The organism is Pseudomonas sp. TNT3 (assembly GCF_010095445.2).
In the GTDB taxonomy this organism is placed as follows: domain Bacteria; phylum Pseudomonadota; class Gammaproteobacteria; order Pseudomonadales; family Pseudomonadaceae; genus Aquipseudomonas.
The window spans coordinates 113,643-166,786 of the sequence record NZ_WFGV02000007.1 but is presented as its reverse complement, the minus strand read 5'-3'; the positions used below and the strand labels follow the sequence as shown (position 1 = coordinate 166,786).

Here is a 53,144-nt window from a genome sequence, read left to right as displayed (position 1 = left end):
CGAGGAGGATATCGACGCCGTTGCCGAATTCGCCTTGCGCCATCGCCGTCGTGAGCACACCCCACCGGCCCCGCAACACAGCCAGCCACCCTCCGGCGAGAACACGCAGCCGAGCGAAGGCCAGGGTCAATGGGGTGAAATGCCTGCTCAGGCGCTGCCGGTCGGCGCCCGACGTGAAGTGCCGAGCTGGCCAAAAAAGCCTTAGGCATTCGCCCTCGATCGGACGTGGGGGCGAATGCCAGACCCCGTGCCGGACGGCTCGATAACGGCAAGCAGGGCAAACGTCATGCGGCACGCAGTGGTTCGATCAATTGGCCCGGCACGTTACTCAATGGCCGTCCGCGTCATCGTGAGGACGTCCTGTTCCACCTGCGCACCCGGTCGCCCCATGAGCTGTGGCTGGTGATCGTCGATGCCTCGGCTTCGACGCGTCGCCATCAGGCCTTAAGCGATGCCAAAGGTCTGCTGGCCCAGCTGTTTGATGACGCCTATCGCCAGCGTGCGCGGTTGGCGTTGCTGACCGCCAGTGGTGCGGTGCCGAATTGGCAGGTGCAAGGGTTGAAAGCGTCGAGCGGTCTGCGTACCTGGCTGGATGGGTTAGGTGCCGGAGGAGGAACGCCATTGCTGGCGGCACTGGGTGAAGCGGGGCGTTGGCTGATCGCTCGGCAAAAGCGTTTTCCGGCTGAGCAACAACGGGTATTGGTGCTGACCGATGGACGCTTGAAGGCGTGGTCGATGTTGCCGACGCTGGCATGCCCGGGGGTGCTGATCGATATCGAGCGAGGGCCGATTCGGTTGGGACGGGCGAAGTTGCTGGCGGCGGAGCTGCAAGCGCAATACCGGCATATCGATGAACTGATTTCGGGTTGAGTTAGCTCTTTTTTTCGCGAGCAATCTATCGTAGGAACTGCCGAAGGCTGCGATTTTTTGATCTTGATCTTCTTCTGTGTGAAAAAAGATGAAGGTCAAAAGATCGCAGCCTTCGGCAGCTCCTACAGGATGTGTGTTTTCAAAGGACCGATGTAACAACAAGCCTTGCCCGCGACATGGCGAGGCTTGGTTATCAGCGAAACAGGTTGGTCCGCGCCAACTCGATCACCTCATCCCCACGCCCGCTCATCACCGCTTTGAGCATGTACAAACTGAACCCCTTGGCCTGTTCCAGCTTGATGGTGGGGGGCATCGCCAATTCCTGGGTGGCGGTCACCACATCCACCAATACCGGCCCGTCATGCGCCAGCGCCCGGCGCAACGCCTGTTCCAGATCCTCTGACTCCTCGACACGAATCCCCAGAATGCCCATCGCATTGGCCATCGCCGCAAAGTCCGGGTTGTGCAGATCAGTGCCGGTATCCAATAGCCCGCTGGACTTCATTTCCATGGCGACGAAGCCCAGTGACGCGTTGTCGTAGACGATGATTTTCACCGGCAGCTTCAACTGCGCCAGGGAAATGAAATCCCCCATCAACATGCTGAAACCACCGTCGCCCGACAGGGAAATCACCTGGCGATCAGGGAACGCTGCCTGCGCGCCGATGGCTTGAGGCATGGCGTTGGCCATCGATCCGTGATTGAACGAACCGAGCAGGCGCCGCTTGCCGTTCATTTTCAGATAACGGGCGGCCCACACCGTCGGGGTGCCGACGTCGGCCGTGAAGATCGCATCGTCTTCGGCCAGCTCGCTGAGCAGGCGCGTGAGGTATTGCGGATGAATCGGGCGACCTGGTGCTGAAGGTTGCGCCAGGTCATCAAGGCCCTGGCGCGCTTTTTCGTAATGCTTGAGCGAGGACTCCAGAAAGCTCCGGTCCGCTCGATACGGCAAGCGCGGAAGCAGCGCCGCCAGGGTTTCGCCAACGTCTGCGGCGATTCCGAGATCCAGCGCGGTGCGGCGACCAAGGGCTTGCGGGTCATGATCGATCTGAATGATGGTGGCGTCGGTCGGGTAAAACTGGCGATAGGGGAAGTCGGTACCGAGCATCACCAGCGTGTCGCAGTTGAGCATCGCGTGATATCCGGAGCTGAAGCCGATCAAACCGGTCATGCCGACATCGAACGGGTTGTCCCACTCGACATGTTCCTTGCCGCGCAATGCGTGAACCACCGGCGCGCCAAGGGCGTCGGCCAGTGCCACCACCTGATCATGTGCGCCTGCGCAACCGGCACCGCACATCAGTGTCACGGCTTTGCCCTGGCTCAACAACTCGACCAGTCGATCGAGGTCGTGAGGCGCTGGCAAGGTGCGCGGTTTGGCGAGGGCTGGCCAGGGCTTGAGGTTGTCTTCGACTTCCTGCAGGGCGACGTCACCGGGAATCACCACTACCGCCACACCACGATTGAGAATTGCACTGCGCATGGCCCGGTGCAGCACATGCGGCATCTGGGCCGGGCTGCTCACCAACTCGACGAAATGGCTGCATTCCTTGAACAATTCCTGAGGATGGGTTTCCTGAAAGTAATTCAGGCCGACTTCCGAAGACGGAATCTGCGCAGCAATCGCCAGCACCGGCACATGGTTCCTGTGGCAATCGAACAGCCCGTTGATCAAATGCAAATTGCCCGGTCCGCAACTGCCCGCGCACACCGCCAGTTCCCCGGTCACCGCTGCTTCCGCGCCGGCAGCAAACGCGGCGACTTCTTCATGGCGCACATGCATCCACTCGATGCTGTCCATGGTGCGCAGGGCGTCGGTCAGGCCGTTGAGGCTGTCGCCCGTCAGGCCCCAGATGCGTTTGACGCCGGCCTGTTCAAGGGTGGTGGCCAGTTGCTGGGCAATGGTGATTTTCGCCATGGGAAGGGCTCCAGTGATCAATGAGTTGTCTTCAGGGTTTAGAGAGGACAACTCAACGCAGGCCATGACTCCCTTGTTTATTCCAGGCTCATGGACACGCGAGTCGGCACCGGAATTGGATTGCGCATCAACGTGCCCACCACCAGGGCTCCCAGCAGTGCCAGCAAACCGGCGACCAGCAGCAACAAACTGAAGCCACCGACGAACGCCTGCCGCGCCATAGGCTCGACTGCCGCGCGGGCAACATCAGGCAACAAGCTCATGGCCGCCGTCATGTCACCGGCCACCACGCGAGATGCAATGCCCTGCGTCTGATCGAGCCATTGCCCACCCTGTGTCGCCAGTTGGCCGCGCAGCAAGGCTTCGGTATGGCTCGACAGCAAGGCGCCGTACACACCGATGGCCAGCACGATGGCGCTGAAACGCATGGTGGTGCTCATGCCCGACGCCATGCCGGTGCGTTCCCGAGGCACGCAGGCCATGATGTTTTTCTGCGTGTCGCCATTGAGCAAACCCGCGCCGGCCCCCGTGACGGCGATCGCCAGGGCAAAGGGCAGGTAGCCCCCGCTGGAGACGGCCCAGGCACTGAGCAGGTTGCCGCTGCCGACCAGTGCCAGTCCTGTCGCCATCAAGGTTGCCGGCGCAAACCGCGTCGCCAGTCGGGCGCCAATCTTCGGGCAGATCAGCATGGTCACGGCAAACGGCAACATCCCCAATCCCGAGGCAATCGCGGAAAAGCCGAGGCCGTTTTGCAGGTAGAACGGCAGCAAGGTCATCATCACCTGGGCACATCCGGCGTAGGCAAACATGCCCAGCAACGCGCCGATGAAGCGTGGATGCCTGAACAATTGCAGGTCGACCATGGGGCGCTGCTGCATCCGTTCGATCACGATGAACGCACCTAACAGTAGCGCGCCCCCGACGAGTCTTGCGTAAGTCAGCGGGTTGCTCCAGCCGATCCGGTTGGCCTCGATCAGGCCCCAGATCAGGCACGCCAGACTGGCACTGAACGCCAGGCTGCCCCAAGGATCGAGGCGCGCCGACTGGGTGTCCCGAGACTCGGGAATCGCGCGCCAGACCATCACCATCAGTAACAGACCCACGGGCAGGTTCAGGTAGAAAATCCACCGCCAGCCGATGTATTCGGTGATCACGCCACCCAGGGTGGGGGCGGCCGTCATCGCCACGCCCATGCACGCACCCCAGAACGCCCACGCCTTGGCTCGCTCCACCTCATCGTGGAAAGCGTGGCCGATGGAGGCCAGGGCCGAGGTCAACAGCAGCGCCGCGCCGACACCTTTGATGGCCCGTGCGATGTCCAGGAATAACGCGTTCGGCGCCGCCCCGCAGCCGATCGACGCCAGGATGAAAATGCTCAGGCCCCAGAGCAGGGTTTTCTTGCGCCCGAAGCGGTCGGCAATACTGCCCGCCGGCAATAACAGCGCGGCAAAGGCCAACATGTAGGCGCTGACGACCCATTCGATGTCCGCGAAATTCGCGCCCAGGTCTCTGGCGATAGTGGGCAGCGTCACGGCGACAATGTTGGTGTCGAGGACAATCAGCGAACAAACGCCTGAGGCCGTCAATAACGTCAGGCGCGGACTCACGCGGCTCATGACGGGATTGCCTTTTGGGCAAGGTCGCAGGTTTCGGAATAATTACGAAGCTTAGTGGGCATGATTCGGGCTCTTTACTGTGATTGCCCGATGAGCTTATCGTGACCCACCAAGGACTTTGTTAGCCAGGCCCCTGGACTTCATTACCTTTGAGCTAATGCATTCATGGACATACGGCACTTCCGCTATTTTCTGGCCGTTGCCCGGCAAGGCAACTTCACTCGCGCCGCCGAGCAACTGGGTATCGCGCCGCCGACCCTGACGCGACAGATCCAGGACATGGAGAACGAACTCGGTACACGTTTGTTCGTGCGGCAAACCCGTGAAATCAGCCTGACCGAGGCTGGCGCGGCTCTGGTGATCGAAGCCGAAGCGACGGTGCGGCAGTTTGAATTCGCCCAGCAAAATGCCCAGCGCGCGGGACGAGGGGAAATTGGTCATATCGAACTCGCCTACGTGGCTTCGGCGGTGTACTCGGGCCTGCTGCAGAAACAAGTGCAGGCCTTCAGCCGTGCATGCCCCGACGTCAGCGTGAACGTGCGTGAACACGCGATGGCATCATTGCCGGCGATGGTGGACGAGGGTCGATTCGATATCGGTTACGTGCGTTCACCCATGACATTGCCTGAAGGCCTGGAAGCGATCCGTCTTGACGCTGAGGGATTCGTATTGGCACTGCCGAGCGAATCATGGCTATCGCGACTGACGGAGATCGGCCCGGAACACCTGCAGGGCGAGACGTTCATTCTTCCGGAACAGATCAGCGGCACCTTGCAAGTTGCCGCCGCTGGCGGGTTTGCGCCCAGATTGGGGGCTCAACCGGGCGGGCTGGTGGCGGTGCTGGCCCTGGTGTCCTTGGGACAGGGCGTGGCAGTGGTGCCGGAGTCGGTGGTCGGGCATGTCGGGTTGCCGGGTGTGGTGTATCGGTCGATCAAGGGCTGTGAGGCGAGTTCGTGGTTGTCGCTGGTGTATCGGCGGTTCGAGAAGTCGGCGGCGGTGGTCAGGTATATCGAACTGGTTAAACAACGCTAAAAGCTTCGGGAGCAGGCTCTCTCCAACAGGCGGATTGCGAAACGGCACACATCCAGTGTGGGAGCGGGCTTGCCCGCGATGGCGGCCACCCGAACAGCAACTATCCCGAGGTTCTACAGATTTTGTAATAATTCCAGGCTGTAGGAAAAGAGACTTTCGCCTGTACGCTTCAAGACCTTTTTCCTTTCAGGATTTGCATGAACACCGTTTCGGAGCCTCCCAGTTACCCTTTCCCCACGCGCAACCGCGCGGTCCTGATGCACGCGAAACATCCGGTCTTCCGACTTCAGAACGCCTTTTTCATTGCCACTCCACGGCCCCTGCGCCGTGCCTTGCCGTGTCCGGCATTCTGAATTCACTGAAGAGATCGAGACGTTTTTATGGAATGGATTGCTGACCCTACCGCGTGGCTGGGCTTATTGACGTTGATCGTGCTGGAGCTGGTGCTCGGCATCGACAACCTGGTGTTTATCGCCATTCTGGCGGACAAACTGCCGCCGGAGCAGCGGGATCGGGCACGTCTCATTGGCTTGTCGCTGGCGTTGTTGATGCGCCTGGGCCTGCTGGCGAGTATTTCCTGGCTCGTCACCCTCACGCAGCCGTTGTTCGAAGTGTTCGATAAGAGCTTCTCCGGACGTGACCTGATCATGCTGTTCGGTGGTGTGTTCCTGCTGTTCAAGGCCACCATGGAATTGCACGAGCGACTCGAAGGCCATGTCGGCGAACGCTCGACCAACGCAGCTTATGCGCTGTTCTGGCCGATCGTGGCGCAGATTGTGGTGCTCGATGCGGTGTTTTCCCTGGACGCAGTGATCACCGCCGTGGGCATGGTCGATGAGCTGGCAGTGATGATGATCGCCGTGATCATTTCCATCGGCCTGATGATTGTCGCCAGTAAACCGCTGACCCGTTTCGTCAACGCGCACCCGACAGTGATCATGCTGTGCCTGGGCTTCTTGATGATGATCGGCTTCGCGCTGACCGCTGAAGGCCTGGGTTTCCACATACCCAAGGGTTACCTGTATGCGGCAATCGGTTTCTCGATCCTGATCGAGGTGTTCAACCAGATCGCCCGGGCGCGTCGTAAACGCTCGATGCAGGGCGTACGTCCAATGCGCGAACGCACGGCACATGCGGTGATGCGTTTGCTCGGTGGCCGCAGGCTGGCGGCTGAAGAGGTCGATGACGAGATTGCCGACCTCCTGGACAACGGCGAGGCGCCGAGTGAAGTGCTGTTCGACCGACGTGAGCGGGTGATGATCAGTGGCGTATTGCAACTGGCCGAACGCCCGATTCGCAGCCTGATGACCGTGCGCGCCGACGTTGATCATATCGACTTGTCTGAAGACGCCAGCGCAATTCGCACGCGGCTGATGCATTCGTCCTACTCGCGTTTGCCGCTGATCCGCGATGGTGCGGTCGATGAGCCGCTGGGCTTCGTGCACAAGAAGGAGCTGTTGAAAGAGTACCTGGCCGGCAACGAGCCCGACCTTGAGCATCTGGCGCGCAAGGCCATCAACTTGCTGGAAAGTTATTCGATCCTCAATGCCCTGGAACAGATGCGCAAAGCCTCGACGCACATCGCGTTTGTGGTCAATGAATTCGGCGACTTCGTGGGTGTGCTGACCATGACCGACATTCTTGAGTCCATTGCCGGCGAGTTGCCCGATGCCAGCGAAATCGAAGGCCCGGATGTGGTTGAGGAACAGGGCGGGTTCATGGTCAGCGGCGCGCTGAACCTGATGCGCGTACGGCAACGAACCGGTTTCGCCGCGGAACCGACCGAGGATTATCAGACCCTGGCCGGTTTGGTGGTGAGCGTGCTCGACCGGCTGCCGATGATCGGGGACAGCCATGAGTGGGAAGGCTGGCGGATGACCGTCATGGCGGTCGAAGAGCGACGGGTGACGCGAGTGTTGCTGGTGCCTGTCGGCTCGTAGTCATTCGCCGATTCTCAGGGCCTCATCGCGAGCAGGCTCACTCCCACCCTGGACTGCGCTCGCCAATGCGGCTCGGTCTCTTGTAGGAGTGAGCCTGCTCGCGATGGCAATCTCCCCGAGAGCTGAAAACTCAGCCCATGTCGCACACATGGGCATCGGCGCACCGATTGTGAACCTCATACCCGCCTGCCGTAGCTAACGGTAGCGCTTGTGCCCTGTGCCTTTCGTAACACCGGTTTTCGCGTTTTCTTGCATCCCTCTGATTCAAAACACTTTCGATTCTCCTCAACATTCCCGTCACAACCTGTGGCACACTTTCTGCTGTCTATTCCGCTGTTACAAACCACTATCCGCTATAGCGGAATAAACAACACCCTGGAGTGCTTGCCATGCATCGCCGACCTTCCTTGTTTAAAGCGTGTGTTTTTCTGTTTGTAGCTTCGGCTGCTGCCGTGGGTGTGGCCCAGGCGGCGGACGGTAAGCTCGATAGCGTGCTGGCCCGCGGAAAGCTCATTGTGGGTACGGGCAGTACCAATGCGCCGTGGCACTTCCAGGGAGCGGATGGCAAATTGCAGGGTTTCGATATCGACATCGGGCACATGATCGCCAAGGGTCTGTTTAACGACCCGAGCAAGGTTGAGTACGTAGTGCAATCGTCCGATGCGCGGATTCCCAATCTGCTGACCGACAAGGTCGACATCAGTTGCCAGTTCATTACCGTCACCGCCAGCCGTGCCCAGCAGGTGGCGTTCACCCTGCCGTACTACCGCGAAGGTGTGGGGCTGCTGCTGCCGGCCAACAGCAAGTACAAGGAAATCGAAGACCTGAACGCCGCGGGCGACAGTGTGACTGTGGCGGTGCTGCAGAACGTGTACGCCGAAGAGTTGGTGCATCAGGCGTTACCCAAGGCCAAGGTCGACCAGTACGACAGCGTGGACCTGATGTACCAGGCGGTGAACTCCGGCCGTGCCGACGCGGCGGCGACCGATCAATCGTCGGTTAAATACCTGATGGTGCAAAACCAGGGTCGCTATCGCAGCCCGGCCTACGCCTGGAGCCCGCAAACCTACGCCTGTGCGGTCAAACGCGGCGATCAGGACTGGCTGAACTTCGTTAACACCACCTTGCATGAAGCCATGACTGGCGTTGAGTTCCCGGCTTACGCGGCGTCGTTCAAGCAGTGGTTCGGTGTGGATCTGCCTACCCCAGCCATCGGTTTCCCCGTCGAATTCAAATGACCTCGTGAGAGTGGGGCGCCCAACAGCGCCCCGCTCAAGGTACTGCCGACCATGAACTATCAGTTGAACTTTGCCGCCGTGTGGCGCGATTTCGACACCTTGCTGGCAGGGCTCGGTCTGGGGCTTGAGCTGGCGCTGGTGTCGATCGCCATCGGTTGTGTGATCGGTCTGATGATGGCGTTTGCCTTGCTGTCCAGGCACCGGGCGCTGCGGGTGATGGCGTCGGTGTATGTGACGGTGATCCGCAATACGCCGATTCTGGTGTTGATTCTGTTGATCTATTTCGCGTTGCCAAGCCTGGGCATTCGTCTGGACAAGATTCCGTCGTTCATCATCACCCTGTCGTTGTATGCCGGGGCCTACCTGACCGAAGTGTTCCGTGGCGGACTGTTGAGCATTCCCAAGGGCCAGCGCGAAGCGGGGTTGGCGATCGGTTTGGGCGAGTGGCAGGTCAAGGCCTACGTCACCGTGCCGGTGATGCTGCGCAATGTGCTGCCAGCCCTGTCGAACAACTTCATTTCGCTGTTCAAGGACACCTCGCTGGCGGCCGCGATTGCGGTGCCGGAGCTGACCTATTACGCGCGCAAGATCAATGTCGAGAGCTACCGGGTGATTGAAACCTGGATGGTCACCACTGCGCTCTATGTAGCGGCCTGTTATCTCATTGCCATGATGCTGCGTTACCTCGAGCAGCGTCTGGCGATTCGCCGATAGGAGGCCTCATGTACGAATCTCCCAGTTGGTTGCATGAGTTATGGGTGGCGCGGGAAGCCCTGTGGCAGGGCTTTCTGACCAGTGTGCAGGTTTCGGCGCTGGCCATTTTGTTGGGCACGCTGGTCGGCATCGTCACCGGGTTGGTGCTGACCTACGGCAAGTTCTGGATGCGTGCACCGTTCCGTTTTTACGTCGACATCATTCGCGGTACACCGGTGTTTGTGCTGGTCCTGGCCTGCTTCTACATGGCGCCGGTGCTGGGCTGGCAAATCAGTGCGTTTCAGGCCGGAGCCCTGGGGCTGACGCTGTTTTGTGGCTCCCATGTCGCCGAGATCGTGCGCGGTGCGCTGCAAGCATTGCCGAGCGGGCAGATGGAAGCGAGCAAGGCCATTGGCCTGACGTTTTACCAATCCCTCGGCTATGTGCTGCTGCCCCAGGCGTTGCGGCAGATCCTGCCGACCTGGGTCAATTCGTCCACCGAAATCGTCAAGGCCTCGACCCTGTTATCGGTGATCGGCGTGGCGGAATTGCTGCTCAGTACGCAGCAGATCATCGCCCGCACGTTCATGACCCTGGAGTTTTATCTGTTCGCCGGATTTCTGTTTTTCGTCATCAACTACGGCATCGAGTTACTCGGCCGGCACATTGAAAAGCGGGTGGCCTTGCCATGACTCAGATCTCAAACGCAAACAACGTCAATCCTCAGAGCGGTCAGCCACTGCTGGATATTCGTGGGCTGCATAAGCAATACGGCAAGCTCGAAGTGCTCAAGGGCGTCGACCTTAGCATGCAGCGTGGCAACGTCGTGACGCTGATCGGCTCCAGTGGCTCGGGCAAGACCACACTGCTGCGCTGCGTGAACATGCTCGAAGAATTCCAGGGTGGGCAGATCGTGCTCGACGGTGAGTCCATCGGTTATGACGAGGTCAACGGCAAGCGCGTGCGGCACCCGGAAAAAACCATCGCGCGGCATCGGGCGATGACCGGGATGGCATTCCAGCAGTTCAACCTTTTTCCGCACCTCACCGCGCTGCAGAACGTCACCCTCGGTTTGCTCAAGGTCAAGAAGCTGCACAAGGATGAAGCGGTGGCCCTGGCGGAGAAATGGCTGGAGCGGGTCGGCCTGCTGGAGCGTCGCGACCACTTTCCCGGTCAACTGTCCGGCGGCCAGCAGCAGCGCGTCGCGATTGCCCGGGCGATTGCGATGAACCCGAGCCTGATGCTGTTCGACGAAGTCACCTCGGCCCTCGACCCGGAGCTGGTGGGCGAAGTGTTGAACGTGATCAAGGGGCTGGCCGATGAAGGCATGACCATGCTGCTGGTGACCCACGAAATGCGCTTTGCGTTCGAGGTGTCGGACAAGATCGTTTTCATGAATCAGGGGCGAATCGAAGAGCAGGGGCCGCCCAAGGAATTGTTCGAACGCCCGCAATCGCCGCGACTGGCGGAATTTCTCAAGAACACGCGTTTTTGATGTTTACCCAAACATCTTCACTTTCAAATCAGGAGAAACACTCATGAGCATTACTCGTTACGGCACCGGTAGCACCGCCGCTGGCGGTCAGCCTCGCCCTTTCGCCCGCGCCGTTGAAGCCGATGGCTGGCTGCACGTTTCGGGGCAGGTGCCGGCGGTGGACGGTGAGATCATGTCGGGCGGCATTGTCGAGCAGACCCACCAGACGATGAAGAACCTGATCGCAATTCTCGAAGAGGCCGGTTATGGCCTGGAGGACGTGGTGCGTGCCGGCGTATGGCTGGAGGACCCTCGGGATTTCACGAGTTTCAACAAGGTCTTCTCCGAGTACTTCAAGCCCGAGCATGCCCCGGCCCGGGCCTGCGTGCAGGCGAACATGATGGTCGATTGCAAGGTCGAGATCGACTGCATCGCGTACAAGAAAAAGGCCTGAGATTGTTGGTGGTCCTGAAGTCCCCATCGCTGGCAAGCCAGCTCCCCCAGGGTTTAGGTCGGACGTACACTCTGTGTTCGACACATACCTGTGGGAGCTGGCTTGCCAGCGATGGCGGCCTGACAGTCACCACAACAGTTTGGTTAAACTCCCGGCACTTTTATGGGAATCACTGACATGACCGAAGACACCATCAAACGCCGGGCTCGCGGTCTGGATCGGGCGTTCGATATCCTCGATTTCCTCAAGGAAGTCGGCAAACCCCTGCGTCCGAACGAGATCGCCAGCGGTATCGGCAGCCCTAAATCCACGGTCTACGAACTGGTCGCATCCTTGCTCGAACGGCGGATTCTCGAGCTCGTTGGCAAGGACGGTCACGTGTACCTGGGCCGACAGCTGTACTTCCTCGGGCAGGCGCACCTGCGCCATTTCGACCTGACCCGCGAAGCCGATCACGCCTTGCAGGAAATCGTCACCCAGACCCGTGAAACTGCGCAGATGTGCCTGCTTAACGGGCGTAAGTACACGGTTGCCTTGATGAAGGAGGGCGAGCGGCATTTCCGTATTTCCTCCGATATCGGAGAAAACGCGCCGATCCCGTGGACCGCCTCCGGGCGCCTGTTGTTGGCGCACCTGAGCGATCAGGAAATCGTCGACCTGATCGACCATGACGACTTCATTCTGCCCGACGGCGAACGCCTGCCACTGGAGCAGTTTCTCAAGGAAATTCGTCAGGCCGACATCGACGGTTTCTTCTCTTTCGACAGCGTTGCCGACACCTTTACCCATTGCTTCGCCGCCCCGGTCAAAGACCCCAGTGGCGTGGCAATTGCGACCCTGTGCATCGTCGCTCCCCGAGCCGATGCCAAAAACAATTACAACGACTATCGTCAGGTGCTGATCGACAGCGCCAACAGCCTGGCCCGTCGCATCAACGAATAACAGCGGCTGCCTGCAGCCGCGAAAAGTAAGGAGTTCGACCATGTCTATTGCCCAACGTACTGCCGCCGTGGAAAAGGGCTTCGCCCATACGGGCGCCAACCTGGTGCGCGACGTCAGCCTGCCGGCCCTGGTACTGCACCGTGAAGCGCTGGAGCACAACATCCGCTGGATGCAGGCCTTCGTCAGCGACAGCGGCGCCGAGCTCGCGCCTCATGGGAAAACCAGCATGACGCCGGCACTGTTTCGTCGCCAACTGGACGCCGGCGCCTGGGGCATCACCCTGGCCAGCGCCACGCAAACCCGTGCGGCGTATGCCCATGGCGTGCGTCGGGTGTTGATGGCGAACCAACTGGTCGGAACGCCGAACATGGCGCTGATTGCCGACCTGCTGGCGGACTCCGGTTTTGAATTCCATTGCATGGTCGATCACCCGGATAACGTCGCCGACCTGGGGGCGTACTTCGCTTCGCGCGGAGTGCGGTTGAACGTGATGATCGAGTACGGCGTGGTCGGCGGGCGGTGCGGTTGCCGTACGGAAGAGGAAGTGGTCTCACTGGCCAAAGCCATCGCGGCGCAACCGTCCCTGGCGCTGACCGGCATCGAGGGTTACGAAGGTGTGATTCATGGCGATCACGCGGTGACGGGTATCCGCGAGTTTGCCGCTTCACTCGTGCGGCTGGCGGTGCAGTTGCAGAACAGCGGGGCCTTCGCCATTGCCAAACCGATCATTACCGCATCAGGTTCGGCCTGGTATGACCTGATCGCCGAATCCTTCGAAGCACAGAATGCCGGCGGACGCTTCCTCAGCGTTCTGCGCCCCGGAAGCTACGTGGCGCATGACCATGGCATCTACAAAGAAGCGCAATGCTGCGTGCTCGACCGGCGCAGTGATCTGCATGAAGGATTGCGTCCGGCGCTGGAAATCTGGGCGCATGTTCAATCGTTGCCTGAGCCAGGGTTTGCGGTAATTGCCCTGGGCAAACGCGACGTGGCTTATGACGCCGGTTTGCCGGTGCCATTGCTGCGTTACAAGGCCGGTGTCGTGCCAGCAGTAGGCGACGATGTGGGTGCCTGCAAGGTGACGGCCGTGATGGACCAGCATGCGTTCATGACCGTGGCGCCGGGGGTCGATTTGCGGGTGGGTGACATCATTTCCTTCGGTACTTCGCATCCTTGCCTGACGTTCGACAAGTGGCGTGTGGGGTGTCTGGTGGATGAGCAGTTGAATGTCATCGAGACCATGGAAACCTGTTTTTAAGGTTTGAAACCGAGGTGCGGCCATCGCGAGCAGGCTCACTCCCACAGTGATCTTCAGTGACCACAACATTTGTGTACGACACGAATCCCTGTGGGAGGGAGCCTGCTCGCGATGGCGTCCAGCCGGACACCCTCGAATCATCAGAGAACAACAATGACCACCCCCAACACCCCACGCATCGCCCTGATCGGCGAATGCATGATCGAACTGCAACAACGCGCCGACGGCAGCCTGCAACAAAGCTTCGGCGGCGACACCTTGAACACGGCGGTTTACCTGTCCCGGGCACTTGGTGCAGGCGGTTCGGTGGATTACGTCACCGCACTGGGCGATGACAGTTTCAGCGACGCCATGTGCCGCACCTGGGCCGACGAAAACATCGGGCTGGGCATGGTCCAGCGCTTGCCCGGCCGCTTGCCCGGCCTTTACTGCATCCAGACGGATGCCGCAGGCGAGCGGCGCTTTCTCTACTGGCGCAACGAAGCCGCCGTCCGCGATTGCTTCACCACCCCGGCAGCCGCACCGATCCTCGCGGCGTTGCCGGGTTATGACGTGCTGTATTTCAGCGGTATCACCTTGGCGGTGCTTGGCGCGCATGGCCGGGAAAAGTTGCTGGAAACGCTGATCGAAGCCCGACAGCGGGGCGCTCGGATTGTCTTCGACAACAACTATCGACCGCGATTGTGGGCCTCGGTGGAGGAGGCGCGGGCGGCCTATCGCAGCGTGTTGCCGCACGTGGACATGGCGCTGCTGACCGTCGATGACGAGCAGGCGCTGTTTCATTTTTCTGATTGCGAGGCGGTGTTTGCTGCCTATGAGCAGATCGGAACACCAGAGATCGTGCTCAAGCGTGGCGCCGAGGCGTGTTTGATTCGCTGTGGTGGGGAGTCGTTTGAAGTGCCGGCGCAGAGGGTCGAACGGGTGGTGGACACCACGGCAGCGGGGGATTCATTCAGTGCTGCGTATCTGGCGAGCCGGCTCAAGGGCGGCAGCCCGGAGGAAGCCGCCGAGGCCGGGCATCATTTGGCGAGTCGGGTGATTCAGGTGCCGGGGGCGTTGATTCCCAGGTAAGTGGAGGATGGCCGCTGGCTGCGCCAACGGATCGCCAGCAGGCTGGCTCCCACAAGGGTTTGTGGGTACTGAAGATGCATTGTAGGAGCTGGCTCCCACAAGGGGGTGTGGGCACTGAAGATGCATTGTAGGAGCTGACTCCCACATTGGTGTGCGGGCACTGAAGATCCATTGTGAGCTGGCTTCCCCAGGGTTTGTGGGCGCTGAAAATCCATTGTGGGAGCCAGCCTGCTGGCGATGGGGCCCTTAAGCCAACCCGTCAATCCCGGTAAAACACCTGCACCAGGTGATACCCGAATTTGCTCTTGATCGGCCCATGCACCACCCGCAGCGGCTTTTTGAAGATCACCGCATCGATCACCCCGACCATCTGCCCGGGCCGCACTTCACCCAGGTCGCCGCCGCGCTTGCCAGACGGGCAGGTGGAGTACTTCTTGGCCAGCACATCAAACGCTTCACCCTTGGCGATGCGTTGTTTGAGCTGCTCGGCTTCCTCCGAGGTTTTCACCAGAATATGGCGGGCTTGAGCTTTCATGGGGCAGGTACCTTGCAACGGTGCTGACAGCGGGGCGGCGATTATGCCTTAACTCACTCGTGTTGGCCGATCATCGTGCGAATCTTGCTGGCCAGCAGGTCAATGGAAAAAGGCTTGGCCACCATGTCCATCCCTTGCTCAAGGAAGCCTTGGCGCTCGGCGGCTTTCTCCGCATAACCGGTCATGAACAGCACTTTAAGATCGGGCCGGTGCTGGCGCGCGATTTCCGCCAGTTGCCGACCATTCATGCCCGGCAACCCCACGTCGGTCACCAGCAGATCCACGCGTAGATCGGACTCCAGCAGCGGCAGGGCAGCTTGCGCATTTTCCGCTTCATGGATGTGATAACCCAGCTCCCGGAGCAGGTCGAGCACCAGCATGCGCACCGCCGGGTCGTCTTCGACCAGCACCACGGTTTCGCCAGCAATGGCCGCCGGGGCCTCGCCTGTGAAGGGTAGCAACGTGTTTTCCGGCGCGGTGACTCGCAAACGCGGCAAGTACAGGCGTACACAGGTGCCCTGATCGGGCACGCTGTTGAGGTGGACATGGCCGCCGGACTGCTGGGCAAAACCATAAATCATCGACAACCCGAGTCCCGTGCCCTGACCGATGGGTTTGGTGGTGAAGAACGGATCGAACGCTTTCGCCAGAATGGACGGCGTCATGCCAGTGCCGTTATCACTGACGGCAATCATCAAGTAGTCACCGGCCTTGACCGGTTCCAGGGTGATGATGTCGCTGTCGTCGAGGTAAACGTTAGCGGTTTCAATCAGCAGCTCACCGCCGTCGGGCATCGCGTCCCGTGCGTTGATCACCAGGTTGAGCAGGGCATTTTCCAGCTGGCTGACGTCGGTGCTGACGGGCCACACGTTGTCGACCAGTCGCAGTCTGAGCTCGATATGGTCGCCCTTGGTACGGCTGAGCAGGTCTTCCAGGGAGTGGATCAGGTCGTTGGCGTTCAACGGCTTGCGGTCCAGCGACTGCCGTCGGGAAAACGCCAGCAGACGATGGGTCAGGGCGGCGGCGCGGTTGGCGGAGGACACGGCAGCTTCGGTAAAACGGCCGATCTCGGCGGCGCGTCCATCTGCGATGTAGCGCTGCATCAGGTCGAGGCTGCCGATGATGCCGGTGAGCATGTTGTTGAAGTCATGGGCAATGCCACCGGTGAGCTGGCCAACCGCTTCCATCTTCTGCGCATGGCGTAAGGCGTCCTCGGCGCGTTCACGCTCGATCATCTCGTTTTGCAGCCGCTCGTTGGCTTCCGCAAGCTGCTGGGTTCGCGCGGCGACACGTTCTTCCAGGGTTTCGTTGAGGTTGAGCAGCGCGTCTTCGGTCTTTTTACGCTCGGTTTCATCGATCACGAAAATATAGAAGCCATTCACGGCGCCGTCCGGCCCGTGACGCGGCAGGTAGTTCATCAACGCGTGGCGGCTGCTGCCGTCGCGGTGTCGGGTCTTGATGCTGAAGCGACAGGTCTTGCCGTTCAATGCCTTGGCGATGTGCTTGGCGCGCAGGGCGTAGGCTTCGTCCCCTATCACTTCGCGGATGGTGCGGCCGTACAGTTCCTGAGGCGTGCGACCGTACCAGTCGAGGTAGGCGGCGTTATTGAGGCGGAAGCGCTCTTCGCTGTCAACGTAACTGATCAGGATCGGCATCGCGTTGATGATCAGCTGCAGTTCGGTCTGGCTCTGGCGCAGCGCCTGTTCGGTGTGTTTGCGTTCGGTCAGGTCGAGTGCGGCACCCAGGAAGCGGATCGGTCGGCCATGATGGTCCTTGTAGCAACGCCCGCGGGCGAACACCCAGCGCACCTGGCCGTCAGGCTGCAGCAGGCGATATTCCTCGGCGTATTCAGTGCCGTGGGTGATGGCGTGCTTGATGCTGCGAGTGACCATGGCGCGGTCTTCGGGATGCACGCCCTGAAGGTACGCGCTGATCGGCAACTGGCTGGCGAGTAGCGGGTCGACCCCGTGCAGTTGGGCAAAGTGGGTGTCGGCGATGAATTGGTCGTCATTGATGTTCCAGTCCCAGGTACCTACCGCATCGGTCGCCGCGAGGGCAAGCTGCAGGCGTTCCTCGGTTTCGCGCTGGGCTTTGAGGCTGGCGGCGGAACGTTGTTCGAGTTCCAGGGCGATGCGCCGGCGTTCGTTGGTTTCAATGGCGGTGATCAGAATGCCTGCGACCTGGGCGTTTTCATCGCGAATGGGGCTGTAGGTCAGATCCAGCCAGAATTCGGATTCACCGTCGCCACGCTGCAACGTGAAGCGCTGCTCGCTGTAGGTGCGCACTTGTCCTTGTAGGACGGCGCTGTAAATCGGGTCGGTAAAATCTCTAAGTTCTGGCCATATCTGGTGGGTAGGCTGTCCGAAACCCTGCGGGTGTTTGCTACCGGCCAACAGGGCAAAGCCGTCATTGTAGATCTGCGTCAACTGCGATCCCCACAGCAGCAGCATGGGCATCGGCGAGTGAATCACGATGTCCACGGCGGTTCTCAGGCTCTGCGGCCAGGTGCTGGCGGGGCCCAGCGGGCTGCGGGTCCAGTCCAATCGGGCAATCAAAGCCTGGGCATCGCTGCCGATGGGTGATGCGTTCATCAAAAAATCCTGCACTAAAATCGCTGAGGCGGCGTCTACTATCCTAGGCGGTAGACGCTGGATGACCCGATTGAGGTCATTTTTTTTACTCGATTGCTTCGCGGGTGCAATGTGCCATGGAAATCGATGCACTGTTAACGCTATTGGCTCAACAGAATGGTTCCGACCTTTATCTGTCTACTGGCGCGCCACCGAGCGCCCGGTTTGATGGGACGCTCAAAGTCCTGACCGACCAGCCATTCAAACCGGGGGAAGTCGCGGCCATTGCCGCCTCCATCATGGACGCCGAGCAGCGCCTGGAGTTCGATCGGGAATTGGAGATGAACCTGGCGATTTCCTTGCCGGGTATCGGGCGCTTTCGGGTCAACATTTTCAAGCAGCGCAACGATGTGTCCATTGTGGCGCGCAACATCAAGCTCGACATTCCACGTTTCGAAGACCTTAAGCTGCCGCCGGTGCTGCTCGAAACGGTGATGCTGAAACAAGGCCTGATGCTGTTCGTCGGTGCGACCGACTGTGGCAAGTCGACCTCGCTCGCGGCGTTGATCGACTACCGCAACCGCCACAGCAGTGGCCATATCATCACCATTGAAGACCCGGTCGAATACATCCATCGGCACAAGCGGTCGATCATCAATCAGCGTGAGGTGGGCGTCGATACGCGCAGTTTTCATGCCGCGTTGAAAAACACTCTGCGCCAGGCACCTGATGTGGTGTTGATCGGCGAAATTCGCGACCGCGAGACCATGGAGCATGCGCTGGCGTTTGCTGATACCGGCCATCTGGTGATTTCCACGTTGCACGCGCACAACGCCAATCAGGCGCTGGATCGCATCATCAACTTCTTCCCCGACGAACGCCGAACCCAACTGCTGCACGACCTGGGCAATAACCTCAAGGCGTTCGTTTCGCAGCGTCTGGTACGCACCCGCGATGGTCAGCGCCGGGCGGCGGTGGAGGTGATGCTGGGCACGCCGACGATTGCGGATTTGATACGGCGCCATGAGTTTGATGAGCTCAAGGGGATCATGGAGAAGTCAGCGAATGTGGGCATGCAGACCTTTGATGGCGCGCTGTTCAAGTTGGTCGCCGAGGGAGCGATTGATGAAGCGCAAGCGTTGAAACATGCGGATTCGGTGAATAATTTGCGCTTACGCTTGAAGTTGCACAGTGAGGCGTCGCCCGGCTCACCGCCAGTCACAGGCGAATGGGGACTGATGGACTGATACATATCCCCCTGTAGGAGCTGCCGCAGGCTCGGGCCGCGTTCGGACGATCTTTTGATCTTGTTCTTTAAAAACAGATCAGAAGATCGTCCGAACGCGGCCCGAGCCTGCGGAAGCTCCTACAGGGGCCAATGTGTTTCAGTTCAGGAGTTCAGGAGTTCAGCGCGGTTGCGAAATTGTTCCAGTGCCTCGGGATTGGCCAGTGCGTCGGTGTTTTTCACCTTCTGCCCATGCACCACATTCCTCACGGCCAGCTCGACCACTTTGCCGCTGATGGTTCGGGGGATGTCCGTAACCGCGAGAATCTTTGCCGGCACATGCCGGGGTGTGGTGTTGGCGCGAATGACCTGGCGAATCTGCTGCTCAAGCCCTTCGTCCAGTTCGACGCCGTCACACAGTTTCACGAACAGCACCACACGCACATCGTCCTGCCATTGCTGACCAATGGCCACGCTGTCGATGACCTGCGTGACTTTCTCCACCTGACGATAGATCTCCGCCGTACCGATGCGCACGCCGCCGGGGTTGAGCACGGCGTCCGAGCGTCCGTGAATCATCATCCCGCCGTGGTGCAGTTCTTCGGCGTAATCACCCTGGGCCCAGACGCCGGGGAACTGGGTGAAGTACGACGCCCGGAGTTTTTCGCCGTCATGATCATTCCACAACCCGATGGGCATCGCCGGGAAGTGTCGCGTGCAGACCAGTTCGCCTTTTTCGCCAATGACCGGTTGGCCGTCGTCGTTCCAGACTTCGATGGCCATGCCCAAGCTCTTGCCCTGCATTTCGCCACGGCGAACCGGCAGCAGCGGATTGCCGATGACGAAGCACGAAACGATGTCGGTGCCGCCTGACATCGAGGCCAGGCACAGGTCTGGCTTGATGTCGCGGTAGACGAAGTCGTAGCTCTGGGGCGACAGCGCGGAGCCCGTGCAGAGCAGGGTTTTCAGGCTGTTCAGGTCATGGGTTTGCCGGGGTTTGATGCCACTGTTTTCCAGGGTCGCGAGAAACTTCGGGCTGGTGCCGAACACGCTGATGCGCTCGTCATCGATCATGTCGATCAAACGCTCGGGCTCCGGGTGAAACGGCGAGCCGTCATACAGCACCACTGCGCTGCCGACCGCCAGGGCCGAGACCAGCCAGTTCCACATCATCCAGCCGCAGGTGGTGTAGTAGAACAGTCGGTCACCGGCGCCGAGATCGGCGTGCAACCCGTGTTCCTTGACGTGTTGCAGCAGCACGCCACCGGTGCTGTGGATGATGCATTTGGGCACGCCGGTGGTGCCACTGGAGTAGAGGATGTACAGCGGGTGCGCGAAGGGCACTGGGACGAAATCCGGCTCGCCGCCGGCTTCATAAAAATCGTCCCACAGGGTGACATTGGCGGGGGTGTGGAAATCCCTGGCATGGGCCTGTGATCGCGCATAAGGCACAACGATCAATTCCTGCAGGGACGGCAGTCGTTCGATGACTTCGTTGATCTTGGCGGTCTGGTCGATTTCTTTGCCGGCATAGCGGTAACCGGCGCAGGTCACCAGGACTTTCGGTTCGATCTGACCAAAACGGTCGATCACCCCTTGGGTGCCGAAATCCGGCGATGAGCAGGACCAGATGGCGCCCAGGCTGGTCGTACCGAGCATCGCCACCAGGGTTTGCCAGGTATTCGGCATGCACGCGGCTACCCGGTCACCGACGCCGACACCGGCAGCCTTCAGGCTGTTCTGAAAACCTGCGACGTGTTCGGCCAGTTCGGCCCAGGTCAGCTGTTCGCGCTGGCCGTTTTCAGCAATGGCGATCACCGCCACCGCATCGTCGCGGCGGCGCAGCAGGTGATCTGCAAAATTCAAGGTGGCGCCCGGAAACCACTGAGCGCTGGGCATCTGTGGGCCTTCCTGCAGTACCGCGTCGGGCTGGTCGTGAAAGCGGATGTCGAAAAAGTCGACGATGGCTTGCCAGAAGTCTTCGCGCTGATCGATGGACCATTGATGCAGGGCGGGGTAGTCGTCGATGTGCAGGTGGTGTCGTTGCGCGATGAAGCGCCGAAAGGCCTCCATGCGAGTCTTGGCGATGCGCTTGGCGTCGGGTTGCCAGAGGATGTCGGACATGGCTGGGCCTCTTGTTCTTATGTCTGTTCAGGCAGTGGATGACGTTACTGCGCAACTAAAGACGCTTCGTGTGGCGAGGACGCTTTTGTGGCGAGGGAGTTTACTCCCGCTCGGCTGCGCAGCAGTCGTAAAAACAGGTGTCGCGACCATTTTTTTGGGCGGCTGCGCCACCCAGCGGGAGTAAACTCCCTCGCCACAAAAGCGCCTTTGCCACTGAACTGGGCGGGGTTACTGCGCCAACCAGCCGCCATCAATGTTCCAGGCCGCGCCACGCACCTGGCTGCCCGCTTCGCTGCACAGGAACAGCACCAGTTCACCCAGTTGCGAAGGCGTAACGAACTCCAGCGAAGGCTGCTTTTCGGCCAGCAAATCATGCTGCGCCTGCTGCGGGTCGATCCCTTTGGCCGCGCGATCATCGATCTGCTTCTGTACCAGCGGCGTCAGGACCCAGCCCGGGCAGATGGCGTTACAGGTAACGTGGGTCGTGGCGGTTTCCAGGCCGACGACTTTGGTCAGGCCGATCACCCCATGCTTGGCGGCAACGTACGCGGCCTTGCCGGTTGAACCGACCTGGCCGTGCACCGAGGCGATGTTGATGATTCGGCCCCAGTTCTGCGCGCGCATGTGCGGCAGGCCCAGGCGGGTGCTGTGGAATACCGATGACAGGTTGATCGCGATGATCGCGTCCCAGCGTTCCACCGGGAAATCTTCCACCGCCGCCACGTGCTGAATGCCGGCGTTATTCACCAGAATGTCGACGCCGCCGAATTCACGCTCGGCGTAGGCGAACATCTCGGCAATCTGTGCCGGGTCGCTGACGTCGGCAGGGTGATGACCGACTTTGCTGCCGAACTGCTGTACCTCTGCGATGACCTTGGACGCATCACCAAACCCGTTGAGAACCACGTTGGCACCCGCCTTGGCCAGGCTCAGGGCGATGCCCAGGCCAATGCCGCTGGTGGAACCGGTGACCAGTGCGGTCTTGCCCGAAAGAGTCGTCATGAATACCTCACACAATGCCAGTGGCGTAGAAAGTACCGATCACCACAAAAACCGCCAGGGTCTTGATCAGCGTAATACAGAAAATGTCTTTGTAAGCTTCACGGTGCGTCAGGCCGGTGACGGCCAGCAGGGTGATCACCGCGCCGTTGTGCGGCAGGGTGTCCATGCCGCCACTGGCCATGGCGGCCACCCGGTGCAGCACTTCCAGAGGGATGTTGGCGGCGTGGGCGGCACTGATGAACTGCTCGGACATCGCCGCCAGGGCGATGCTCATGCCACCGGACGCGGAGCCGGTGATGCCGGCCAGCAACGTAACGGTAATCGCTTCGTTGACCAATGGATTGGGGATGTTCTTGAGCCAGTCGGCCAACACCAGAAAGCCCGGCAGGGACGCGATCACCGCGCCGAAACCGTATTCCGATGCGGTGTTCATGGCCGCCAGCAATGCACCACTGACCGCGCTCTTGCTGCCTTCGGCCAGTTTGCTGCGAATGGCCGTAAAGCCGAACGCCAACACCATCAGGATGCCGATCAGCAGCGCGGCCTGAACCGCCCAGATCGCGGTGAGCTTGGCAATTTCGGTCGTCACCGGCGTGGTCATTCCCGGCAGCGCGAGGCTGTGGGTCTTGCCGTACCACTGCGGAATCCACTGGGTGAATAGCAGGTTCATGATGCCCACGGCCAGCAGCGGCGACAGGGCGATCCAGGGATTGGGCAGCTTGATGTCTTCAGCGGTTTCCGGTTCGTTGCGCAGTTCCGTGCCATAGCCTTCGCCCGCACGCTGGGCCTTGTTGCGCTGGCGCTGCAGAAACAGCATGCCGGTGCAGAACACGAAGATCGTGCCGATCACACCCAGCCACGGGGCCGCCCACGCAGTGGTGTTGAAGAAGGTGCTGGGGATGATGTTCTGGATTTGCGGTGTGCCGGGCAGGGCGTCCATGGTGAACGAGAAGGCGCCGAGGGCAATGGTGGCCGGGATCAGGCGTTTGGGAATATTGCTCTGGCGGAACATCTCCGCCGCGAACGGGTAGACGGCAAACACCACCACAAACAATGACACGCCGCCGTAGGTCAGCAACGCGCAGACCAGCACGATCACCAGCATCGCCTGGCGCGTCCCCAGCAGGCTGATCGCCGCTGCAACAATGGAGCGCGAGAAGCCTGACAACTCGATCAGCTTGCCGAAGACGGCGCCGAGCAGGAACACCGGGAAATAGAGTTTGATGAATCCGACCATTTTCTCCATGAACACGCCGGTAAAGGCAGGCGCGACGGCGGACGGGTCGGTGAGCAGCACGGCGCCGAGGGCGGCAATGGGGGCAAAGAGGATAACGCTGTAGCCACGGTAAGCAGCCAGCATCAGCAGCGCCAGGGCTGCCAAGGCGATGATCACACTCATGGTGTGTCTCCTGGATTGTTATTTTTTTGGGTGAGGCTTGGTCGGAGAGTGTTAGCGAGTTTCGTGCCATCGTTGTAACGTGTTGATAAATAATGATATTTCTTTTTTATTGTGGGGTTTTTTGTTTATTTGTCTCTTTCTTGAGATATGCGTTGCCATCATGGGCCTCATCGCGGGCAAGCCCGCTCCCACAGTGGTCCAGTTGTCTGGGCTAACGCCGTTCCCTGTGGGAGCGGGCTCGCCCGCGATGAGGCCTGATCTACCAATGGAGATTGGTGTCTCGTTATAGAGATTATGCAATCCCCAGCGCCACCATCTTTTTGTACAGCGTCGACCGCCCCAGCCCCAATTGCGCGGCTGCTTCAACAACTTTTCCGCCACATTGCGCGAGGGCGGCTTCAATCACTTGCCGATCAGATCGCTCCCGAGCTTCGCTGAACGTCTCCCGGGGAGTCAGTTCCCGGTTAAGCGCCGCCGCGCGCTCCACCGGCGTAAACGTGCCAATCGCCGCCCGTATTTCTGTCGCGTCGAGGATCAGGTCATCGCTGAGCAACGCCGCGCGCTCCAACACGTTGCGCAGTTCACGAATGTTCCCCGGCCAGGCGTGTTGCCCCAACAGCTCCAGCGCTTCGCCATTAAGTTCGTGCTGGCTGCGCAGTTCTTCGAGGATCGCTTCGCTGAGCGCCGGCAGGTCGTCGAGGCGATTACGCAGCGGTGGGACCTGAATGGGCAGTACGTTGAGGCGGTAATACAAGTCCGCGCGAAATTCACCGCGTTTGATCGCCGCTTCCAGGTCCGTGGACGTGGCAGCGATCACGCGTACATCGCTCTGGATCATCTCGTTTGAGCCCACCGGCTCGAATTCCTTTTCCTGCAGTACGCGCAGGAGTTTGCTTTGCAGGGGCAGCGGCATGTCGCCGATTTCATCGAGAAACAACGTACCGCCCTGGGCGAGCTGCAACTTGCCGACACGGCCTTTGCGGTCGGCGCCGGTAAATGCGCCGGGCGCTGTGCCGAAAAACTCGGCCTCCAGCAATGCCTCGGGGATCGCCGCGCTGTTGATGCTGACGAACGCTCTGTGCGCCCGTGGGGAGGCGCCGTGGATGGCCTGCGCGAGCAACTCTTTGCCGGTGCCGGTTTCACCGAGCAGCAACACCGGCGACTCTGCGCTGGCACTGCGTCGGGCGCGGCGTTTGACTTCCAGACTGGCGGCGCTGGTGCCGATGAAATGGGCAAAGTTGTACTTGCTTTGCCGGGCCCGCAATAGCGAACGCGTGGACGCGAGTTCTTCCTGCATGCTCATGTAGCGCTTGAGCATCGGCGACAGACTGCGCAATTCGTCGAACAGCGCAAAACCGATGGCGCCGATCACCTCGCCGGTGTCGTCATGAATCGGTAGGCGCATGACCACCAGCGGTTCTTTCGGGGTGTCCTGCATGTCGAGCAGTATTGGCCGGCCGGTGCGCACCACCTCGCGCAACAGGCTGCCGGGGATCACGCTTTCGCACGGTTTGCCGATTGCCACCTGCGCCGATTCCAGGCCAAACCGCCGGGCATAACGTTCGTTCATCCAGACGATGTTGGCGTCGCGATCGACAATGACCGTGCCTTCGCTGGATTGCTCGATGATCTCGAACAACGAACGGATCGCCAGCAGGCGCACGCGTTGGTAGTCCTTGAGGCTTTCGGTGGGGGTCATGGGGTATTGATCCTGAATATTTTCGCCAGTTAGGGCCTCATCGCGAGCAGGCTCATTCCTACAGGGGATTTGAGTTGCCAGCAAAATCCCTGTGGGAGACAGCTTGCCCGCGATGGGCGCGACGCGGTTTCAAGCCTGCATCGAATCATGTCGCCCCGACATGCGCCGCCGCCAGCAGCTCCTTGGTATAGGGATGTTGCGGCGATTCAAACACCTCATGACTCGCTCCACGCTCAACGACCTTGCCATCCTTGATCACGATCATGTCATGGGCCAGCGCTCGCACCACCGCCAGGTCATGGCTGATGAACAGGTACGTCAGCCCGTGTTTTTCCTGGAGCTGGCGGAGCAGGGCGACCACTTGTTTTTGCACCGTGCGGTCCAGTGCCGAGGTTGGCTCATCGAGCAGGATCAGCGCCGGTTTCAGCACCAGTGCGCGGGCGATGGCGATGCGTTGGCGTTGACCGCCCGAGAACTCGTGGGGATAGCGATCGCGACTTTGCGGATCGAGACCGACTTCCTCAAGGGCCCGTATCACCTCGGCCTTGCACTCCTCAGCCGTCAATTGGCTATGCACTTCGAGGCCTTCGCTGATGATCTGCGCCACCGACATGCGCGGGCTCAGGCTGCCATAGGGGTCCTGGAACACCACCTGCATTTTCTTGCGCCATGGCCGCAGCTGCTTTTGCGTCAGGCCATCCAGCGCTTCGCCCTGAAAGCGAATGCTGCCTTCGGAATCGAGCAGGCGCAGGATCGCCTGGCCCAATGTCGACTTGCCGGAACCGGACTCGCCGACAATACCCAGGGTCTTGCCGCGCTGAATATTCAGGCTGATGCCATCCACCGCGTGCAGCCAGGTCTTTCGCTGGAACAGCCCGCCAGCGAGAGCAAACTTCACGCTGAGGTTGTCCACTTCCAGCACATTCTCGCGCTCGTCCCGAGTTAGTGCTTCGCCCTCCGGCTCGGCGTTCAGCAGCACGCAGCTGTAAGGATGCTTCGGCTCGGTAAACAGTGTTTCGCAGGGCGCTTGCTCGACGATTTCGCCGGCCTTCATCACACACACGCGCTGGGCGATGCTGCGCACCAGATTAAGGTCATGGCTGATCAGCAACAGCGACATGCCGAGGCGTTGCTGTAGCGATTTGAGCAGCAACAGGATCTTGCGCTGCACGGTGACGTCCAGCGCCGTGGTCGGCTCATCGGCGATCAACAGCTCCGGTTCACAGGCAAGGGCCATGGCGATCATCACCCGCTGGCGTTGGCCGCCGGACAATTGATGCGGGTAGGCTTTGAGGCGCTCCTTGGGTTTTTGAATACCCACCAGGTGCAGCAATTCAAGGGTTCGCGCCTGTGCCGGTTTACCGGTGAGGCCTTTGTGCAGCAGCAAGGTTTCGCCGATCTGTTTTTCGATGGTGTGCAGCGGGTTCAGCGAGGTCATCGGCTCTTGGAAAATCATCGCGATCCGGTTTCCGCGCAGCTCACGCAGCACTTTAGACGAGGCACCGAGCAGTTCCTTGCCGCGATAACGGATGCTGCCGGTGGACTGAGTGCCGGTTTCGGGCAGCAGCTGCAGGATCGAATGCGCGGTCACCGATTTGCCGGAGCCCGACTCACCCACCAACGCCAGGCATTCGCCGGGGAGGATGTCCAGGCTCAGATTGCGCACCACGGTCTGCCCGCTGAAGGCCACGCTGAGGTCACGGATTTCGATCAGGTTACTCATATCAACAGTTCGTCTCTAAAGATCGCAGCTCAAGATCGCGGATCAAGATCGCGGATCAAAGGCATCACGCAGCGCCTCGCCGATAAACACCAGCAAGGACAAAATCAGTGCGAGGGTAAAGAACGCGGTCAATCCCAGCCACGGCGCTTGCAGGTTTTGCTTGCCCTGACCAATCAGTTCGCCCAGGGACGCGCTCCCCGCCGGCATGCCGAAACCGAGGAAATCCAGCGCCGTAAGCGTCGAAATCGCTCCGGTCAGGATGAAGGGCAGATAGCTCAGGGTCGCGTTCATCGCGTTGGGCAGAATGTGCCGCACGATGACTTTACGATCAGTCAGGCCCAGTGCCCGAGCGGCCTTGACGTATTCCAGGTTGCGTCCGCGCAAGAACTCGGCGCGCACCACATCGACCAGGGCCAGCCAGGAAAACAGCGCCATGATCCCCAGTAGCCACCAGAAATTCGGCTCGACAAATCCAGAGAGAATAATCAGCAAATAAAGCACGGGCAGACCGGACCAGACTTCCAGCAAGCGCTGGCCAAGAAGGTCCACCCATCCGCCGTAATACCCTTGCAGTGCACCGGCGGCGATGCCGATGAGGGCGCTGACAACGGTCAGCATCAGCGCAAACAGAATCGACACCCGAGCGCCGAAAATCACACGGGCCAAGACGTCGCGCGCCTGGTCGTCAGTGCCCAGCCAGTTGACGCTGGAAGGTGGGCTGGGCGCCGGTTTGCTCAGGTCGTAGTTGGGCGTGTCATCGCTGAACGGAATCGGCGGGAACAGCATCCAGCCGCCGTCCTTCTCGATCAGTTTTTTCACGTAATCGCTACGGTAATCGGCCTGGAACGGAAGTTGCCCGCCGAACTCCTGTTCGGTGTGTCGTTTGAATGCCGGGAAGTACAGCTCGCCCTGATAGCTCACGACCAGCGGTTTGTCGTTGGCGATCAGTTCACCGCCGAGGGTGAGCAGGAACAGGCCGATGAACAGCCACAGCGACCACCACCCACGACGGTTTTTCTTGAAGCGTTCGAAGCGCCGGCGACCCAGCGGCGAGAGCTTGAGCATCAGGCGTTCCTCGCGGCGAAATCGATACGCGGGTCGACCAGGGTGTAGCAGAGGTCGCCGACCAGTTTTATCAGCAGGCCAAACAGCGTGAAGATGAACAGCGAGCCGAACACCACCGGGTAATCCCGTGAGACGGCTGCTTCGTAACTCATGCGGCCCAGGCCATCGAGGGAGAAAATGACCTCGATCAGCAGCGAGCCGGCGAAGAACACACTGATGAACGCCTGGGGAATGCCCGAAACGACCAGCAGCATGGCATTGCGAAATACATGACCGTAGAGAACGCGACGTTCGCTCATGCCCTTGGCGCGGGCAGTGACCACGTATTGGCGGGTGATTTCATTGAGGAAAGAGTTCTTGGTCAGGATGGTCAGGGTGGCGAAGCCGCCGATGACCAGCGCCGTGACGGGCAGCACCAGGTGCCAGAAGTAGTCGGCGATCTTGCCCACGGTGGACAGTGACTCGAAGTTGTCCGAGACCAGCCCGCGCACCGGAAACCAGTTCAGCGAAGTGCCGCCGGCGAACACCACGATCAGGAACATCGCGAACAGGAACGCCGGCATGGCATAGCCGATGATGATCGCGGTGCTGCTCCAGATGTCGAAGTGGCTGCCGTGGCGCACGGCCTTGCGGATGCCTAGCGGGATCGACACCAGGTAGGTGATCAGCGTTGCCCAGAGACCGAGGGAAATCGTCACCGGCATTTTTTCCAGGATCAGGTCGGTGACGGTGGCGCCGCGGAAGAAGCTTTTGCCGAAGTCCAGGCGGGCGTAGCTGGTGAGCATCAGCCACAGGCGTTCGTGGGCGGGCTTGTCGAAGCCGTACTGCTTTTCAATCTCCTTGATCAATTGAGGGTCGAGCCCACGACTGGCCCGTGAGGTGCCGGACAGTGTTTCGCCGGAGCCACCGCTGACACTTGCGCCGCCGATGCCCTGCAGGTGCGCGATGGCTTGTTCCACCGGGCCGCCCGGCGCCGCCTGGACGATGACGAAGTTGACCAGAAGAATGATCACCAGCGTCGGGATGATCAATAGCAGGCGACGCGCTATATAAGCCCACATCAATGCGGCCCTCCGGGTTTGCCACGGGTAATGCGTTCGGCGGTCATTTGCTGATTGGTCAGCGGCGTGGTGCTCACTTCCCACCAGCTTTCGATGGCCTCGTCATTGCTCGCCTGTTCGTTGGGCATGCCGAAACGGTTCCACCACACGGTGGAAGATCCGGGCGGGTAATAGTTGGGGATCCAGTAGTAATTCCACTGCAACACCCGGTCCAGTGCGTGGGCGTAGCGCAGCATGTCGACCTGGGTGGTAGCGCGGATCAGGCCGTTGATCAGGGTGTCGACCGCAGGGTTTTTCAGCACCATGTAGTTATTGGCGCCGGGGTCGTTGGCCGAGACCGAGCCGAAATAATTGAGCAGTTCGCCACCGGGCGACGTGGTCACCGGGTAGCCCGTGACGATCATGTCGTAGTCGCGGCTCATCAGGCGATTCACGTACTGGGATGCGTCGATACGGCGGATGTTCATGTCGATGCCGATCTGCTTGAGCGTGCGCTTGTAGGGCAAGAGCAGACGGTCCATGCCGTTTTGGCTGACCAAAAAGGTGAAGTTCAGCGATTTGCCATCGGCGTTGACCAGTTGATCGCCGTCCGGTTTCCATCCGGCCTGTTCGAGCAGCTCCAGAGCTTGCAACTGCTTGTCGCGTATCACGCCGCTGCCATCGGTTTTCGGTGCTTCGAAGACCTTGGTGAACACTTCGTCCGGCACTTGCCCGCGCAATGGCTCAAGAATCGCCAGCTCGCCAGCGTCCGGTAGATGGCGGGCGGCCAGGTCAGTGTTGGAAAAATAGCTCTGCTGGCGGATGTACAGGTTGCGCATCATCTGCCGGTTGCTCCATTCGAAATCCCAGAGCATGGCCAGCGCCTGGCGCGTGCGGCGATCCTGGAACATCGGGTTTTGCAGATTGAAAACGAAGCCCTGGCTGGGTTGTGGGGCCTGGGTCGCCAAATGCGCTTTCTGCAGTCGTCCATCGCTCAGGGCAGGGCTGTCGTAGCCGATGGAGTAACCCGTGGCGGAGAATTCGCGGTTGTAATCATAAGCGCCGCCGCGCAGCACCTGACGCGCTACGTCGGTGTCGCCGAAATACTCAATGCTGAAATGATCGAAATTGTAGAGCCCACGGCTGACCGGCAGGTCCTTGCCCCACCAGTCGGCATTGCGCTCGAAGGTGATGCTACGCCCGGAGTCGACTTTGCCGACCCTGTAGGGACCGCTGCCCAGTGGCGCTTCGTATCCACCGCCGCCGGCAAAATCACGGGTCTTCCACCAGTGCTCGGGAAACACTGGCAGGGTCGCGATGTCCAGCGGCAGGGTGCGGTTTTCATTGCTTTTGAAATCGAACCGGACGGTCAGCGGCGATTCGATCTCGACGCCTTTCACGTCGGCGAACTGGGTGCGATAACGCAGGCTGCCCTGGGTCATCAACAAATCGAAGGTGTAGCGCACGTCTTCAGCGGTGATGGGCTTGCCATCGGCAAAACGGGCTTTTGGATTGAGGTAGAAGCGCAAGGACAAACCGTCTTCGGCGCGCTCCATTTTCTCTGCCACCAGGCCGTACACGGTGTAGGGCTCGTCCATCGAACGCTGGGCGAGCGGGGAGTAGAGCATGCCGTCGATCTGCGTGACGCCGATGCCTTTGTCGATGTACGGGAGAATGTGGTCGAAGTGACCGATTTCCACCGCCGAACGGCGCATCGTGCCGCCCTTGGGGGCTTGCGCATTGGTGTAGGCAAAATGACTGAATCCGGCCGGATACTTTGCCGGTTCGCCGTAGACGGTCAGCGCATGTTGCGGTGCTGCATTCACACCGGCAGCGCCCAACAGCAGGGCTACGGCAGTGAACAACAAAGTAGGGAAAGCCAGTCGCATTGTCAGCCTTAAAGCCGGGTGGTCGATATCCGCAATTTGTACGCTAGCGGCGCATCCCTCGCCAGCCGTATTACACGTCCCAAACACAACGGCCCACCAAAAGGCGGGCCGTTGTGCGAAAGACTTCGCGGATTGATCAGTCCTGGCGACTGGTCACTTCCAGCAGGTGGTAGCCAAACTGGGTCTTGACCGGGCCTTGCACGACGTTGATCGGTGCGCTGAAGACCACGGTGTCGAATTCCTTGACCATCTGGCCTGGACCGAACGAGCCCAGATCACCGCCCTGGCGGCTCGAAGGGCAAGTGGAGTTGGCTTTGGCGACTTCGGCGAAATCAGCGCCGCCTTCGATTTGGGACTTCAGTTCGTTGCACTTGTCTTCGCTGGCAACCAGGATGTGACGGGCAGTAGCTTTAGGCATGGGAAAACTCTCCATTTAATGTTCAGTAAAGTGCTGAGCGTACCGGATTCAGTGGCCTAATTCTTCTCAAAGTTCCTTGCGGTATCACAGACCGGCCTTTCGCAAGCGATCCGCATGCTCCACATACAGCTCCACCGGGTTGACGCTTTTCCAGGCGCGACCGGCAGTCTGGTTAATGCTGCCCAGGTGATCCAGCGGATAGTCGGAGCGGATCACTTTACCCAGGTGGGAGCTGAAGCGCCCGACCAGGCCATCATTCTGATCGGCCTCGTTAATGAAGTAGTGAGAGAAGGCGCGGGACAGGAAGTGCAGGGGATCGAGCGCATTCAGCCCGTCGTCGAGAATGCTGCCCTGCAAGGTGCCGCTCCAGGAATAGTAGTGAACCCCGCCAACCTTCTGCTGCCCCATGCCACCCCACTGTGTTGGCAACCCCTGCGGATATTTCAGATTGAATGCACCGACGCCTTCGGTGGTCAGGGCATTCAGGGCTGCAATGGCGTTCTGGGGCATTTGCGGTTGGCCACTGAGCAACGACAGGAAGTCGGCGAACAAGGTGGCAACGGTCTCGGCGGTTTGTTCTGGCAGGCTGCCAGGCGTAAGTGCCTTGCGCAGGAAGTCGGCCAGTTCCGAACCGTGATTAGGGCCGCTGACCAAGGTGACCGAGGCGACGATGTGTGGCGCAATCGCCGCGGCATAGCGTGACGCCAGCGCGCCTTGGCTATGCCCGATCAGGTTGACTTTATCGTGCCCGGTGCCTTCCAGCACCCGTTCGATCTGCGCCAAGAGCTGCTCGCCCCGCGCCTCGTTGCTATGGGTCGCCGACAGCTGAGGTACGAAGACCCTGGCACCGGCGAATCGCAGGGCCGGCCTGATGTCATGGAAGTGTTCCAGCGTGCCGATCCGATCAAAGCCGAATAGCCCGTGGACCAGCAGGATCGGGTACTGAGTCTGTGCATTCCGTTGCATGTTCATCCCTTTTTTCGAGAGTTAGGGTCGTGTACTGCGCCTCACTCTAATGCACTGTCATGCCGCGGGATGTCTGAAAAAGCCGCTGTCCTGTGGTGAAAACGGAGTAGGGGAGTGAGAAAAGTCGCGGGTGGGTGCGGGGTGTTTCGCAGGTGTCGTTATTTCAAGATCGCTATTTCATAGCGGGAAGCAACCTTCCAGCCCTCGTTTGAAGACTGGAAGGAAATCGCTGATTACGCGGGCTGTCGAGCGCTGTGTTGTTCGCGCAACTGCTGCGCTGCCTCTCGCAACAATTGCTCCGTCCCGCTCCAGCCCAGGCAGCCGTCAGTCACGGAAACGCCGTAACGCAGCGAAGCGCTCAGCGGCTGGCAACCTTCGAACAGATGACTCTCGATCATCATGCCGATCAGCGAGCGATTGCCTTGCAGGCGTTGTTCCAGGACGTCGTTGAACACTGCCGGTTGGCGCAGCGGGTCTTTGCCGCTGTTAGCGTGGCTGCAGTCGACCATGATTCGCGCCGGGATCTTGAGTCGGGTCAGGTCGCTGTGTATTTGAGCAACGCTGTCGCGATCATAGTTTGGCCCGCGATGACCGCCGCGCAATACCAGATGGGTGTCCGGGTTTCCGGGTGTCTGGATGATTGCGGGGTGCCCTTGGCTGTCGACGCCAAAATGACGATGCGGATGGGCGGCCGAGCGCATGGCGTCGCTGGCGACACCGACTCCACCATCGGTGCCGTTCTTGAAGCCTACCGGCATGTTCAGGCCGCTGGCCATTTCCCGGTGAATTTGCGATTCGGTGGTGCGCGCACCAATGGCAACCCAACTGAGCAGGTCGTCGAAGTAGCCTGCCGCCATGGGCTGCAGCAGTTCAGTGGCAATCGGCAATCCGAGCTGGATCATTTCGCGCATCAGTTCGCGCGACAGGGTCAGGCCGCCGGCCATGTCGTCGCTGCCGTCCAGGTGCGGATCGTAGGCCAGGCCTTTCCAGCCGACAGTGGTGCGGGGTTTTTCGACGTAGGCGCGCATGACGAGCAACATCTGATCACTGACGTCGGATGCCAGGCGCGCGAGGTGGGCGGCGTATTCCAGGGCTGACTGAGGGTCGTGAATCGAGCAAGGGCCGACGATGACCAGCAAACGGGAGTCTTCACCGTTGAGAATCGCGCGGATCGCCTGGCGATGGGCGGCGACTTGCTGGGTCAGGGTGTTGCTGAGGGGTAATTGCTGTTTGAGCTGCAACGAGCTGGGCAGACGCAGGGTCAGCGCTTCATTGGCCGGGCTCAAGTTGGACAGTGGCAGAGCAGAGACGGACGAGTTCATGTTCGGGCTTCCTGGGCTGGCGGCGGGTTCGTTCCCGCGCGCTCGGCCCTAGTGGGGTGTTCGACAATTAGCCGGATTGGCTGCGTGTGTGTGCTTGCCACCTGTGGGTGACCGATCGGAGGCGGCAGGCTGTCCCGAGCGGAGGCTGGTAAATCGCCAGGCGGTAAAAAAGTCGTAACGGTAATAAGTGGCGTAGTTCATTTTCTAAATCCTCGAGATGTCTGGTGTGTCGCTAAAAATGTGTGGGGCTGAAAAAACAAAACCCCCGGTCGGGAGGCCGACCGGGGGTTGAGAATTCTCTGGTGGCGACCCGTTTAAAGTGGGCGCCGTGTGGGTATCAGGCGCGCCAGTGGCTAAACCAATACCCAAAATAAAAGCTGACCGGAGCACAAACGTCTTTCACCCGGACAGCCGCAACCGAGCGCAAGGCGCTGGCGGTACGAAGCTTTGAAAGGGTGTTGAACATGGTCTGTCTCCGATGGATGCGCCGAGCTTACTAGAGGCGGGTACGTGGATTCAATCAGAAATTGCTATCGGCTGCCGTTGGCCTTTCCTATCGCTTGAGCGCTGCAAAAAGGTATAGCACGAGCGGTGCCTGTTGATTAGTCACGAGATTTGCTGGTCATTGCTCGCCATACCGCTGGTTGACCTCTGAAGCACGCATGCGACAAGCCTTACAAGACGTATTGAAACTTTTTATATAGCGCTTGCCGCTAGGTCTGCCAGTTGCTTTTTGCTAAGGTGTCCGGCAACCAACAAGCCCATTGCGCGAGGTGTCTGCTTGATTAGGGTGCTAGTAGTCGATGACCATGATCTCGTTCGTACAGGCATTACACGAATGCTGGCTGACATCGATGGCCTGCAAGTGGTCGGCCAGGCCGAGTCAGGGGAAGAGTCCCTGCTCAAGGCGCGAGAATTGAAGCCGGACGTGGTCCTGATGGATGTGAAGATGCCCGGTATCGGCGGTCTTGAAGCCACGCGCAAGTTGCTGCGCAGTCATCCCGACATCAAAGTCGTTGCGGTCACCGTGTGCGAGGAAGATCCGTTTCCTACACGACTGTTGCAGGCGGGGGCCGCGGGTTACCTGACCAAAGGAGCCGGTTTGCCCGAAATGGTCCAGGCCATTCGCCTGGTATTTGCCGGCCAGCGCTACATCAGTCCGCAGATCGCCCAGCAACTTGCCATCAAGTCTTTCCAGCCCACGAGCGATTCGCCGTTCGACGCCTTGTCCGAGCGGGAAATCCAGATCGCGCTGATGATCGTCGGCTGCCAGAAAGTCCAGATAATCTCCGATAAATTGTGCCTGTCGCCAAAAACCGTAAACACCTACCGATACCGCATTTTCGAAAAGCTTTCGATCAGCAGCGACGTCGAGTTGACGCTGTTGGCGGTTCGTCACGGCATGGTTGATGCCAGCCTCTGAAATGACTGAAATTTTCGATCCAAGCGCTTTTCTGTCGACGGTCAGTGGGCGTCCCGGTGTGTATCGCATGTTCGACAGCGATGCGCGCCTGCTCTACGTCGGCAAGGCCAAGAATCTCAAGAGTCGCCTGTCCAGTTACTTCCGCAAATCCGGTCTCGCCCCCAAGACTGCTGCACTGGTCGCGCGTATCGCGCAGGTCGAGACGACGATCACGTCTAACGAAACCGAAGCTTTGTTGCTCGAGCAGACGCTGATCAAGGAGTGGCGTCCGCCGTACAACATCCTGATGCGGGACGACAAATCCTATCCTTATGTCTTCCTTTCAGATGGTCAATTTCCTCGTCTGAGCATCCATCGCGGTGCGAAGAAGGCCAAGGGCAAATATTTCGGTCCTTACCCCAGCGCTGGTGCGATTCGCGAAAGCCTCAGCTTGCTGCAGAAGACGTTTTTTGTTCGTCAGTGCGAAGACAGCTACTACAAGAACCGCACGCGCCCTTGCCTGCAATACCAGATCAAACGTTGCAAGGCACCCTGCGTCGGACTGGTCGAGCCCGAGGTCTACGCCGAGGACGTCCGGCACTCGGTGATGTTCCTGGAAGGGCGCAGCAATGCGCTGACCGACGAATTGTCCGCCGCCATGGAAGAGGCGGCGATCAACCTCGAGTTCGAGCGGGCGGCCGAGTTGCGGGACCAGATATCGCTGCTGCGCCGGGTTCAGGATCAGCAAAGCATGGAAGGCGGGACTGGTGATGTCGACGTGATCGCCGCGTTCGTCAATCCGGGCGGCGCCTGCGTTCATTTGATCAGCGTGCGGGGCGGCCGGGTTCTGGGCAGCAAGAACTACTTCCCTCAAGTTGGTATTGATGAAGACGTTTCCGAAGTCATGGCGGCTTTTCTTGGGCATTACTTCATCAGCAGCCCGGAACGCGACTTGCCGAGCGAGTTGATCGTCAACGTGGTGCATGAAGACTTTCCTACGCTGATCGCAGCCATTGAGGAATTGCGCGGCCGAGAACTGTCGATCAGTCATCGGGTGCGGGGTACGCGGGCTCGCTGGCAACAACTGGCGGTGACCAATGCAGAACAGGCACTGGGTGCGCGCTTGGCCAACCGGCAGCATGTCGCCGCGCGTTTCGATGCGCTGGCAGAAGTACTGAACCTGGATGAGCCTCCACAGCGCCTCGAGTGCTATGACATCAGTCACTCGAGCGGCGAGGCGACGGTGGCGTCGTGCGTGGTGTTCGGCCCGGAAGGTCCGATCAAATCGGATTACCGTCGTTACAACATTGAAGGCGTTACCCCAGGCGATGATTACGCCGCCATGCACCAGGCGTTGACCCGTCGTTTCAGCAAGCTGAAGGACGGGGAGGGCAAATTACCGGACATTCTGCTGGTGGACGGTGGTAAAGGTCAGCTGTCGATGGCGCGTGATGTACTGAACGAATTGGCGGTACCCGACCTGATTCTGCTGGGTGTGGCCAAAGGGGCAACCCGAAAGGCCGGCTTCGAAACTTTGTACCTGAATGATGCAGCGCATGAGTTCACGTTGCGTGGGGATTCGCCGGCACTGCATCTAATCCAGCAAATTCGTGATGAAGCTCACCGATTCGCCATTACCGGGCACCGCGCCCGTCGCGGCAAAACCCGCCGTACGTCTACGCTTGAAGGCGTAGCCGGGGTCGGGCCGACACGTCGGCGCGATTTGCTTAAACATTTTGGTGGATTGCAAGAGCTGTCTCGTGCCAGCATCGAAGAGATCGCCAAAGCGCCCGGGATCAGTAAAAAACTCGCAGAGTTGATTTATGCAAATCTGCACAGCGAGTAGAATGCCACCTCACCTCGTAGCCAGTTGTGCCGATGAATATCCCTAATCTGATTACCGTTCTACGCGTCCTGCTCATCCCGATCTTCATACTGTTGTTTTACCTGCCGTACCATTGGAGCTACATGGCGTCCGCTTCGGTGTTTGCATTTGCCGCCGCTACGGACTGGCTGGATGGTTATCTGGCCCGCCGTCTGGAGCAAAGCACGCCGTTCGGGGCTTTTCTCGACCCGGTTGCCGACAAGCTGATGGTTGCCGTTGCGCTGGTGTTGCTGGTGCAAGAACACGGTAACTTGTGGCTTACGCTGCCGGCCGCCGTCATCATCGGTCGTGAAATTGTCGTGTCGGCACTGCGTGAGTGGATGGCCGAACTCGGTGCCCGCGCTCATGTGGCGGTGTCGAACCTGGGTAAATGGAAAACCGCTGCGCAGATGTTGGCACTGGTGATCCTGCTGGCCAATCCGTCAGACTTCACCTTCTGGGTATTGGTGGGTTATGGCTTGCTGTTGGTCTCAGCCGGACTGACGTTGTGGTCGATGGTCCAGTACCTGCGGGCTGCATGGCCGCATCTGAAGACCGACGTTGAAAAGAAATAAAACTTTTTTGAATCAAAGGGTTGACGGGGCTTCTGGATTCTATAGAATGCGCCACACCAAGACGCGGGAATAGCTCAGTTGGTAGAGCACGACCTTGCCAAGGTCGGGGTCGCGAGTTCGAGTCTCGTTTCCCGCTCCAAATACAAAGAAAAAGCCACTCAATAGAGTGGCTTTTTTTTTGCCTGGGATTTTAGAAGACGCTTCGGCGTCTTTTTTCGTTTTGTGGCAAAAAGCGGGCTAAACGCACATTGCCATTCAATTTTCATAAAAGCGTAACAATCCTATTGCAGAGTACGGGAGCCCGAAATCACAAGGAGTTCCCTGAATGAAAAGCTTGATGAAGTCTGCTGCACTCGCCGTTGCGGTTTCTCTTTGTGCCAGCTCGATGACTTTTGCTGCGGAAAGCGTTCGTCTGACCGGTTCCGGCGCCAGTTTCCCGGCCCCGATCTACCTCACCTGGTTCAAGGATTTCAGCAAGAAAACCGAAGGTGTCACTGTGGATTATCAATCCAAGGGCAGCGGCGCGGGTGTGCAGGACTTCCTGAATAAAACCGTCGATTTCGCCGCCAGTGATTCGGCGATGAAAGACGAAGACATTGCCAAGGTTGCCGAAGGCGCACAGTTGCTGCCGATGACGGCGGGCGAAATCGTGCTGGCCTATAACCTGCCAGGCAACCCCAAGGGCCTGAAGCTGCCACGGGATGTTTACTCCAATATCTTCCTGGGCAAGATCACCAAGTGGAACGATCCGCAGATCGCTGCCGCCAACCCGGACCTGAAGCTCACTGATACGCCGATCACCGTCGTCGTACGTGCAGACTCCAGCGGTACGACTGCGGTGTTCACCAAGCACCTGTCAACGATCAACCCGGAGTTTCAAGAGGCGCTGGGTGAAGGCAACACGGTCAACTGGCCAGCCAGTGACAAATTCATCAAATCGCCGAAAAACGATGGCGTGACAGCCACCGTACGCCAGACCCCGGGCGCCATTGGCTATATCGAATACGGCTTCGCCAAGCTGGCCAAGGTCGACTTCGCCCAGTTGCAGAACAAGGCCGGTCATTACGTCGTACCGAACGCCGAAAGCGGTGCCGAGGCCCTGGCCGCAGTGAAAATGCCGGAAAGCCTGGTGGCCTGGCTGCCGGATCCGGACGGTGCCAAGTCCTACCCGATCACTTCCTACACCTGGATGATCTTCCGCAAGGACAACGGTAACCCGGCCAAGGCCAAGGCCATGCGCGAAATGGTCGAATACAGCCTGACCGAGGGGCAGAAAATCGCCGATTCGATGGGTTACATCCCGTTGCCGCAATCGGTTGTTGATCAGGTTCGCAAAGCGTCCGCCAACATTCAGTAACGCTCGTGAGGCCTCTCTCGGCGTGCGCGTTCAGCATGCCGGGGGAGTTTTCCCCCTGTACCGGAATTAGCCAATGAACACACCTTTTGTCGTACCGGTTAACCCGGGTTCGGCCTGCCAGCCGCCTTCCACGAAGGACTTCCTGGTTGATCGCACCTTCCGTGCGCTTGCGCGAATAGGGGTGGTTCTGATTCTGGCGTTGGTCTTCGCCTTGGTCTTCGAGGTGGGACGCAAGGCCCTTCCTGGCATGGAAAAACACGGTTTTGACGTGATCTTTGGCAGCGTCTGGGACGTTAACCAAGGCAAGTACGGCATTCTGCCAGCGATTTGGGGCACGCTCTACAGCGCCCTGATCGCGTTGCTGATCGCAGGCGTTTTCGGCGTCAGCATGGCGATCTTCCTCACCCAGGATTTCCTGCCGGCGAAACTGGCAGCGGTGTTTCGCACTATCGTCGAATTACTCGCGGCCATCCCCAGCGTCGTTTATGGCCTGTGGGGGATTTACGTGGTGATCCCGGCGATCCGCCCCCTTACGGCGTGGTTGAACAGTGAACTGGGTTGGATTCCTTTTTTCAGCACGTCCTTGAGCGGTCCGGGACTGCTGCCTGCGGCGCTGGTACTGGCCATCATGATTCTGCCAACCATCGCTGCCGTTTCTCAGGACGCCCTGACCGGCGTACCGATGAAAACCAAACAGGCGGCCTACGGCATGGGGACCACCCATTGGGAAGCGATTCTCAAGGTGATGGTGCCATCCGCCGCCACCGGCATTTTCGGCTCCCTGGTTCTCGGCCTGGGTCGTGCTCTGGGTGAAACCATGGCGCTGGCCATGCTGGTGGGCAACGCCAACAACATTTCGCTTTCTCTGTTTGCGCCGGCCAACACATTGGCTGCCTTGTTGGCGCTGAACTTCCCCGAAGCCGGGCCCAACGAGATCGAGGTGTTGATGTATGCCGCACTGGTGCTGATGTTCATCACCCTGCTGGTGAACGTTCTCGGTTCCATGATCATGCTCTACGCCCAGCGGGGTAACAAATAATGACTGACCTCACGTCCCCTATTACCGCCGTGCCGAGCCTGCAGCGCAAGTTCGAAGGCCGCGCCCTGCGCAGCCTGGTGTTGACCACGCTGGTGTGGACCGGCGCGGTACTGGCCAGCGTCCCGCTGATTTCCGTGCTGTATATGCTGATCATGCGGGGCGGGGCACGCTTGAGCCTGGAGGTATTCACCGAATTGCCGCCCACCGGTTTCGAGACGGGTGGAGGCTTTGGTAACGCGATGGCAGGCACCTTCGTAATGGTCGGTATCGCCGCCGCCATCGCGGTTCCGGTCGGCATAATGGCCGCCATCTTCCTGGCCGAACTCGGGCCCGACAGCAAGCTGGCAAACACTGCCCGCTTTGCCGCCAAGATGCTTACGGGGCTGCCTTCAATTCTGGCCGGGGTGTTTGCCTACGCCCTGGTAGTGATGACCACCGGTACTTACTCGGCGCCGGCAGGCGGTGTGGCACTGGCGGTACTGATGCTGCCCATCGTGGTGCTGACGGCTGAAGAGTCGATGAGGATGGTGCCCAAGATCATGAAGGATGCCGCCTACGGCATGGGCTGCACGCGCTCGCAGGTGATCTGGAAAATCATCTTGCCGACCGGCATGCCGGCGATCCTCACAGGCGTGATGCTGGCCGTGGCACGCGCAGCAGGCGAAACCGCGCCGCTGTTGTTTACCGCGCTGTTCAGCAACTACTGGATCTACCACGACGGCAGCCTCGCGGTGATGAACCCGACGGCATCGCTTGCCGTGCTGATTTACAACTTCTCCGGCATGCCCTTCGACAACCAGCTGGAGCTCGCATGGGCGGCCTCGCTGGTGCTGGTGATGATCGTGCTGGTCGTGAATATATTGAGCCGTATTTTCGGCAAGCCCAAGTATTGAGAACGGGAGCACCTGAATTTTGAACGTATCAACTGCGCAAATAGCCGCTCCGTTTGTTACCAAGACACCTGTGGTCATGGACTGCAAGCTCGACAAGATTTTCTACGGCAACTTCATGGCGGTACGCGACAGCCATGTGCCGATTGAAAAAAACAAGATCACCGGGTTCATCGGTCCGTCGGGCTGCGGTAAAAGTACCGTGCTGCGCAGCCTTAACCGAATGAATGACCTGGTCAAAGGGTTCCGTTTCGAAGGCCATGTACATTTTCTGGGGCAGGACGTGTACGGCAAGGGCGTTGATCCCGTGGTGGTACGCCGCTACATCGGCATGGTGTTCCAGCAGCCGAATCCGTTCTCGATGAGCATCTTCGACAACGTTGCCTTCGGCCTGCGCCTCAATCGCTATAAAGGAGACCTGGGCGACCGCGTCAAGCACGCCTTGCAGGGCGCCGCGTTATGGGATGAGGTCAAGGACAAGCTCAAGGTCAGCGGGCTGTCGCTCTCCGGCGGTCAGCAGCAACGGCTGTGCATCGCCCGCGCCATTGCCACTGAACCGGAAGTGCTGTTGCTGGATGAGCCGTGTTCAGCGCTTGACCCGATCGCCACTCGCCGGGTTGAAGAGCTGATGGTCGAGTTGAAGAAGGACTACACCATCGCTCTGGTGACTCACAACATGCAGCAGGCCATCCGCGTGGCCGATACGACAGCCTTTTTCTCGGTGGATATTTCCCAGGGCACGCGCACCGGCTACCTGGTAGAGATGGGCCCGACCGCCCAGATCTTCGGCAGCCCGCGTGAGCAAATGACCGAGGATTACATCAGCGGCAAATTCAGCTAAGCGGCACACGTCTCGTTTTAGTTTCTTATTTTACGGATTCGCAGGATCGCCAATGTCTGCAACGCGTCGTCTTGATTTACCCGCGATAGAACGAGCACTGCGCAAAGTGCAGGGCCGTTTTGCCGAGCTCAGCCGGCACTTTACCGAGCCGCGTGATCCCTTGACCGACGAAGTGTTGCAGAACGTTGTCGAAGGCTATGCGCTGATTGATGACTATGTCGCACGTGGCGTCGACCTGTTTGATCTCCAGCAACTGAACCTGATGCTGGAGATCAATGCCACCGTGCTGTGCGGCCGAGACCCGGCGCGCCGGCTTGAGTACGCCCAACACCTCGCGGCTACGGAAGAGCACTTCTTCAACAATGTGGAGGGGGGAATAAAGGATCTGTACAACTGGTATTGCGCCTATCACAGCGAGTCCGTGTGGAAGCGCGCGGCGGGCGTGTATGTGCGCATCCTCAGCAAGCCGCAGTTGTTCATTGAAGGTAACAACCGCACCGGGTCGCTTATCGTCAGTTATTTGCTCATGCGTGCAGGCTTGCCGCCGTTCGTGCTGACGCTGGAGAACGCCGAGGGCTACTTCAACCCGTCATCGGTGATACGCAACTCCGCCAAGCACGGCGTCAAGGCACTGTACGAATTACCCAAGATCAAGAAAAAATATGCAGCCTTCCTGGAAGAACAGGCGCCTGATCCGAAGAAGTTTTTCCTGGACGAAACGCCGCTAGCCATTGTTCAGGGAGGCCGTTGATGAGCGAGTCTCCAGCGCTGTCAAAATGCCGGAACGCTATCGGCCGAGTGTGGCAAGCCATCCCATTGATCTCGGTCCAGCGTCCGCGTATCCGTATTTCGTTCGATATCGATGACACATTGGCTTGTCAGCTCGACCACAGCGCCGTCGAGCACAGCCGGCTGCCGGCCTGCATTCACCGTTGGCTGGGCGAGCCGTTGCGCATGGGAACACGCTCCCTTACGCGTGAGCTGCGCCGTCAGGGTTGCAGTATCTGGGTCTACACCTCGTCCGGTCGAACGCCTTCCTACATTCAGCGTTGGCTCATGCTGTATGGCATCCGTGTCGACGGTGTGGTCAACAGCGTGCTGCATAATCGTGCCCTGACAGCACATGGGCTAGCGAACACTCCCTCGAAATATCCTCCCGCATTCGATATCGACCTGCATGTTGATGACTCCGAGGGCGTGCGCAGTGAGGGGCATGACCATGGCTTTCGCGTGGTTGTGGTGGATCCTCAGGATGAGAACTGGGCACAAAAAGTCCTGGATGCTGTCGCACACGTCCAGGCGCAACTCGCCTGGCAGCAACCACAACGGTACAAGCAGCCGGCGCGTTCAGAGGCTTTTTCCTCTTGAGTTCTTTACCTCAAATACTGTTCGGATGAGACCCCCGGGACCGCAGCCAGATGTGAGTCTCATGCTCCCAATCAGCAAATACGCCACTTGTTTAGAGTGGCGTTTTTGCTTGTGCGCTTTGCGCCTGGATTTCATTCAAAGGGCATGCGCTCAATTTCAGCTAGTGATGTTATAGGGTAACAATGTAAGCTTTGCGGCGATTTACCTGAGGCACACATTTATCAACCCTTGGTATCGCGAAATCTCCATGACGAATACGGCGACTCTTCCCACCGGCCAGGCGAACAGCCGGCTTATGTCCATCGATGCGTTAAGAGGCATGGTGATTGTGCTCATGCTGCTTGACCATGTCCGCGAAACCTTTTTCCTGCATCGGCAGGTGTCCGACCCCATGGACATTACGACGACCGAGCCTGCACTGTTCCTCAGCCGCACACTCGCACATCTGTGCGCACCCGTATTTGTACTGCTCACCGGTTTATCAGCCTGGTTGTACGGCGAGAAATACGCGGGCAAGGCTGATGTGTGCAGCTTCCTGTTCAAGCGCGGGCTGTTTCTGGTGGTGCTTGAGTTCACCTTGGTTAACTTTGCCTGGACCTTTCAGTTTCCACCCACGGTGATTTACCTGCAGGTGATCTGGGCCATCGGTTTAAGCATGATTGCGCTCTCGGTGATGGTCTGGCTGCCTCGAGCGTTATTGCTGTTGCTGAGCCTGGCGATCATCGCCGGTCACAACGCATTGGACGCGCTTCATTTTCCGGTGGATTCGGTGATGCACATCCCGTGGGCCATTCTTCATGACCGGGGCTGGATCGAGCTGAGTGAAGGTTTGCGTCTGCGGACTTCGTACCCGGTGCTGCCGTGGATAGGTGTCATCGGTCTTGGCTACGCCATCGGGCCGTGGTTCAGCCGAGCAATGGATGCTAGCAAGCGACAACGGCAATTAATGCTATGCGGCGTCATCGGGCTTTGCGTTTTTATCGCGTTGCGCCAGCTCAATGGCTACGGCGAGAAGCCCTGGTCTGCGGGAGAGACGGGCGTGCAGACACTGATGAGCTTTTTCAATATCACCAAGTATCCGCCGTCTTTGCTGTTTGTGACGCTCACCTTGAGTGTGGGATTGCTGTTGTTGCTGGGTTTCGAGCGCGTGCAGAAAAGCCGCTGGCTGCGTCCTCTGACGGTATTTGGATCGGCTCCGATGTTCTTTTACTTATTGCATCTATACGCCCTGAAGGTGCTGTACATCATGGCGGTCGCGTTGTTTGGATTGAACCAGGGGGCATGGTTCGGTTTTGACTCGGTAGCGTCTGTCTGGCTGGCCGCCGCTGTCATGGCCATTGCGCTGTATCGGCCGGTCAATTGGTTCGCTGAACTGAAAGCACGACGACGGGATATCGCCTGGCTCAAATACCTGTAAGGACGTGCACTTTTATAAGGCCGCGGGGCGTTCGCTGCACTATGGCATGGCAGTGGACGGGGCTTCCTGAGTGCATCTGTCCGAGCTTAGGCCCGCGCATAGGGGCGTAGTAACGATCTGGCACAAACGCTGCATTACGTTGAACAGGCCCATCGCGAGAACATTCGAATGGGCAGCCCTCACGGTCAACGACGACCGATTGGCCGCACAGGTCGTGGGCAGCAGCGGTGGATCGGGCAGAGACGTCCGGTTTTAACGCCGCAATCGAACAGGCAAAGACGCCTGGAACCGAAAGGTTTCAGGCGTTTTTTTTTGCTTTTTTTCCGTGACGGGCTTTGGCCGGGTGCTATTTATGAACTCCATTGTTGCCACGCTGAACAAGTTGCAGACGCTGATCGTGATCGGTAATGGCATGGTCGGACATCACTGTGTCGAACAGTTGATTGAGCGCGGTGCCCTTAATCACTACCGGGTGCATGTCTTCAGCGAGGAGCCCGTGCGCGCCTATGATCGCGTGCATCTTTCCGAGTATTTCACCGGGCGGGACGCTGAGTCGCTGGCCCTCAGCGATGCCGCGCTATACCAGACTCCGGGTATTACGTTGCATCTGGGCGTGCCGGTTCTTGAGATAGACCGCGCCCGCCACGAGGTGATTACCGCCCAAGGCTCGGTTACTTACGACAAACTGATCCTGGCAACGGGTTCGTACCCGTTTGTGCCATCTATCGAAGGCGCGCAGGACGACTCGCGCTTGGTGTACCGCACGCTTGAAGACCTGGACGCTATTCGAGCCGCCGCTGCCAACGCGCGACGTGGTGTGGTCGTGGGAGGAGGACTTCTCGGGCTTGAGGCAGCCAATGCACTGAAGAGTCTGGGCCTGGAAGCCCATGTCGTCGAATTCGCTCCGCGCTTGATGCCTGTGCAACTGGACGAACACGGCGGCCTGGCGCTCAAGGCGCAAATCGAAAAGCTGGGCGTCGGTGTGCACCTGTCGCGCGCGACACAATCGATCAGCGCCGGCGAGCATTACCGGTACCGGATGAATTTCGCCAATGATGAATTCCTCGAAACCGACCTGATCGTGTTCTCCGCCGGCATTCGTGCGCAAGACGCACTGGCTCGTCAATGCGCGCTGGCTATCGGGCCACGCGGCGGGGTGGTCATCGACGACGCGTGCCTCAGCAGCGATCCAGACATTTACGCCATTGGCGAATGTGCCTCATGGAACGGCAGCCTGTTCGGCCTGGTGGCGCCGGGGTATCAAATGGCGCGCAGTGTGGCGGCCAGGCTTTGCAAGCAGGTCGCCGAGCCGTTTATGGGCGCCGACATGTCGACCAAGCTCAAGCTATTGGGCGTCGACGTGGGCTCCATTGGCGATGCTCACGGCATTACTCCGGGCGCGCGCAGCTTTCAATTTATCGACGAGAGCACCGCCAGCTATCGACGCCTGGTGGTGGATGTCACGGGTAAACAGGTACTTGGCGCCGTATTGGTCGGTGATAACAGCTATTACGACACGCTGCTGCAATACATGCAGAACGCGATTGCACTGCCAAAGGAGCCGGCCAGCCTGATTCTGCCATCGTCCGCAGGCGCGCCAACGCTTGGACCGGGCGCATTGCCCCAATCGGCCACGGTGTGTTCGTGTCACAACGTCACCAAAGGCTCGATCTGCTCAGCCATCGATAGCGGCTGCACCGATCTGGCTCAACTCAAGTCGCAAACCAAGGCCTGTACGGGCTGCGGGGGCTGTGCCGGGTTGCTCAAGCAAGTCTTCGAGCACGAGTTGACCGCGCGTGGCGTCAGTGTCGACAAAAGTCTGTGCGAACATTTTGCCTACACCCGCCAGGAACTCTATGCGCTGGTGCGGGTGGAAGGGGTGATCACCTTCGAAGAACTGCTGGCCAGACACGGCAGCGGTCACACCGGCTGTGATGTCTGCAAACCGGCGGTGGGCTCGATTCTCGCCTCGTGCTGGAACCAGCCCATCATGGACCCATCGCTGGTGCCACTTCAGGATACCAACGACACCTTCATGGCCAACATGCAGAAAAATGGCACCTATTCAGTCGTGCCGCGAATTGCCGGGGGTGAAATCACAGCCGACAAGCTGATCGCGATTGGGGTGGTCGCGAAAAAATACGAGCTCTACACCAAAATCACCGGTGGCCAGCGAATTGACCTGTTCGGCGCGCAACTGCATCAACTGCCAGACATCTGGGCGGAGTTGATTGAGGCGGGCTTCGAAACCGGTCACGCGTACGGTAAATCGACGCGGACGGTCAAATCATGCGTTGGCAGCACCTGGTGCCGTTACGGCGTTCAGGACAGTGTGAAAATGGCGCTGTTGATTGAGGATCGTTACAAGGGATTGCGCTCGCCGCACAAGCTCAAGTTCGCCGTGTCCGGCTGCACCCGCGAATGTGCCGAGGCGCAGAGTAAAGACGTTGGCGTGATCGCTACCGAGAAGGGCTGGAACCTCTACGTATGCGGCAACGGCGGCATGCGCCCGCGCCACGCCGAGCTGTTTGCCACCGACCTCGACGATGCGACCCTGATCCGCTACGTCGACCGCTTCCTGATGTTCTACATCCGCACGGCCGACAAACTGCAGCGCACATCGGTCTGGCGTGAAAGCCTGGAGGGCGGCCTGGATTACTTGAAGGAAGTGATCATCAACGACAGCCTGGGGCTCGGCGATGAACTCGAATCGCAAATGCAACTGGTGGTCAGTCGCTATGAATGCGAATGGGCCAACGCGCTGAAAAGCCCGGAAAAACTCAAGCGCTTCCGCACCTTCGTTAACGATAAGCGTCCGGACCCGGACATCCACTTTGTCGAGGAACGAGGGCAGCGGCGGCCAATCACGGCCAGCGAACTCAACCTTATTCCAGTCCGCGAGGAGATTGTCTGATGAACCCATTAAATACCCTGCGCACCCATGACAACCTGGCGTCTGAACCGGACGCGGTCTGGCAATCGGTGTGCAGCGAGCAGGATCTGGTCATCAACTCCGGGGTCGTGGTGTGGCTCGACGGCGCACAAGTCGCGCTGTTTTACCTGCCAGACGCGCAAGGCAAGATCCTCTACGCTATCGACAACCACGACCCGAAATCCGGGGCCAATGTCATTGGTCGCGGTTTGATCGCCGATATCAAGGGTGAACTGGTGGTGGCGTCGCCTATTTACAAGCAGCACTTCCGTCTTGAGGACGGCACCTGCCTGGAGTATCCGCAACAGCGCCTGCGTGTCTGGCCGGTGCGGTTGAGCAGGGGAGATGTGGAAATCGGCTGCCGGGGTCGTGGTTAATAAGGCAAAAAAGGCCCGGCAGAATAAATGCCGGGCTGGATAATTTTTTTTGAAATCAAGGGGTTGCCAGCCTCCGTAAATCAGTCCATAATTCACGCCATCGAAAGCACTGACCGCTTAAAAAGCTCAATGTTTTCAAGGGCTTAGATCTTGTATCTAAATCCAAGTTTGTATGCGTAGGGTGTTGTGCTACATGACATCAAACGTTTGAGGCCGAGTAGCAAAATGGTTATGCAGTGGATTGCAAATCCACCTACGCCGGTTCGATTCCGACCTCGGCCTCCACTTTAAACAAGCTCCGTAGATCGATGATTTACGGAGCTTTTTTATTTGCACTGCCTGGCAAGATTTAGTCTTGAAAATGCCAGATGCGAACTTGCTTCACCGGGGCGGGATGTATATATTTCCACCTCTGCTGCACAAGCGTCTGAGTGGTGTAAGGGTCGTTGACCCGCCTCCAGACAGCTTCACCGCGCTACCGCCCGAATGGCGAAACTGGTAGACGCATGGGACTTAAAATCCCCCGCTCGTAAGGGCGTGCCGGTTCGATTCCGGCTTCGGGCACCATCTTAAAACAAGGGTTTGCGGGCGAAAGCTTATGCAAACCCTTGATTGTTTCCGGTCCGCTATTTTGGAGTTGGTCCGCAATTCACTTGGTTGGAGTGACTTTCTTGCCCAGGCGATTCCGGATGTATTGCTCCGTCATAACCACGGTCGTATGCCCAAGTTGATCTCTCGCCTGCATGATGTCACCACTCGATTCGGCTTTATCCGTACCTGCCTTGGCGCGTAAATCCCGCATCTGAAATGCAGACTTCGCAACACCGGCCGCTTCCCTGGCCAAATCAAACCTTCTTCGCAACATCGCCACCGTCATTGGTGTGCCATCCTCTGTAACGATCAGCCGCGTCGAGCGGACCTTGTGTTCTGATTTACGGGACATTATTCGATCAATCAAAACCTTCAGCTCACCAGTTACCTCTATTCGCCGCTTGGCCTTCGTTTTTCCCTGAAGCACCCAGATTTGGCCGTCGCGGACATCCCTTTCGTCCATCAGTCGCGTGTCAGTCACCCGTTGACCGGTCAAATAAGCCAAGTCCATGGCGTCTTGCAGTCCGACATCGGCCTTGTCGTGCACGCGCTTAAAGAGCTCATCCTCGACGTATGTGTCCCGCCCGGTCTCTTTGTTGCCCTTGATACCGGCGCAGGGGTTGGCTAGAGACGTGTAGCCCTTGTCCCTGGCGTAGTTCCAAATTGCGCTGAGCAATGCCTTTTCACGATTCGCCCTGACCGGTGCCGCCTTCCGCCAGGTAAGGTACTGGCGAACATGCAGCGGTTCGATCGTTTCCAGGGGCGCGGGCGGATCGTCGAAGAACGCAATCAGGTTCTTCATTTCCCGCTTGTTGTCCAGTTGGGTGGCTTTGCCTTTGGTTGGGACGATGTCGACCATGTACTTCTCCGCGACGTAGCGGAAGGTGATCACCTTGGAGACCAGATCGGTCGCGGTCCGATCACGCTCAAACTTTGCGTACTCCATGATCGCCAGGCCATAGTCGCTGCCTAGTGGAATCTCTCTGCGGTCCTTTCCGCCGGTGTCGTAGTAGAAGAAAACCCGGCCGCTGGCTTTCTTGCGTTCTCGCAGCCGGGCTATCGAGCCTGGTTTACTTGGTCGTCTTCCCATTTCAGCTTGCCTTACGTGATTTCCATGCGGGTTTTTCTGGTTCGATCATGCCGACGGCGGTTACGGCCATCACAGTCACGCTTGGCGGCGTCGAAATCGGCGGCGTACACGTATTCGCCGGCCGCACCTTTGAACCGATAGCGCTTCACTTCGTCAGGCTGTTCGGTAATTCGGTTTTCTGTGGGCATGGGACGTCCTATGCCGGGTCATGCCCGGAGTGGAGGGATGGGGGAGGAAATGAGCATGGCAATGTGCTATATGATCAGCACATCTGATGAGCTTAAGAGAGAAAAGCGAGTGACAGGATCAAAGAGTTTTAAAAATCTATATAAAAAAATGGATGCGACGTCCAAAACTAGATTTCATGCTTCTCGTAGATTAAAGTTACACGCTGCTCTTTCTACCTATACGGTAGTGTTTCTTTCGCTGGTATTGATTTTCATATCACTTATGCAAACGTATGGCTTGGGGGCGAATATACAGAGTAAGGGTGTAGGGCTTTTACAAGTTTTCTCTTCGGTTGCGGTGTTGGTTTATTCTTTGTTGATGGATAAAAATGATTACTCTAGTCAATCAGAGAAAATGTATTCTTGCGCTTCTAAGCTTGGAGAGCTGAAACAGAAGTCTCACCCTCACGTCCACGCAGATGAGTTTGCACAGGAAAACTATGATAGGTGTCAGAAAGAATATCATGATGTTCTAAAGCTTTACGAAACGCACTCTAACAACGATTTTCGTGGAGACTACTATAGGGCTAAACTGGATATGCCCGAAGATTATGATATGTCAGGGTACAAAAGATTTTATGAGAATGGAAAGTGGCGTGTTCTGTATGTATTAAATTTCGTAAATTACCCGCTAATTATTTGTTTTTTGATGTTTGCTCTATACTGGGTGTCTTTCGGCCTTGTAAGTCCTTTTAAAGCGTTAGCCTTCCTAGGCTAATCGCAACAGAAGCAGTCGAACGCTTCGTCGTGATCGGCGAACATATCGAATTGGGTGTCGGAGTAGTCGAGCATCTGCTGGTAGCTGGGCTGGTCACTGCGGAACCGGGCGCCGTCACCGGTGAACTTGCCTCCGGACACCACCGAGTTTTCCATGCTACCCCACCATTCAGCTTTTGGCCTGTCACTCGCGATGATCGAGTAGACCTGCTTCGCTCCCTTTAGGAAACAGAGGTCGCTGTTCCCTCCCAGCGTGCGGCCGTTGATCGTTGGCAGCATCAAGTCGAATGACTAGCCAGCCCAGAAGTCAGTCACGTCCTTCACGCCTACACTAGCATCGGCCAGTGGCATGACCATCGTGGCCCACTTGCTTTCACTGGTGCTTTTCCGGTTTCGCATTTTCGCGACCCGGCGGGGCTCGTCGGCACGGATGCCGGTCATCATGTCCACCGAATTGTCTTCGGTCGAATGGTCCAGGGTGCGCAGATACTTGTGAATGATCCTGATCTTGGGGTTGATGGTGCAGGATCGGGTAACCGGGTTCGGCAGATACATGCTCTTTCTGATTAGCGCCTCGAACGGCTCGCCCTCCCGGCTGGCGCTGGCGAAGTCGACAACCTCAAAACCGGCCTCGTTGTCCCGAAACTCAAGCCAGACAATTGGCACCGACCAACGCTCGGCGCTACGCTCCTTGTACGAGCGCAGCGCCAGTGTCTTGTCGGTGTAGGCATAGCGACGGCCCGAGGTGCCATCTTCCTTCGGCACGCGCTTACGGCGTTTCTTTACAGCCTCGGCGATCCATCTGTACTGCGGTCCGCTGACCAGCTCGCAGGTATGCTTGTAACCGATGTAAAAGCATTGGGCGGTTTCGCCGATCACCTGGTAGGTGAGGCAATGCACCTCAAGACCTTCCGGTCCGATGGTGTCAATGTAGCGATAGTGTTCTGGTCAAGCCTTCCTCATTTCTTCGGGCATGACTGTTCCTTTGCCGCCATAGCGGCTGATTGTCGTTCGTGAGTAGGCGTACACTGAAGCGAGAAGTAACTTAAAATTTTGGAGCTACCATGGTATTTGGAAGTGATCGCGAAAAACTAAATCTTTATTTGCGCGAGTTTGAGAGTGAGTCAGATAGAGGCTGCGCCGTACTTATGTTGTGTGCTTTAGAAGATCTTCTTCTCCAAGCTATAAGATGCCGCCTGCCTGAATGCTCAAATGAGGAATTTAGAAATCTAGCCCCTCTTGGTCGCCTTTCATTAACGATTTCTAATGCTTTTGTGCTTGGGGTCCTATCTGAAAGAGAGCGAGCGGATTTTTTATTGTTGGTTAAAGTTAGAAATAAGTTCGCACATGGCGCTTTTCTCGGTCTGAGCTTTTTGCATGATGATGTGGTTCATCTATGTAATTTCCTGAAGTTGTGTGATTCCTTTGACGACTTCGTGATAAGCGACCCGAGAAAACGCTTCATGTTTTCATCGATGCTTCTATATTTGATGTTGCATGATTGCTCGAATGACAAAGATTGGCGCCTCGTCCTGAAGGAAGAGACAAACTATGTTATTAAATAACTCTGCTGCTCATGACAAGATCGTTTGCGTTCATAACTGTCATGCCGAGGCGGTGGGCGGTTTGAACTTCGAGCTTCTCGCCCTCCGATCTTTCCCATCCGGGTAGAATGGCGATCACGCCGCAAAGGCCAAGGCGTGTCAGGTCGTAGGCCATGTAGTCAGCCCATTCCGCGCCGGGTACGGTCCCATAGTCGGCGGGATTCTCTACCTGATAGCCCTGACTGCGGCTTTGAAAGCGGGGTAGTTATAGTCCTTCAAGCCAGTCATTGGCACGGCGACATACACGCGTTTGGTGCGGGGGGGGGCGGTTCGCCGGCAGAGTTATTCGCGTGACGGCTGCGATCATCCCCATCAAAAACTCGGTAACAATGGTTGGAATGTTTTCTGTGGGCATGGGGCATCCTATGCCGGGGCATGCCCGGGCGTCGGAGTGTGGTGGGGATCAGCTACAGTTGAGCGACAAGCAAACGGAGGTGGATTATGAAATGCTTCATCTGTTCAGCCGAATCAAGCGAGGTGCCGTCGGCAGGCGACTACGAGCAGCTCGCATGCCCTGTGTGTGGTGAATACCGGCTCTCACGGACGGCGATTAAGGTGTTTAAGGAGAACAATTGGAAATTCAATATTGAAAAGGCTAGGAGTTGGCTTACATCACAGCAAGGCGACGGCACGATTCCATTAATAAGTTCGGACAGGGCCGCAACTTTGATTTGAACTCAGGCCGCCTCAGCTCGGCGCTCAGCAACTCGCCATGGGTCATTAGCTCGGGCCAGTGCAGCCATCGGTGGAGGGCTTACGCTGTTGCCGCACATGTGAACTTGCTGAGTCTTGGTGAATGGCTTGCCGTCGGCGCCGTGGCTGATGATGTAATCGGCGGGGAAGCCTTGAGCTTTGTACAGCTCGGCCGGTTGCAGCATGCGCAGACAGATGTCGACGATCACGTAGGGCGTGCCCTTGATCGTGACGGTCACCAGGCCCAGCCGATCCTTGGTGGTGATCGTTGGTGCAGGCTCACCGGCGCCGCTGACGTTCTCGGTGCCGTAGTAGCTGATCAGGAATGCCGCGACCCGCAGAGCACCGGCTTCAACCTCTGGCGAAAGCTGGAACTCAACTAGCGAGCTCTTGCCGCCGCCGCCTGCAGTGATGGTTGGTGCTGGCTCATCAACCGGCTGGCCGACGCTGGCGCCGAACTGACGCTCCATGAATGCAGTGACCAGTCCGTGGTGAGTGCCGCCGGCGCTGATGGTGTGCAACGGATCCGCTACGTCCCGGGCATCGCAATTGCCACGCAGGTGCACCAGGTTAGCGGTCACCAGCTGCTGCTGACTGCCGGAGTTGGTCACCGTGGTCATCGGGTCTTCAATGCTCTTGGCGTCGGTGGTATTGAAACCCCCATTCATCTGGGCCAT

The 53,144-nt window shown here is 58.8% G+C and carries 45 protein-coding genes, 3 tRNA genes and 3 pseudogenes (1 of these 51 only partly in view); 30 read left to right on the top strand and 21 right to left on the bottom strand.

Features of this window, described 5'->3' with window-relative positions; translation table 11 throughout:
* A pseudogene (locus tag GBC55_RS07150) lies at positions 1–205 on the top strand (magnesium chelatase); the annotation flags it as partial.
* A gap of 20 nt (positions 206–225) precedes the next feature.
* Complete coding sequence (locus GBC55_RS07145) at positions 226–870, top strand: VWA domain-containing protein (protein WP_162436575.1); 645 nt, start codon at positions 226–228, stop codon at positions 868–870.
* A 193-nt stretch (positions 871–1,063) separates the two neighbouring features.
* Here GBC55_RS07145 and poxB read toward each other — a convergent pair whose 3' ends face one another.
* Positions 1,064–2,788, bottom strand: coding sequence for a ubiquinone-dependent pyruvate dehydrogenase (gene poxB / locus GBC55_RS07140; protein ID WP_162436574.1), 1,725 nt, complete (start codon positions 2,786–2,788; stop codon positions 1,064–1,066).
* 77 nt (positions 2,789–2,865) lie between these two features.
* Positions 2,866–4,404, bottom strand: coding sequence for an MFS transporter (locus GBC55_RS07135; protein WP_162436573.1), 1,539 nt, complete (start codon positions 4,402–4,404; stop codon positions 2,866–2,868).
* Between the two features lie 165 nt (positions 4,405–4,569).
* Here GBC55_RS07135 and GBC55_RS07130 point away from each other — a divergent pair, with 165 nt between their 5' ends.
* The 10 genes from GBC55_RS07130 (at position 4,570) to GBC55_RS07085 (ending at position 14,506) form a co-directional block, all read left to right on the top strand.
* Positions 4,570–5,436, top strand: coding sequence for a LysR substrate-binding domain-containing protein (locus GBC55_RS07130; RefSeq protein WP_162436572.1), 867 nt, complete (start codon positions 4,570–4,572; stop codon positions 5,434–5,436).
* Positions 5,437–5,816: 380 nt separating this feature from the next.
* On the top strand, positions 5,817–7,376 hold the full coding sequence (locus GBC55_RS07125) for a TerC family protein (protein WP_162436571.1): 1,560 nt from the start codon (positions 5,817–5,819) through the stop codon (positions 7,374–7,376).
* A 389-nt stretch (positions 7,377–7,765) separates the two neighbouring features.
* Positions 7,766–8,614, top strand: coding sequence for a transporter substrate-binding domain-containing protein (locus GBC55_RS07120; protein ID WP_162436570.1), 849 nt, complete (start codon positions 7,766–7,768; stop codon positions 8,612–8,614).
* 51 nt (positions 8,615–8,665) lie between these two features.
* Positions 8,666–9,328, top strand: a complete 663-nt coding sequence (locus GBC55_RS07115) for an amino acid ABC transporter permease (protein ID WP_162436569.1) — start codon at positions 8,666–8,668, stop codon at positions 9,326–9,328.
* A gap of 8 nt (positions 9,329–9,336) precedes the next feature.
* Positions 9,337–9,999, top strand: coding sequence for an amino acid ABC transporter permease (locus GBC55_RS07110; RefSeq protein ID WP_162436568.1), 663 nt, complete (start codon positions 9,337–9,339; stop codon positions 9,997–9,999).
* The gene (locus GBC55_RS07105; RefSeq protein ID WP_162436567.1) at positions 9,996–10,802 is read left to right on the top strand and encodes an amino acid ABC transporter ATP-binding protein; all 807 of its coding nucleotides are present in this window, start codon (positions 9,996–9,998) and stop codon (positions 10,800–10,802) included. The genes GBC55_RS07110 and GBC55_RS07105 overlap by 4 nt, the downstream gene beginning before the upstream one ends.
* A 43-nt stretch (positions 10,803–10,845) precedes the next feature.
* Entirely contained in the window at positions 10,846–11,235 is a 390-nt protein-coding gene (locus GBC55_RS07100; RefSeq protein ID WP_162436566.1) for a RidA family protein, read from the top strand.
* A 177-nt stretch (positions 11,236–11,412) separates the two neighbouring features.
* The gene (locus GBC55_RS07095) at positions 11,413–12,177 is read left to right on the top strand and encodes an IclR family transcriptional regulator (protein WP_162436565.1); all 765 of its coding nucleotides are present in this window, start codon (positions 11,413–11,415) and stop codon (positions 12,175–12,177) included.
* A 40-nt stretch (positions 12,178–12,217) separates the two neighbouring features.
* Positions 12,218–13,435 (top strand): amino acid deaminase, encoded by a 1,218-nt coding sequence (locus GBC55_RS07090; RefSeq protein ID WP_162436564.1) that lies wholly within the window; start codon positions 12,218–12,220, stop codon positions 13,433–13,435.
* Positions 13,436–13,588: 153 nt separating this feature from the next.
* Entirely contained in the window at positions 13,589–14,506 is a 918-nt protein-coding gene (locus GBC55_RS07085; protein WP_162436563.1) for a sugar kinase, read from the top strand.
* A 259-nt stretch (positions 14,507–14,765) separates the two neighbouring features.
* On the opposite strand, the gene GBC55_RS07080 is transcribed toward GBC55_RS07085, so the two are convergent.
* Both GBC55_RS07080 and GBC55_RS07075 read right to left on the bottom strand, forming a co-directional pair.
* Positions 14,766–15,041 (bottom strand): peptidylprolyl isomerase, encoded by a 276-nt coding sequence (locus GBC55_RS07080; protein WP_007898282.1) that lies wholly within the window; start codon positions 15,039–15,041, stop codon positions 14,766–14,768.
* 53 nt (positions 15,042–15,094) lie between these two features.
* Positions 15,095–17,632: a PAS domain-containing protein gene (locus GBC55_RS07075; protein WP_162436562.1), complete on the bottom strand. Its 2,538-nt coding sequence runs from the start codon at positions 17,630–17,632 to the stop codon at positions 15,095–15,097.
* A 116-nt stretch (positions 17,633–17,748) separates the two neighbouring features.
* Here GBC55_RS07075 and GBC55_RS07070 point away from each other — a divergent pair, with 116 nt between their 5' ends.
* On the top strand, positions 17,749–18,858 hold the full coding sequence (locus tag GBC55_RS07070) for a PilT/PilU family type 4a pilus ATPase (RefSeq protein ID WP_162436561.1): 1,110 nt from the start codon (positions 17,749–17,751) through the stop codon (positions 18,856–18,858).
* A 143-nt stretch (positions 18,859–19,001) separates the two neighbouring features.
* Here GBC55_RS07070 and GBC55_RS07065 read toward each other — a convergent pair whose 3' ends face one another.
* The 12 genes from GBC55_RS07065 to GBC55_RS29795 form a co-directional block, all read right to left on the bottom strand.
* On the bottom strand, positions 19,002–20,960 hold the full coding sequence (locus tag GBC55_RS07065) for an acetoacetate--CoA ligase (RefSeq protein WP_162436560.1): 1,959 nt from the start codon (positions 20,958–20,960) through the stop codon (positions 19,002–19,004).
* A 228-nt stretch (positions 20,961–21,188) separates the two neighbouring features.
* A complete protein-coding gene (gene hbdH / locus GBC55_RS07060) occupies positions 21,189–21,962 on the bottom strand; it encodes a 3-hydroxybutyrate dehydrogenase (protein ID WP_162436559.1) in 774 nt (257 codons plus the stop codon).
* Between the two features lie 7 nt (positions 21,963–21,969).
* Positions 21,970–23,361: a GntP family permease gene (locus tag GBC55_RS07055; protein WP_162436558.1), complete on the bottom strand. Its 1,392-nt coding sequence runs from the start codon at positions 23,359–23,361 to the stop codon at positions 21,970–21,972.
* A 292-nt stretch (positions 23,362–23,653) separates the two neighbouring features.
* On the bottom strand, positions 23,654–25,060 hold the full coding sequence (locus GBC55_RS07050; protein WP_162436557.1) for a sigma 54-interacting transcriptional regulator: 1,407 nt from the start codon (positions 25,058–25,060) through the stop codon (positions 23,654–23,656).
* Between the two features lie 145 nt (positions 25,061–25,205).
* Positions 25,206–26,783 carry an ABC transporter ATP-binding protein gene (locus GBC55_RS07045; protein ID WP_162436556.1) on the bottom strand — a complete coding sequence of 526 codons (1,578 nt, stop codon included), beginning with the start codon at positions 26,781–26,783 and terminating at the stop codon, positions 25,206–25,208.
* A 42-nt stretch (positions 26,784–26,825) separates the two neighbouring features.
* The gene (locus GBC55_RS07040; protein ID WP_162436555.1) at positions 26,826–27,848 is read right to left on the bottom strand and encodes an ABC transporter permease; all 1,023 of its coding nucleotides are present in this window, start codon (positions 27,846–27,848) and stop codon (positions 26,826–26,828) included.
* Positions 27,848–28,909 carry a microcin C ABC transporter permease YejB gene (locus GBC55_RS07035; RefSeq protein ID WP_162436554.1) on the bottom strand — a complete coding sequence of 354 codons (1,062 nt, stop codon included), beginning with the start codon at positions 28,907–28,909 and terminating at the stop codon, positions 27,848–27,850. Before GBC55_RS07035 ends, GBC55_RS07040 begins: the two co-directional genes overlap by 1 nt.
* Positions 28,909–30,777, bottom strand: coding sequence for an extracellular solute-binding protein (locus GBC55_RS07030; RefSeq protein ID WP_162436553.1), 1,869 nt, complete (start codon positions 30,775–30,777; stop codon positions 28,909–28,911). The genes GBC55_RS07035 and GBC55_RS07030 overlap by 1 nt, the downstream gene beginning before the upstream one ends.
* 136 nt (positions 30,778–30,913) lie before the next feature.
* Entirely contained in the window at positions 30,914–31,195 is a 282-nt protein-coding gene (locus tag GBC55_RS07025; protein ID WP_162436552.1) for a peptidylprolyl isomerase, read from the bottom strand.
* An 84-nt stretch (positions 31,196–31,279) separates the two neighbouring features.
* Positions 31,280–32,161, bottom strand: a complete 882-nt coding sequence (locus tag GBC55_RS07020; protein ID WP_162436551.1) for a triacylglycerol lipase — start codon at positions 32,159–32,161, stop codon at positions 31,280–31,282.
* A 233-nt stretch (positions 32,162–32,394) separates the two neighbouring features.
* Positions 32,395–33,483: a 3-deoxy-7-phosphoheptulonate synthase gene (locus tag GBC55_RS07015; RefSeq protein WP_162436550.1), complete on the bottom strand. Its 1,089-nt coding sequence runs from the start codon at positions 33,481–33,483 to the stop codon at positions 32,395–32,397.
* 337 nt (positions 33,484–33,820) lie between these two features.
* Positions 33,821–33,949, bottom strand: a complete 129-nt coding sequence (locus GBC55_RS29795; RefSeq protein ID WP_281508181.1) for a hypothetical protein — start codon at positions 33,947–33,949, stop codon at positions 33,821–33,823.
* A gap of 315 nt (positions 33,950–34,264) precedes the next feature.
* Between GBC55_RS29795 and uvrY the strand changes: the two genes are divergently transcribed.
* The 15 genes from uvrY (at position 34,265) to GBC55_RS06940 (ending at position 48,112) form a co-directional block, all read left to right on the top strand.
* Positions 34,265–34,906 (top strand): UvrY/SirA/GacA family response regulator transcription factor, encoded by a 642-nt coding sequence (gene uvrY, locus GBC55_RS07010; RefSeq protein ID WP_082069126.1) that lies wholly within the window; start codon positions 34,265–34,267, stop codon positions 34,904–34,906.
* A gap of 1 nt (position 34,907) precedes the next feature.
* Positions 34,908–36,731, top strand: coding sequence for an excinuclease ABC subunit UvrC (gene uvrC, locus GBC55_RS07005; RefSeq protein WP_162436586.1), 1,824 nt, complete (start codon positions 34,908–34,910; stop codon positions 36,729–36,731).
* 32 nt (positions 36,732–36,763) lie between these two features.
* Positions 36,764–37,324, top strand: coding sequence for a CDP-diacylglycerol--glycerol-3-phosphate 3-phosphatidyltransferase (gene pgsA / locus GBC55_RS07000; RefSeq protein WP_162436549.1), 561 nt, complete (start codon positions 36,764–36,766; stop codon positions 37,322–37,324).
* Positions 37,325–37,387: 63 nt separating this feature from the next.
* Positions 37,388–37,463: transfer RNA gene (locus tag GBC55_RS06995), tRNA-Gly, on the top strand.
* Between the two features lie 186 nt (positions 37,464–37,649).
* Positions 37,650–38,681: a phosphate ABC transporter substrate-binding protein PstS gene (gene pstS / locus GBC55_RS06990; protein WP_162436548.1), complete on the top strand. Its 1,032-nt coding sequence runs from the start codon at positions 37,650–37,652 to the stop codon at positions 38,679–38,681.
* A gap of 73 nt (positions 38,682–38,754) precedes the next feature.
* The gene (gene pstC / locus GBC55_RS06985; RefSeq protein WP_162436547.1) at positions 38,755–39,720 is read left to right on the top strand and encodes a phosphate ABC transporter permease subunit PstC; all 966 of its coding nucleotides are present in this window, start codon (positions 38,755–38,757) and stop codon (positions 39,718–39,720) included.
* The gene (gene pstA / locus GBC55_RS06980) at positions 39,720–40,613 is read left to right on the top strand and encodes a phosphate ABC transporter permease PstA (protein ID WP_162436546.1); all 894 of its coding nucleotides are present in this window, start codon (positions 39,720–39,722) and stop codon (positions 40,611–40,613) included. Before pstC ends, pstA begins: the two co-directional genes overlap by 1 nt.
* A 76-nt stretch (positions 40,614–40,689) precedes the next feature.
* Positions 40,690–41,451 carry a phosphate ABC transporter ATP-binding protein PstB gene (pstB, locus tag GBC55_RS06975; protein WP_218171024.1) on the top strand — a complete coding sequence of 254 codons (762 nt, stop codon included), beginning with the start codon at positions 40,690–40,692 and terminating at the stop codon, positions 41,449–41,451.
* A 52-nt stretch (positions 41,452–41,503) separates the two neighbouring features.
* Positions 41,504–42,202: a hypothetical protein gene (locus GBC55_RS06970; RefSeq protein ID WP_162436544.1), complete on the top strand. Its 699-nt coding sequence runs from the start codon at positions 41,504–41,506 to the stop codon at positions 42,200–42,202.
* Positions 42,202–42,819, top strand: a complete 618-nt coding sequence (locus GBC55_RS06965; protein ID WP_247266871.1) for a hypothetical protein — start codon at positions 42,202–42,204, stop codon at positions 42,817–42,819. Before GBC55_RS06970 ends, GBC55_RS06965 begins: the two co-directional genes overlap by 1 nt.
* A 247-nt stretch (positions 42,820–43,066) precedes the next feature.
* Complete coding sequence (locus tag GBC55_RS06960; protein WP_162436543.1) at positions 43,067–44,236, top strand: DUF1624 domain-containing protein; 1,170 nt, start codon at positions 43,067–43,069, stop codon at positions 44,234–44,236.
* A 352-nt stretch (positions 44,237–44,588) separates the two neighbouring features.
* Entirely contained in the window at positions 44,589–47,150 is a 2,562-nt protein-coding gene (gene nirB, locus GBC55_RS06955; protein WP_162436542.1) for a nitrite reductase large subunit NirB, read from the top strand.
* Complete coding sequence (gene nirD, locus GBC55_RS06950; RefSeq protein WP_162436541.1) at positions 47,150–47,545, top strand: nitrite reductase small subunit NirD; 396 nt, start codon at positions 47,150–47,152, stop codon at positions 47,543–47,545. The genes nirB and nirD overlap by 1 nt, the downstream gene beginning before the upstream one ends.
* A 211-nt stretch (positions 47,546–47,756) precedes the next feature.
* A tRNA-Cys gene (locus GBC55_RS06945) sits at positions 47,757–47,830 on the top strand.
* 195 nt (positions 47,831–48,025) lie between these two features.
* Positions 48,026–48,112, top strand: a tRNA-Leu gene (locus tag GBC55_RS06940).
* 82 nt (positions 48,113–48,194) lie between these two features.
* Here the strand turns inward: GBC55_RS06940 and GBC55_RS06935 are convergent.
* Positions 48,195–49,226: a tyrosine-type recombinase/integrase gene (locus GBC55_RS06935; protein ID WP_162436540.1), complete on the bottom strand. Its 1,032-nt coding sequence runs from the start codon at positions 49,224–49,226 to the stop codon at positions 48,195–48,197.
* An 11-nt stretch (positions 49,227–49,237) separates the two neighbouring features.
* On the bottom strand, positions 49,238–49,414 hold the full coding sequence (locus tag GBC55_RS06930) for a hypothetical protein (RefSeq protein ID WP_162436539.1): 177 nt from the start codon (positions 49,412–49,414) through the stop codon (positions 49,238–49,240).
* 55 nt (positions 49,415–49,469) lie between these two features.
* Between GBC55_RS06930 and GBC55_RS06925 the strand changes: the two genes are divergently transcribed.
* Positions 49,470–50,171, top strand: coding sequence for an SLATT domain-containing protein (locus GBC55_RS06925; protein WP_247266870.1), 702 nt, complete (start codon positions 49,470–49,472; stop codon positions 50,169–50,171).
* Here GBC55_RS06925 and GBC55_RS29875 read toward each other — a convergent pair.
* Positions 50,168–50,851, bottom strand: a pseudogene (locus GBC55_RS29875) (Nin-like protein); the annotation flags it as partial. The gene GBC55_RS06925 and the pseudogene GBC55_RS29875 overlap by 4 nt on opposite strands.
* 383 nt (positions 50,852–51,234) lie before the next feature.
* Between GBC55_RS29875 and GBC55_RS06910 the strand changes: the two are divergent.
* On the top strand, positions 51,235–51,735 hold the full coding sequence (locus GBC55_RS06910; RefSeq protein WP_162436538.1) for a hypothetical protein: 501 nt from the start codon (positions 51,235–51,237) through the stop codon (positions 51,733–51,735).
* On the opposite strand, the pseudogene GBC55_RS06905 reads toward GBC55_RS06910, so the two are convergent.
* Both GBC55_RS06905 and GBC55_RS06900 read right to left on the bottom strand, forming a co-directional pair.
* A pseudogene (locus GBC55_RS06905) lies at positions 51,728–52,002 on the bottom strand (DUF4406 domain-containing protein). The gene GBC55_RS06910 and the pseudogene GBC55_RS06905 sit on opposite strands and share 8 nt — an antisense overlap.
* Positions 52,003–52,451: 449 nt before the next feature.
* A protein-coding gene (locus GBC55_RS06900; protein WP_162436536.1) for a DNA cytosine methyltransferase crosses the window boundary here: on the bottom strand, positions 52,452–53,144 show its end. The gene runs 1,401 nt beyond the window's last position; only the last 693 of its 2,094 coding nucleotides appear in the window; its start codon lies off the right edge, out of view — the gene reads right to left on this strand; the stop codon is at positions 52,452–52,454.

Excerpts from the sequence above, each read along its gene's own strand:
- GBC55_RS07025 (WP_162436552.1), bottom strand. The coding sequence starts at position 31,195 with ATGCCTAAAGCTACTGCCCGTCACATCCTGGTTGCCAGCGAAGACAAG.
- GBC55_RS07015 (WP_162436550.1), bottom strand. The coding sequence starts at position 33,483 with ATGAACTCGTCCGTCTCTGCTCTGCCACTGTCCAACTTGAGCCCGGCC.
- hbdH (WP_162436559.1), bottom strand. The coding sequence starts at position 21,962 with ATGACGACTCTTTCGGGCAAGACCGCACTGGTCACCGGTTCCACCAGC.
- GBC55_RS07050 (WP_162436557.1), bottom strand. The coding sequence starts at position 25,060 with ATGACCCCCACCGAAAGCCTCAAGGACTACCAACGCGTGCGCCTGCTG.
- pgsA (WP_162436549.1), top strand. The coding sequence starts at position 36,764 with ATGAATATCCCTAATCTGATTACCGTTCTACGCGTCCTGCTCATCCCG.
- GBC55_RS07085 (WP_162436563.1), top strand. The coding sequence starts at position 13,589 with ATGACCACCCCCAACACCCCACGCATCGCCCTGATCGGCGAATGCATG.
- GBC55_RS06930 (WP_162436539.1), bottom strand. The coding sequence starts at position 49,414 with ATGCCCACAGAAAACCGAATTACCGAACAGCCTGACGAAGTGAAGCGC.
- uvrC (WP_162436586.1), top strand. The coding sequence starts at position 34,908 with ATGACTGAAATTTTCGATCCAAGCGCTTTTCTGTCGACGGTCAGTGGG.
- GBC55_RS07065 (WP_162436560.1), bottom strand. The coding sequence starts at position 20,960 with ATGTCCGACATCCTCTGGCAACCCGACGCCAAGCGCATCGCCAAGACT.
- GBC55_RS07100 (WP_162436566.1), top strand. The coding sequence starts at position 10,846 with ATGAGCATTACTCGTTACGGCACCGGTAGCACCGCCGCTGGCGGTCAG.
- GBC55_RS29795 (WP_281508181.1), bottom strand. The coding sequence starts at position 33,949 with ATGTTCAACACCCTTTCAAAGCTTCGTACCGCCAGCGCCTTGCGCTCG.
- GBC55_RS06960 (WP_162436543.1), top strand. The coding sequence starts at position 43,067 with ATGACGAATACGGCGACTCTTCCCACCGGCCAGGCGAACAGCCGGCTT.
- GBC55_RS07020 (WP_162436551.1), bottom strand. The coding sequence starts at position 32,161 with ATGCAACGGAATGCACAGACTCAGTACCCGATCCTGCTGGTCCACGGG.
- GBC55_RS07070 (WP_162436561.1), top strand. The coding sequence starts at position 17,749 with ATGGAAATCGATGCACTGTTAACGCTATTGGCTCAACAGAATGGTTCC.
- GBC55_RS07115 (WP_162436569.1), top strand. The coding sequence starts at position 8,666 with ATGAACTATCAGTTGAACTTTGCCGCCGTGTGGCGCGATTTCGACACC.
- GBC55_RS07075 (WP_162436562.1), bottom strand. The coding sequence starts at position 17,632 with ATGAACGCATCACCCATCGGCAGCGATGCCCAGGCTTTGATTGCCCGA.
- GBC55_RS07110 (WP_162436568.1), top strand. The coding sequence starts at position 9,337 with ATGTACGAATCTCCCAGTTGGTTGCATGAGTTATGGGTGGCGCGGGAA.
- GBC55_RS07105 (WP_162436567.1), top strand. The coding sequence starts at position 9,996 with ATGACTCAGATCTCAAACGCAAACAACGTCAATCCTCAGAGCGGTCAG.
- GBC55_RS07120 (WP_162436570.1), top strand. The coding sequence starts at position 7,766 with ATGCATCGCCGACCTTCCTTGTTTAAAGCGTGTGTTTTTCTGTTTGTA.
- GBC55_RS07035 (WP_162436554.1), bottom strand. The coding sequence starts at position 28,909 with ATGTGGGCTTATATAGCGCGTCGCCTGCTATTGATCATCCCGACGCTG.
- GBC55_RS07125 (WP_162436571.1), top strand. The coding sequence starts at position 5,817 with ATGGAATGGATTGCTGACCCTACCGCGTGGCTGGGCTTATTGACGTTG.
- GBC55_RS06970 (WP_162436544.1), top strand. The coding sequence starts at position 41,504 with ATGTCTGCAACGCGTCGTCTTGATTTACCCGCGATAGAACGAGCACTG.
- pstS (WP_162436548.1), top strand. The coding sequence starts at position 37,650 with ATGAAAAGCTTGATGAAGTCTGCTGCACTCGCCGTTGCGGTTTCTCTT.
- GBC55_RS07040 (WP_162436555.1), bottom strand. The coding sequence starts at position 27,848 with ATGCTCAAGCTCTCGCCGCTGGGTCGCCGGCGCTTCGAACGCTTCAAG.
- GBC55_RS07095 (WP_162436565.1), top strand. The coding sequence starts at position 11,413 with ATGACCGAAGACACCATCAAACGCCGGGCTCGCGGTCTGGATCGGGCG.
- GBC55_RS06910 (WP_162436538.1), top strand. The coding sequence starts at position 51,235 with ATGGTATTTGGAAGTGATCGCGAAAAACTAAATCTTTATTTGCGCGAG.
- poxB (WP_162436574.1), bottom strand. The coding sequence starts at position 2,788 with ATGGCGAAAATCACCATTGCCCAGCAACTGGCCACCACCCTTGAACAG.
- GBC55_RS07055 (WP_162436558.1), bottom strand. The coding sequence starts at position 23,361 with ATGAGTGTGATCATCGCCTTGGCAGCCCTGGCGCTGCTGATGCTGGCT.
- pstA (WP_162436546.1), top strand. The coding sequence starts at position 39,720 with ATGACTGACCTCACGTCCCCTATTACCGCCGTGCCGAGCCTGCAGCGC.
- GBC55_RS07090 (WP_162436564.1), top strand. The coding sequence starts at position 12,218 with ATGTCTATTGCCCAACGTACTGCCGCCGTGGAAAAGGGCTTCGCCCAT.
- nirD (WP_162436541.1), top strand. The coding sequence starts at position 47,150 with ATGAACCCATTAAATACCCTGCGCACCCATGACAACCTGGCGTCTGAA.
- pstC (WP_162436547.1), top strand. The coding sequence starts at position 38,755 with ATGAACACACCTTTTGTCGTACCGGTTAACCCGGGTTCGGCCTGCCAG.
- GBC55_RS07135 (WP_162436573.1), bottom strand. The coding sequence starts at position 4,404 with ATGAGCCGCGTGAGTCCGCGCCTGACGTTATTGACGGCCTCAGGCGTT.
- GBC55_RS06935 (WP_162436540.1), bottom strand. The coding sequence starts at position 49,226 with ATGGGAAGACGACCAAGTAAACCAGGCTCGATAGCCCGGCTGCGAGAA.
- GBC55_RS06925 (WP_247266870.1), top strand. The coding sequence starts at position 49,470 with ATGGCAATGTGCTATATGATCAGCACATCTGATGAGCTTAAGAGAGAA.
- GBC55_RS07045 (WP_162436556.1), bottom strand. The coding sequence starts at position 26,783 with ATGAGTAACCTGATCGAAATCCGTGACCTCAGCGTGGCCTTCAGCGGG.
- nirB (WP_162436542.1), top strand. The coding sequence starts at position 44,589 with ATGAACTCCATTGTTGCCACGCTGAACAAGTTGCAGACGCTGATCGTG.
- GBC55_RS07030 (WP_162436553.1), bottom strand. The coding sequence starts at position 30,777 with ATGCGACTGGCTTTCCCTACTTTGTTGTTCACTGCCGTAGCCCTGCTG.
- GBC55_RS07080 (WP_007898282.1), bottom strand. The coding sequence starts at position 15,041 with ATGAAAGCTCAAGCCCGCCATATTCTGGTGAAAACCTCGGAGGAAGCC.
- GBC55_RS06965 (WP_247266871.1), top strand. The coding sequence starts at position 42,202 with ATGAGCGAGTCTCCAGCGCTGTCAAAATGCCGGAACGCTATCGGCCGA.
- pstB (WP_218171024.1), top strand. The coding sequence starts at position 40,690 with ATGGACTGCAAGCTCGACAAGATTTTCTACGGCAACTTCATGGCGGTA.
- GBC55_RS07130 (WP_162436572.1), top strand. The coding sequence starts at position 4,570 with ATGGACATACGGCACTTCCGCTATTTTCTGGCCGTTGCCCGGCAAGGC.